The sequence below is a fragment of the Enterobacter cloacae complex sp. S1 genome (assembly GCF_014930525.1).
In the GTDB taxonomy this organism is placed as follows: Bacteria; Pseudomonadota; Gammaproteobacteria; order Enterobacterales; family Enterobacteriaceae; genus Enterobacter; species Enterobacter hormaechei_C.
In genome coordinates this window covers 239,671-283,235 of the sequence record NZ_JADBRE010000005.1, presented here as the reverse complement: position 1 = coordinate 283,235, position 43,565 = coordinate 239,671, and the positions used below count along the sequence as shown (strand labels likewise).

General features: G+C 55.9%; 41 protein-coding genes and 1 tRNA gene. 15 read left to right on the top strand and 27 right to left on the bottom strand.

The genetic code is table 11. The annotated features are described in order from the left end of the window. Nucleotides 1-29: 29 nt before the first annotated feature. From dppA to IM290_RS06515, 5 genes are all read right to left on the bottom strand, one after another. A complete protein-coding gene (dppA, locus tag IM290_RS06535; protein WP_193042233.1) occupies nucleotides 30-1,637 on the bottom strand; it encodes a dipeptide ABC transporter periplasmic-binding protein DppA in 1,608 nt (535 codons plus the stop codon). A gap of 621 nt (nucleotides 1,638-2,258) precedes the next feature. Beyond that, nucleotides 2,259-2,335 (bottom strand) — tRNA-Pro (locus tag IM290_RS06530). 91 nt (nucleotides 2,336-2,426) lie between these two features. Next, nucleotides 2,427-4,121, bottom strand: a complete 1,695-nt coding sequence (gene eptB, locus IM290_RS06525; protein ID WP_193042234.1) for a kdo(2)-lipid A phosphoethanolamine 7''-transferase — start codon at nucleotides 4,119-4,121, stop codon at nucleotides 2,427-2,429. 238 nt (nucleotides 4,122-4,359) lie between these two features. After that, a complete protein-coding gene (locus IM290_RS06520) occupies nucleotides 4,360-5,562 on the bottom strand; it encodes an MFS transporter (RefSeq protein ID WP_193042235.1) in 1,203 nt (400 codons plus the stop codon). A gap of 238 nt (nucleotides 5,563-5,800) precedes the next feature. Beyond that, on the bottom strand, nucleotides 5,801-6,343 hold the full coding sequence (locus tag IM290_RS06515; RefSeq protein WP_015569983.1) for a hypothetical protein: 543 nt from the start codon (nucleotides 6,341-6,343) through the stop codon (nucleotides 5,801-5,803). Nucleotides 6,344-6,503: 160 nt separating this feature from the next. Here IM290_RS06515 and tag point away from each other — a divergent pair, with 160 nt between their 5' ends. Together tag and IM290_RS06505 are read left to right on the top strand one after the other, a co-directional pair. Next, complete coding sequence (gene tag / locus IM290_RS06510; protein ID WP_017383572.1) at nucleotides 6,504-7,085, top strand: DNA-3-methyladenine glycosylase I; 582 nt, start codon at nucleotides 6,504-6,506, stop codon at nucleotides 7,083-7,085. Next, nucleotides 7,063-7,503 (top strand): N-acetyltransferase, encoded by a 441-nt coding sequence (locus tag IM290_RS06505; protein WP_047057048.1) that lies wholly within the window; start codon nucleotides 7,063-7,065, stop codon nucleotides 7,501-7,503. Before tag ends, IM290_RS06505 begins: the two co-directional genes overlap by 23 nt. Here IM290_RS06505 and IM290_RS06500 read toward each other — a convergent pair. Further along, complete coding sequence (locus IM290_RS06500) at nucleotides 7,472-9,841, bottom strand: molybdopterin guanine dinucleotide-containing S/N-oxide reductase (protein ID WP_044488942.1); 2,370 nt, start codon at nucleotides 9,839-9,841, stop codon at nucleotides 7,472-7,474. The two genes, IM290_RS06505 and IM290_RS06500, sit on opposite strands and share 32 nt — an antisense overlap. 122 nt (nucleotides 9,842-9,963) lie before the next feature. Between IM290_RS06500 and IM290_RS06495 the strand changes: the two genes are divergently transcribed. The 6 genes from IM290_RS06495 (at nucleotide 9,964) to ghrB (ending at nucleotide 16,016) form a co-directional block, all read left to right on the top strand. Continuing rightward, nucleotides 9,964-10,626 carry an OmpA family lipoprotein gene (locus IM290_RS06495; RefSeq protein WP_015569987.1) on the top strand — a complete coding sequence of 221 codons (663 nt, stop codon included), beginning with the start codon at nucleotides 9,964-9,966 and terminating at the stop codon, nucleotides 10,624-10,626. Nucleotides 10,627-10,805: 179 nt separating this feature from the next. Beyond that, the gene (locus tag IM290_RS06490) at nucleotides 10,806-11,822 is read left to right on the top strand and encodes a LacI family DNA-binding transcriptional regulator (RefSeq protein ID WP_047746386.1); all 1,017 of its coding nucleotides are present in this window, start codon (nucleotides 10,806-10,808) and stop codon (nucleotides 11,820-11,822) included. 102 nt (nucleotides 11,823-11,924) lie between these two features. Continuing rightward, nucleotides 11,925-12,674: a sugar phosphate isomerase/epimerase gene (locus IM290_RS06485; RefSeq protein ID WP_193042236.1), complete on the top strand. Its 750-nt coding sequence runs from the start codon at nucleotides 11,925-11,927 to the stop codon at nucleotides 12,672-12,674. A 3-nt stretch (nucleotides 12,675-12,677) separates the two neighbouring features. Beyond that, nucleotides 12,678-13,616 (top strand): sugar kinase, encoded by a 939-nt coding sequence (locus IM290_RS06480; RefSeq protein ID WP_032668836.1) that lies wholly within the window; start codon nucleotides 12,678-12,680, stop codon nucleotides 13,614-13,616. A 117-nt stretch (nucleotides 13,617-13,733) separates the two neighbouring features. After that, a complete protein-coding gene (locus IM290_RS06475; protein ID WP_001089079.1) occupies nucleotides 13,734-15,014 on the top strand; it encodes an MFS transporter in 1,281 nt (426 codons plus the stop codon). 27 nt (nucleotides 15,015-15,041) lie between these two features. Beyond that, nucleotides 15,042-16,016 carry a glyoxylate/hydroxypyruvate reductase GhrB gene (ghrB, locus tag IM290_RS06470; protein ID WP_045329437.1) on the top strand — a complete coding sequence of 325 codons (975 nt, stop codon included), beginning with the start codon at nucleotides 15,042-15,044 and terminating at the stop codon, nucleotides 16,014-16,016. A 58-nt stretch (nucleotides 16,017-16,074) separates the two neighbouring features. Here ghrB and cspA read toward each other — a convergent pair whose 3' ends face one another. Then, nucleotides 16,075-16,287, bottom strand: coding sequence for an RNA chaperone/antiterminator CspA (gene cspA / locus IM290_RS06465; RefSeq protein ID WP_003860775.1), 213 nt, complete (start codon nucleotides 16,285-16,287; stop codon nucleotides 16,075-16,077). A 244-nt stretch (nucleotides 16,288-16,531) separates the two neighbouring features. Next, nucleotides 16,532-17,242 (bottom strand): DUF3053 domain-containing protein, encoded by a 711-nt coding sequence (locus IM290_RS06460; RefSeq protein WP_017383576.1) that lies wholly within the window; start codon nucleotides 17,240-17,242, stop codon nucleotides 16,532-16,534. Nucleotides 17,243-17,572: 330 nt separating this feature from the next. Here IM290_RS06460 and IM290_RS06455 point away from each other — a divergent pair, with 330 nt between their 5' ends. After that, nucleotides 17,573-17,860, top strand: coding sequence for an HTH-type transcriptional regulator (locus tag IM290_RS06455; protein WP_193042237.1), 288 nt, complete (start codon nucleotides 17,573-17,575; stop codon nucleotides 17,858-17,860). 38 nt (nucleotides 17,861-17,898) lie between these two features. On the opposite strand, the gene IM290_RS06450 is transcribed toward IM290_RS06455, so the two are convergent. From IM290_RS06450 to ubiD, 3 genes are all read right to left on the bottom strand, one after another. Further along, a complete protein-coding gene (locus IM290_RS06450) occupies nucleotides 17,899-19,518 on the bottom strand; it encodes an ABC-F family ATP-binding cassette domain-containing protein (RefSeq protein ID WP_193042238.1) in 1,620 nt (539 codons plus the stop codon). Between the two features lie 217 nt (nucleotides 19,519-19,735). Further along, on the bottom strand, nucleotides 19,736-20,437 hold the full coding sequence (gene fre / locus IM290_RS06445) for an NAD(P)H-flavin reductase (RefSeq protein ID WP_003860778.1): 702 nt from the start codon (nucleotides 20,435-20,437) through the stop codon (nucleotides 19,736-19,738). A 39-nt stretch (nucleotides 20,438-20,476) separates the two neighbouring features. Further along, nucleotides 20,477-21,973, bottom strand: a complete 1,497-nt coding sequence (ubiD, locus tag IM290_RS06440) for a 4-hydroxy-3-polyprenylbenzoate decarboxylase (protein WP_032652159.1) — start codon at nucleotides 21,971-21,973, stop codon at nucleotides 20,477-20,479. Nucleotides 21,974-22,142: 169 nt separating this feature from the next. On the opposite strand from ubiD, the gene rfaH reads away from it, so the two are divergent. Further along, the gene (gene rfaH / locus IM290_RS06435) at nucleotides 22,143-22,634 is read left to right on the top strand and encodes a transcription/translation regulatory transformer protein RfaH (RefSeq protein ID WP_003860779.1); all 492 of its coding nucleotides are present in this window, start codon (nucleotides 22,143-22,145) and stop codon (nucleotides 22,632-22,634) included. Here the strand turns inward: rfaH and tatD are convergent. The 9 genes from tatD to udp form a co-directional block, all read right to left on the bottom strand. Next, a complete protein-coding gene (tatD, locus tag IM290_RS06430) occupies nucleotides 22,631-23,413 on the bottom strand; it encodes a 3'-5' ssDNA/RNA exonuclease TatD (protein WP_193042239.1) in 783 nt (260 codons plus the stop codon). The two genes, rfaH and tatD, sit on opposite strands and share 4 nt — an antisense overlap. Before the next feature lie 41 nt (nucleotides 23,414-23,454). After that, nucleotides 23,455-24,225, bottom strand: a complete 771-nt coding sequence (gene tatC, locus IM290_RS06425) for a Sec-independent protein translocase subunit TatC (protein WP_032646822.1) — start codon at nucleotides 24,223-24,225, stop codon at nucleotides 23,455-23,457. A 2-nt stretch (nucleotides 24,226-24,227) separates the two neighbouring features. Then, complete coding sequence (gene tatB, locus IM290_RS06420; protein ID WP_003860783.1) at nucleotides 24,228-24,770, bottom strand: Sec-independent protein translocase protein TatB; 543 nt, start codon at nucleotides 24,768-24,770, stop codon at nucleotides 24,228-24,230. Nucleotides 24,771-24,773: 3 nt separating this feature from the next. Next, nucleotides 24,774-25,028 (bottom strand): Sec-independent protein translocase subunit TatA, encoded by a 255-nt coding sequence (gene tatA / locus IM290_RS06415; RefSeq protein WP_003860787.1) that lies wholly within the window; start codon nucleotides 25,026-25,028, stop codon nucleotides 24,774-24,776. Between the two features lie 76 nt (nucleotides 25,029-25,104). Then, nucleotides 25,105-26,745, bottom strand: coding sequence for a ubiquinone biosynthesis regulatory protein kinase UbiB (gene ubiB, locus IM290_RS06410; RefSeq protein ID WP_015569998.1), 1,641 nt, complete (start codon nucleotides 26,743-26,745; stop codon nucleotides 25,105-25,107). Further along, nucleotides 26,742-27,347 carry a ubiquinone biosynthesis protein UbiJ gene (ubiJ, locus tag IM290_RS06405; RefSeq protein ID WP_003860788.1) on the bottom strand — a complete coding sequence of 202 codons (606 nt, stop codon included), beginning with the start codon at nucleotides 27,345-27,347 and terminating at the stop codon, nucleotides 26,742-26,744. The genes ubiB and ubiJ overlap by 4 nt, the downstream gene beginning before the upstream one ends. A gap of 13 nt (nucleotides 27,348-27,360) precedes the next feature. Then, nucleotides 27,361-28,116 (bottom strand): bifunctional demethylmenaquinone methyltransferase/2-methoxy-6-polyprenyl-1,4-benzoquinol methylase UbiE, encoded by a 756-nt coding sequence (gene ubiE / locus IM290_RS06400; RefSeq protein ID WP_003860790.1) that lies wholly within the window; start codon nucleotides 28,114-28,116, stop codon nucleotides 27,361-27,363. A gap of 66 nt (nucleotides 28,117-28,182) precedes the next feature. Continuing rightward, nucleotides 28,183-29,640, bottom strand: a complete 1,458-nt coding sequence (gene rmuC / locus IM290_RS06395) for a DNA recombination protein RmuC (RefSeq protein ID WP_017383581.1) — start codon at nucleotides 29,638-29,640, stop codon at nucleotides 28,183-28,185. Nucleotides 29,641-29,778: 138 nt separating this feature from the next. Next, entirely contained in the window at nucleotides 29,779-30,540 is a 762-nt protein-coding gene (gene udp, locus IM290_RS06390) for a uridine phosphorylase (protein ID WP_003860792.1), read from the bottom strand. A gap of 259 nt (nucleotides 30,541-30,799) precedes the next feature. On the opposite strand from udp, the gene IM290_RS06385 reads away from it, so the two are divergent. Then, nucleotides 30,800-31,606: a dienelactone hydrolase family protein gene (locus IM290_RS06385; RefSeq protein ID WP_003860793.1), complete on the top strand. Its 807-nt coding sequence runs from the start codon at nucleotides 30,800-30,802 to the stop codon at nucleotides 31,604-31,606. Between the two features lie 47 nt (nucleotides 31,607-31,653). Here the strand turns inward: IM290_RS06385 and metE are convergent, their stop codons facing one another. After that, nucleotides 31,654-33,915 carry a 5-methyltetrahydropteroyltriglutamate--homocysteine S-methyltransferase gene (metE, locus tag IM290_RS06380; protein ID WP_193042240.1) on the bottom strand — a complete coding sequence of 754 codons (2,262 nt, stop codon included), beginning with the start codon at nucleotides 33,913-33,915 and terminating at the stop codon, nucleotides 31,654-31,656. Between the two features lie 116 nt (nucleotides 33,916-34,031). Here metE and metR point away from each other — a divergent pair, with 116 nt between their 5' ends. Further along, the gene (gene metR, locus IM290_RS06375; protein ID WP_015570000.1) at nucleotides 34,032-34,985 is read left to right on the top strand and encodes an HTH-type transcriptional regulator MetR; all 954 of its coding nucleotides are present in this window, start codon (nucleotides 34,032-34,034) and stop codon (nucleotides 34,983-34,985) included. On the opposite strand, the gene IM290_RS06370 is transcribed toward metR, so the two are convergent. From IM290_RS06370 to pldB, 3 genes are all read right to left on the bottom strand, one after another. Next, nucleotides 34,873-35,772 carry a carboxylate/amino acid/amine transporter gene (locus tag IM290_RS06370; protein WP_023295736.1) on the bottom strand — a complete coding sequence of 300 codons (900 nt, stop codon included), beginning with the start codon at nucleotides 35,770-35,772 and terminating at the stop codon, nucleotides 34,873-34,875. The two genes, metR and IM290_RS06370, sit on opposite strands and share 113 nt — an antisense overlap. An 82-nt stretch (nucleotides 35,773-35,854) precedes the next feature. Beyond that, nucleotides 35,855-36,655: a sugar/pyridoxal phosphate phosphatase YigL gene (yigL, locus tag IM290_RS06365; RefSeq protein WP_015570001.1), complete on the bottom strand. Its 801-nt coding sequence runs from the start codon at nucleotides 36,653-36,655 to the stop codon at nucleotides 35,855-35,857. Nucleotides 36,656-36,686: 31 nt separating this feature from the next. Further along, nucleotides 36,687-37,679: a lysophospholipase L2 gene (pldB, locus tag IM290_RS06360; protein WP_015570002.1), complete on the bottom strand. Its 993-nt coding sequence runs from the start codon at nucleotides 37,677-37,679 to the stop codon at nucleotides 36,687-36,689. Between the two features lie 111 nt (nucleotides 37,680-37,790). On the opposite strand from pldB, the gene rhtB reads away from it, so the two are divergent. Continuing rightward, the gene (gene rhtB, locus IM290_RS06355) at nucleotides 37,791-38,411 is read left to right on the top strand and encodes a homoserine/homoserine lactone efflux protein (protein WP_006812363.1); all 621 of its coding nucleotides are present in this window, start codon (nucleotides 37,791-37,793) and stop codon (nucleotides 38,409-38,411) included. On the opposite strand, the gene rhtC is transcribed toward rhtB, so the two are convergent. The 3 genes from rhtC to pldA form a co-directional block, all read right to left on the bottom strand. Then, on the bottom strand, nucleotides 38,408-39,028 hold the full coding sequence (gene rhtC, locus IM290_RS06350) for a threonine export protein RhtC (RefSeq protein WP_006179256.1): 621 nt from the start codon (nucleotides 39,026-39,028) through the stop codon (nucleotides 38,408-38,410). The two genes, rhtB and rhtC, sit on opposite strands and share 4 nt — an antisense overlap. Before the next feature lie 61 nt (nucleotides 39,029-39,089). Next, nucleotides 39,090-40,919, bottom strand: coding sequence for an ATP-dependent DNA helicase RecQ (recQ, locus tag IM290_RS06345; protein WP_017383584.1), 1,830 nt, complete (start codon nucleotides 40,917-40,919; stop codon nucleotides 39,090-39,092). A gap of 90 nt (nucleotides 40,920-41,009) precedes the next feature. Continuing rightward, nucleotides 41,010-41,879: a phospholipase A gene (pldA, locus tag IM290_RS06340; protein WP_193042241.1), complete on the bottom strand. Its 870-nt coding sequence runs from the start codon at nucleotides 41,877-41,879 to the stop codon at nucleotides 41,010-41,012. Between the two features lie 160 nt (nucleotides 41,880-42,039). Here pldA and yigI point away from each other — a divergent pair, with 160 nt between their 5' ends. Further along, nucleotides 42,040-42,507 carry an acyl-CoA thioesterase YigI gene (gene yigI / locus IM290_RS06335; protein ID WP_006812366.1) on the top strand — a complete coding sequence of 156 codons (468 nt, stop codon included), beginning with the start codon at nucleotides 42,040-42,042 and terminating at the stop codon, nucleotides 42,505-42,507. Between the two features lie 51 nt (nucleotides 42,508-42,558). Then, entirely contained in the window at nucleotides 42,559-43,455 is an 897-nt protein-coding gene (gene rarD, locus IM290_RS06330) for an EamA family transporter RarD (RefSeq protein WP_017694744.1), read from the top strand. Nucleotides 43,456-43,565: the final 110 nt, after the last annotated feature.

Genomic DNA, 43,565 nt, shown 5'->3' with positions numbered 1-43,565 from the left:
CCACAGGGAGAGGGAGAACACCCTACTTATTATTCAACAGACACGTTTTCGAAGTGGTGTTTGCCCAGTGGATCAACCACGTAGCCCTTCACTTCTTTACGCACTGGCTCGTACACGGTGGAGTGAGCAACAATCAGCGCCGGAGCCTGATCGTGCATGACAACCTGAGCTTGCTTGTACAGTTCGATACGTTTGTTGTGATCGTCGGTCGCGCGCGCCGGCTGGATCAGATCTTCAAACGGCTTGTAGCACCAGCGAGAGTAGTTGGAACCGTCTTTCGCTGCCGCACAGCTGAACAGGGTCGCGAAGAAGTTGTCCGGATCCCCGTTGTCGCCGGTCCAGCCCATCATGACCGCCTGGTGTTCGCCCGCTTTAGCGCGCTTCAGGTACTCGCCCCACTCGTAGGTCACAATTTTGGCCTGTACGCCAATCTTCGCCCAGTCAGCCTGAACCATTTCCGCCATACGACGTGCGTTCGGGTTGTAAGGACGCTGTACCGGCATCGCCCACAGCTCGACGGTGAAGCCTTTGTCCTGGCCCGCTTCTTTCAGCAGCGCTTTCGCTTTCTCAGGATCGTAGGTGTAGTCCTTAATGTCGTCGTTATAACCCCACATGGTTGGTGGGATCAGGTTCTTGGCCGCAACGCCCGCGCCCTGGTAAACGGCTTTGATGATCGCTTCTTTGTTCACCGCGTAAGTCAGCGCCTGACGCACTTTCACGTCATCGAACGGTTTCTTCTCGGTGTTGAAGGAGAGATAACCCACGTTCAGGCCCGCCTGCTCCAGCAGGTTGATATTTTTGTCCTGCTTCATGCGCGCGATGTCAGCCGGGTTTGGATACGGCATCACCTGACATTCGTTTTTCTGCAATTTTGCGTAACGCACGGATGCGTCAGGCGTGATGGAGAAGACCAGACGGTCGATCTGCGGCTTGGTGCCCCAGTAGCCCGGGAAGGCTTTATACAGAATACGGGAATCTTTCTGGTACTGAAGCAGCTGGAACGGGCCGGTACCGATTGGGTTCAGGTCCACTTTTTCCGGCTTGCCGGCTTTCAGCATGTTGTCAGCGTACTCTTTAGAGAGAATCGAGGCGAAGTCCATCGCCAGGTCAGCCAGGAATGGCGCTTCCGGACGCGTCAGCACAAACTGAACGGTTTTATCGTCCACTTTTTTCACTTCAGCGATCAGGTCTGGCAGACCCATCCCTTCGAAGTATTCATAGCTGCCGCCAGACACTTTATGGTACGGGTTCTGGGCATTTTTCTGACGGTCGAAGGAGAACACAACGTCGTCGGCGTTAAAGTCGCGCGTAGGTTTAAATTCTTTGCTGTCCTGCCACTTCACGCCCTGGCGCAGGTGGAAGGTATAGGTTTTACCGTCTTCGCTGATATCCCACTTTTCAGCCAGGCCAGGAATTACTTCCGTGGTGCCGGTTTTAAATTCAACCAGACGGTTATAGATCGGTACAGAGCTTGCGTCGTAAGTCGTACCAGAGGTAAAGAGCTGTGGGTTAAAGCCTTCCGGAGAGCCTTCAGAACAGTAAACCAGGGTTTTTGCCTGTACGCTTGCTGCCACGGTCATGGCCACCAGGCTCAGACCAAGCTTCAGCATCCCTGACTTCTTCAAGGAAATACTCATTATTGTGCTCCAATGTGATGTTTTGCTTTGTTGTGTTACGCCGCCTGACCTTTATTTATTTTTTACCCGGTCCGGTCGGTGATGCCCGAAGGCGTTAAAAGGGATAGAGAATCCTTTCAGAAGAGCGTTTGAGTTGCAGCGCAGATCCTCCCTGAAATGCCCCTCGTGCCCTACAATCTGTCAACAGAATGTGAAAACGTCAATACAGGTGGCGGGGATTTACGTGGAGTGTGAGAAACCGCAAACAAAGATTAAAAAAACCCTGACCGTGAGTTTTCAGCAGAGAAATTTATGCTACTCGCCATGATGCAGCACAATTATCTTCATATTTCGCAACACTCAGTGATTAAGTTTTATTCAGAATGGGTAAATTTTCTTACAGAATGGTGATTATCTGAGCACTAAATACCGCGAACGTTAAAACGCACAGCGAAAAATGCTGAGGTTATCCATAAGCAACGCGAAAAAAGATCAAACTATATATAAAAAAATACAATGGATTATGTCACAAAACCGCAAGCAGGCAGGGGGAAGCAGGGCTAAGGGGTATTTTGAGGACTCGTGCGGGGTAACGCGTTAATGCAAAAAGGGCTAACCTTGCGGTTAGCCCTTTTTAGAATGTGGTCGGCGAGAGAGGATTCGAACCTCCGACCCACTGGTCCCAAACCAGTTGCGCTACCAAGCTGCGCTACTCGCCGAATGCGGAGCGCATCTTACTGCTGAGGTGCGCCCCCGTCAATCCCTTATTTTCAAAAAGCCATTCAACTGGCGATATTCTCGCCAGACCAGCTACTGCGCGGCTTTTGTGGTGTTATCAGGGAGTTTACACCAGTTGTTGTTTTCGTTAATCCCACCGTTCGGTGAGGTATAGCCGAGACAACCCATAATGGTGTCGTACAGCTCAACGTGACGGCGCGGTACCTTGATCTCTGCCTGCTGTTTCAGATGGGCAAACATTTTGGCTTTGTCCGGGTTTTCCAGGTACTTATCCGACATCCACATGATCATCGGCACGCGGAACTGCTCAGGCGGGGCCAGCTTACGCGGCGTGCCGTGTAAATGCTCTTTCTCGTTGATGGACTCGCCGTGGTCGGCCGCGTAAATCACAATCGCTTTCTTATCACGAAGCTGGTCGATCACCCGGCTGAGGAAGGTATCCACATACAGAATCGAGTTATCGTAGGCATTGATCAGCTCCTGCTTGCTACAGTTCTTGTTAATGCCGACGCACTCAGGCGTCCATTTGGCGAAATCGCGCGTGTAACGCTGATAGTAGCTGTAGTGTGACCCTTTGGTATGCAGAACAATAAGGTGCTTACCCTGCGGATGGTTTTTCAGCGACTGTTCCATCTCAGAGAGCAGCAGCATGTCATCAACGTTCTTTCCACGGTTACGCGGCTCGGCGCCAATCTGCTCGCGGTAGGCGATGTTATCCGCCATGGTGTTGGTGTAGAACCACATCTCACTTTGCATGGCGAACAGATCGGAGCTAAATCCAAGCTGCTTCAGAACAGCAAACACGTTTTGCTCTTTGAGAGTGCGCTGAGGATTATCACTCGCACCGCCCTCACGAACAAACATACAGCGCAACGAGAGCTTCGTGGCGGTATCGCAGGAGTAGCCGCGGTAAGCTACAAGATTCTTTTCCTGCGCCAGTTTCGGGGTGGTATCGCGGTCATAACCGAGAATACCCATATGATCCCAGCGCGTCGTTTCGCCGATAACGAAGACCACGTAAGTATCATCCAGCCCTTCAGCCGGAGCCTGGTAGGTGAACTTTTTGGTCGGGTTAATCAGCGATTTCACATCGCTGGATTCGTCCGCCTGAGCCCAGGCATAAAGACCTAACGCCGACAGCCAGTTAGACGGCAGATACGAGTTAGCCACCACGCCGCCGTAGCTTGGCATATCTACGCCTGTCGCTTTTTCGATCCGTTTTTGCTGTTTTTCCATCAGGCGAATAGGCGCCCATACCAGCAGACCCGCCAGAAGAACGACGGCGACGTTGCGGATGCGTTGCCCACGGGTACGCAGCTGGCGTAACAGGGTATAGCGACAGGTATTACTCCAGATAAAGAAGAGCGGGATCAGGCAGGTCAAAATCGTCCACACGATGAACCCTTGTCCCACCACCTCTTTCGAGAGATCGATGTCCGTGGTCATCACCGAGGCCACAATACCGTAGCCAATGACCACATTCATGAATGTCATGTAATAGCTTGCGGCGGCAGAGATAATCACCACCAGCGAGGCCAGAACCTGCCATGTACGTCTGCCAAAAAGCGAGAGCAGACGTAGCAGGAAGAAGGTTGCCAGAATTGAGCCAAACACTTCAATCGCGGCGAAAATCCCGTTTCTTACGGTGAGGTGTTCAAAATAACCTTCCACTCTTCTGAACAGCACCGCGCCATTCAGAAACAAACCGATATAGACAGCCAGCATCAGACACAACCTTTGCTGGGTAAGAGACCTGATATATTTCATGCAAACAACCCTGGGGGAAGGGGTATAAAGACCCGCCGAATCTCATTGAGAAAGCAGACAGAGTAAGTAGGTGCGAGGTAAACCGTTATCAGAAACGTCTACAAGCGCGATAAGTAGACCACAGCGAGGAAGAAAAGTGGCAGCAGAGAATGTGAATCGATGAAAATTTTTACAAAATAACAAGTCCGGAAGTGATATGGCGATAAAAAAAGAGGCCCTGCGGCCCCTTTTTATCGAATTATGCATGCGCTTCTTTATAGACCTCGCGCTGCGGCTGACGAATCGTGGTGGACAGCGCCAGCGAAATAATCAGCAAGGCAAATATCACGCAGAATGTCGCGTAGAAGCCACCAAACAGCGAGGCAATCAGCGATCCGCAAATACTGCCGATACCGAAGCCGAGATAAATCACACCGTAGTTTTTCGCCAGATTGTTCAGGCCGAAGAACTCGCTCACCAGCGACGGGAAGACGGTAATGGTGCCGCCAAAGTTAAAGGCTACGCAGGCTATCGCCGCAAAGAATGTCGCTTCGTTCAGCGGAGCGAACAGCAGCGCCGCCATCCCCACCAGGGAGATCACCTGCCCCAGCGTAATCACGCGGATCCGGGCGATTTTGTCAGACAAGATACCCAGTACCAGACGACCCGAGAGGTTAGCGATGGAGATGACCGTTACCGCGTTCGCCGCCGTCGCCGCGTCCAGCTTCACCATTCCCTGCGCAATATCTTTCGCCACGCCAATGACATACAGCCCGCTCATGCAGGCCGTCAGAAACATCACCGCCAGCATCCAGTACTGCGGTTTACGCATGGACTGTGCAAGGGTGAAATCATTCTCCACCACACCGTTAACGGTTTTCACTTCCTGCTGCGGCGCGTCTTTCATCAGCGTTGCGCCGAAGAGGATCATCACCAGCACAATCACGCCCCAGATCATAAAGGTTTTCTCAAGCCCCACCGAGGCCAGCAGATGCGCATCGATGAATTTGAAGCCGAGGCTGCCCAGGCCATATGAACCAATGGCAAACGCGGAGATAAGCCCTTTACGCTCCGGGAACCACTTCACGCAGTTAGACAGCGTCAGCAGGTAACCTGCGCCGTCCGCCAGCCCCACCAGCACCCCGGCGCTCAGCCACAGCATCATCAGGTTGTCGGAATATGCCGTCAGGAAGAAGCCCACGCCCAGCAAGATCCCGGAGGCCATGGTTACACGCTTCACGCCGAAGCGCTCCTGAAGTTTGCCCGCCACGGAAGAGGAAATTGCTAACCCAAGACTCAGCAAGCCGAAGGAGAACGCCACCTGGCTTATCGGCGCGCCGATCTTATCAGACAGGGCGCTGTTAAACAGGCTCCAGGTATAGACCGATCCCAGTGCGAACTGGGTAACGATGGTGCCGAATAGCGTCAGCCAACGCGTGCGGTTATAAGTTGATGTGTTCATGGCAGTGTCCTGCAAGATAAATTAAGGAAATTCGCTGAGGACACGATAAACAAAACCCCATAACACCAGGGGTAAAACGGCATGAAATGCAGGAGAAACGGAATGAAATGCCTGGAAGCGGGAATGAATGACCTTGCCGGAGAAGAAAAAGCTCAAAGGTGAGCGATCACTATCGCTACAGTCCCTGCCGTTATTGTATTAAATATGTTACCGCAGCGTTTAAAAAAGTGACAACCCTTTAAAATTTGGCGCTCAATCCCAGCGTATATAAATATTCTTCTTCAGTTTGCTGGTTATAGCTGATCTTCGCCCAGGGGTGTAAATCACCATACTGCGTATCGACACGCCACCCCAATGAGTTCACGCTGGCATGCCAGAGTGGATCGGTAAGCGACTGCGTGGTGGTTGTATCCTCAAACGCATTCACTGGTGCGGAGGGAGCGCCATCAGTGCGCCACGCCATTACGGGCCCGGTGGTGAAATGTCCCGCCACGGGAAAATTCCAGCCAACGCTCAGAACGGTTTCCGCATCTGAACCGGATGGGTCGTTCAGGGTAAACCCCGCAGCATTCTGCGTGCGGTTAATACGCTCCGCGAGAATATCTTCATAACGAGGTTGGTGATCGGCGTCCCATGTATAGCGTTCCATCGTATTACTTTGAGCATCTGAAACGATATATTCCTGTTGCCACGCAAAAGCGGTGTTACAAAAAAGCAGGCAGACTGAAACACCCACCAGGCCAGAAGCAGCATGGCGACCACTGATTTTTTTTATCATCATCAAAGCGACTCCAGAAAGAGCCGAGTTCGGCGATATATGTCATTGTTCGAAGAGGTATTAGGGCGTATAGCCCTGTATTAACTATTGTCTCTTTAGCAGACACGTCAAGCCGGGCAGATTGAAATTTTTGCGTTTACCGTATCCGGAAGGGAGATGACCTATGCAACGTTGCGGCTGGGTAAGCCAGGATCAGCTTTATATCGATTATCACGACAAGGAATGGGGCGTACCGGAAACCGACGGTAAAAAACTGTTTGAAATGATTTGCCTTGAAGGCCAGCAGGCCGGACTGTCGTGGATCACCGTTCTGAAAAAGCGTGAGAACTATCGCAAAGCCTTCCACCAGTTCGATCCGGCTGCGGTTGCCGCCATGACCGACGACGACGTGGAAAGGCTGGTTCTGGATACCGGTATCATCCGCCATCGCGGTAAAATTCAGGCCATTATTGGTAACGCGCGTGCTTATCTGGCGATGGAGCAAAACGGCGAACCCTTCTCAGCATTCGTCTGGTCGTTTGTGGATAACGAGCCGAAGGTGACGCAGGCCGCCACGCTTGCAGAGATCCCAACGTCGACCCCCGCCTCAGATGCCCTGTCGAAAGCGCTGAAAAAACGCGGCTTTAAGTTTGTGGGCACCACCATCTGTTACTCCTTTATGCAGGCCTGCGGGCTGGTCAATGACCACATTACGGGCTGCTTCTGCCATCCGGAGGGCCACCATGATCCGCAAATGGCAAAGTGAGGACACCGCTCCGCTTTTGAGTCTGTGGCTGGAGAGCACCACCGAGGCGCATCCGTTTATCGACGCAAGTTACTGGCAAGCGAATGAAGCGGTAGTGCGGGATGAATACCTTCCCGCCGCCGAGACCTGGGTCTGGGAAGAAAACAGTACCCTGTGCGGTTTTATCAGCGTCATGCAGTTCCAGTTCGTGGGGGCGTTGTTTGTCGCCCCGGCGTTCATCGGAAAGGGGATCGGGCGTGCGCTGCTGAACCACGTTCAGCAGCACTATCCGTATTTAACTCTGGAGGTGTATCAGAAAAACGTGCGGGCGGTGAATTTCTATCATGCTCAGGGTTTTCGCATCGAAGACAGCGCCTGGCAGGATGATACCCAACACCCGACGTGGATCATGAGCTGGCAGGCGGATCAAACGCCGTAAGGGTAAGCGCCGGTCCCTCATATTTCTCCACCCATGCCAGCGCCGTATTCCCCGCGCAGCCATTCCCCAGCTTCGAGCTGGGGAGATCTTTGGTCAGCACGTTTACGGCGCCGTTCTTACAAATACCGCCCTCGTCCAGCGCCAGATCAGGCCATGCGCCCTGATGAATGCAGAAAACGCCAGGGCGGATCCCGTCACTCACCACGGCGCCGGCCAGCACCTGCCCGCGCGCGTTCCAGACCCGAACGAGGTCGCCGTGGTTAATCCCCCGCGCCTTTGCGTCATCGCTGTTCAGCGCAATCGGCTCACGACCCGCCACCGCATACTGCTCGCGCAAAGCCGAATAGTTGAGCTGGCTGTGCAGACGATGGGCGGGATGGGCAGACAGCAGCTGAAGCTGCCCCGGCTGCGCATTGCCATGCCATTCGTCCGGCTCCAGCCACGCCGGATGTGGCGGACAGTCCGCGTAGCCAAAGCTGGCGATGCGTTCGCTGTAGATCACAATCTTCCCGCTTTCGGTTTTTAGCGGGTGATTCTCCGGATCGCGACGGAAGTCAGCAAAGCGCACAAACCGCGCATTCTGCTCGCTTTCCGGCATTTCGAAGAGTTGATTCGCCTCCCAGAACTCAGCGAATGGCGGCAGCGTCACGCCCTGCGCAGCCCCGCGCTGGCTGGCAATCTGGTAAAACGTTTCCAGCCATTGCAGATCGGTTTTGCCCTCGGTGAAACGCTCCCGACCGCCCGCTTCCCACATTTCACTCAGGTCGGCAAAGACATCAAAATCATCCCGCGCTTCATCCCGGGGAGCCACGACGCGCTTCATCGGCACCATATGCTGATTACTGTAATCCCCCGTCATGGTGAGATCGTTACGCTCGAACGAGGTCGTGGCGGGCAAAACGATATCGGCATGTTTCGCTGACGCGGTCCAGAAGCACTCCGAGATCACCACCAGCTCCGGTTTCTGCCAGGCGCGGATCAGGCGGTTAGTATCCTGGTGATGGGTGAAGTTGGCCCCACCCGCCCACCAGACAAACTTAATATCCGGGAAATGCCGATCCTGGCCGTTGTGCTGATAAAACCCGCCTGGGTTCTCCAGGGCTTCAACAATGCGTGCCACCGGAATTTTATCTACCGCGTCCACGCCACCCTGCACCGAGCCCTGCATGGAGGCCAGCACCGCGGCTTTTCGCGTCGGGTTGCCGCCGTTAGCAAAGTGATAGGAAAGCCCAAAACCGCCGCCGGGTGTGCCAATCTGCCCGAGCATCGCGGCGAGCGTCACCAGCATCCAGTGCTTCTGCTCGCCAAACTGCTGGCGCTGCATCCCCCAGCCGGACATGAGCATCGTGACACGGCTATGGAATAACGTCGCCAGTTCGCGGATTTTAACGGCATCAACGCCGCAAATCGCCGCAGCCCACTCTGCGGTTTTGGCGATACCGTCGGTTTGTCCCGTCAGGTAGTCGGCAAATTTATCGAAACCCGTGGTGCAGCGCGCCAGAAATTCCGTATCGTGCCAGCCGTTCTCCACCAGGGTGTGGGCGATGCCCAGCATCATCGCCACGTCGGTGCCCATATGCGGCGCGATCCACTCGGCGCTGTCGCCGAAGAAATCCAGCGTTTCAGAACGCATCGGATCGATACAGATGATGCGCTTGCCGCTTTTGCGCAGCGCATCAAAGTAGGAAACGCCCTGCTCGTCGGACGCATTCCAGGCAATTTTCAGGGTATTGAGCGGGTTGGCGCTCCAGAGCACCACTACCTCCGCATGCTCCAGCACCAGCGGCCAGCTGGTCTGCTGCTGATAAACCTCATTCCCGCCCACGACATACGGCATGATTGCCTGCGCCGCGCCGGTCGAGTAATCGCCCAGATGGCCGGTGTATCCTCCGGCCAGGCTCATATAGCGTTGCAGCAGGGTTGCGGCCTTATGCAGCACGCCGTTCGAGCGCCAGCCATAGGAGCCGGCAAAAATGGACGACGGGCCATAGCTGTCGCGAATGCGTTTATGCTGGGTATGGATCAGCGCCAGCGCGTCGTCCCAGCTCACGCGTACGAACTCATCCTGCCCACGAATACCCTGCGGCTTATCCGGTGACGCCAGAAAGCCTTTACGCACCATCGGCCAGCGGACGCGGGTTTTACTGTGTACCTGATCGCGAACGACGGTCTGTAAAGAGTTGAGATGGCGCGAAGGCAAAGCCCCGCGAGACGACAGCACAGTGTCGCCATCGGTTTCGACCAGCATCGGCCCCCAGTGGGCGGCGGTCAGAATGGTTTTTGTTGAGGTGCTCAAAGCGTGCGCTCCTGGTTGCGTGCAGGTGTTTCGGCCTTTCATTGAGGCAGTTTATCGTTTGTGACAAATTTCAGAGTTATACACTGAATTTTCTCCGTATCCGGACGTCATAATCCACTGCCACGTCCATCGTGGCAAAGAATAAAAAGGATTAAGGAAATAAGATGAAAAAACGCGTACTCGTTATTGCCGCTCTGGTGAGCGGCGCACTGGCTGTTTCTGGCTGCACAACCAACCCTTACACCGGTGAACGCGAAGCGGGCAAATCCGGCATTGGCGCGGGTATTGGTTCCCTGGTGGGCGCTGGCGTTGGCGCACTCTCCTCCTCCAAGAAAGATCGCGGCAAAGGTGCGCTGATTGGCGCAGCGGCAGGCGCAGCCCTGGGCGGCGGCGTGGGTTATTACATGGACGTGCAGGAAGCAAAACTGCGTGACAAAATGAAAGGTACGGGCGTGAGCGTGACGCGCAGCGGTGATAACATCATCCTGAACATGCCAAACAACGTGACCTTTGACAGCAGCAGCGCGACGCTGAAACCCGCAGGCGCAAACACCCTGACCGGCGTGGCCGCGGTGCTGAAAGAGTACAATAAAACTGCCGTGAACGTGATTGGCTACACCGACAGCACCGGCAGCCAGGATCTGAACATGCGTCTGTCCCAGCAGCGCGCCGATTCCGTGGCCAGCTCGCTGATCGCCCAGGGCGTAGAAGCGAACCGCATCCGCACCAGCGGCATGGGTCCGGCTAACCCGATCGCCAGCAACAGCACGGCGGAAGGCAAAGCGCAGAACCGCCGCGTTGAGATTACGTTAAGCCCGGTGCAGTAGGTAAAAGCAAAACGGCAACCCCGTTGCCGTTTTTAGTGTTTGCGCCCTCTCCCGTGGGAGAGGGTTGGGGTGAGGACATCAGACCGCAACCTCCGGTAAGCGCAGCGCCACCCGGCAAATAGCTTGATTCGCCAGATTTTCCCGCTAAGGTATTCTCACTAAATTCAGGGAAATCAGCGATGATCAAACCAACCCGGGCCACCATCAGCGACGTGGCGAAAGCCGCCAAAACCGGTAAAACCAGCATTTCACGCTACCTCAACGGCGAGAAACACCTGCTTTCCGATGCGCTGCTGGCGCGAATCGAACAGGCCATTGCCGATCTCGACTACCGTCCCAGCCTGATGGCGCGCGGCCTCAAGCGGGGCCGCACCCGTCTGATTGGCCTCATCATCGCCGATATCACCAACCCCTACTCCGTAAACGTCCTCAGCGGCATCGAAGCGGCATGCCGTGAGAAAGGCTTTACCCCGCTGGTCTGTAACACCAATAACGAGGTTGATCAGGAGCTGCATTACCTCGATCTGCTGCGCAGCTATCAGGTGGAAGGGATTGTGGTGAATGCCGTCGGGATGCGAGAAGAGGGGCTAAATCGTCTGCAACAATCGTCTCTGCCAATGGTGCTTATTGACCGAAAAATCCCGGAATTTGCCTGCGATGTGGTCGGGCTGGATAACACCCAGGCGGCTACCACCGCCACTGAGCACCTGATTGAACAGGGCTTCGAAGCCATTTTATTCCTGAGCGAACCGCTGGGCATGGTTAACACCCGCCGCGACCGCCTGGCTGCATTTCGTGCCACGCTGGCGCGATATCCCGGCGTGATCGCCGAGAATGCCGAAATCACCCTGCATGAAGCCGGGCAGCTGGATAATACCCTGCGCCAGTTCCATACCCGCCATCGGGGTATGCGCAAGGCGGTGATCTCCGCGAACGGGGCGCTGACGCTTCAGGTTGCCCGCTCGCTTAAACGCATTGGCCTGCACTGGGGCAGCGACATCGGCTTACTCGGCTTTGATGAACTGGAGTGGGCAGAACTTGCTGGCGTAGGCATCACCACCCTCAAACAACCCACCTGGCAGATCGGCTATGCCGCGGTTGAACAAGTGGTTCGCCGCATTGAAGGCACCCGCGACGCCGTACGCGAGCAGGTTTTTTCCGGCGAACTGATCGTTCGCGGCTCAACCGCCCGTTAATTCCCCCTTCGTGACAGCGATCATAAATTCAGCATCCCGATCTTTTCTTTGGAACCGGTTCCATCTAGCGTAATACTATCGATTACGCTCTGGAGTCAGGAAATGAGCAGGAAAATTATGGTGGTCACCGCCGCGTATGGTGCGGATCAGGTGCGACAGGCAGGCGGTCAACGGGCAATGCTTCCCGTTATTGCCGGCGCAGGAGCTGATGGCGTTGAAATCCGCCGCGAGCTCTTCAGCAACGACGAGTTAATGGCCCTGCCTGCGCTCGGCGAGTCCATTGAACTGCTGGGTTTACTGGCGTGCTACTCCGCCCCGGCCCCCCTGTTTATGCCCGATGGCACCCTCAACACGGATCTCCCGCGCTACCTTAGCGAAGCCAGCGCCCTGAACGCGCTGTGGCTTAAAGTCTCACTGGGTCATTTCAGCGACAAACAGCCGCTTGAAGCCCTGCGCGCACTGCTGGATGAAAGCGGCATGACGCTGGTGGTGGAAAACGACCAGACCGACTGCGGGCAGCTCGCGCCGATGCAGCGCTTCAAAGCCGCCTGCCGGGTAATGGCGCTGCCGGTCACGCTGACGTTCGATATGGGCAACTGGCTGTGGGTTGGCGACTCTCCGGAAGAGGCTGCACGTCAGCTGGCTCCCGCCGTGAGCTATATTCATGTGAAGTCCGCAGTCCCGCATAAGGCGCAGTTCCGCGCCGTCGCGCCGGATCAGACCGATTCTCGCTGGCGGGATCTGCTTAATCTACTCCCTGCCGATGCGCCACGCGGTATCGAATTTCCGCTGGAAGGGACGGATCTCACCGCCGTCACCCGCCATTACGTCAACCTGCTGCGCGAGGAGTAAACCATGCACAAGACGCTGGATGTCATCACCATTGGCGAGGCCATGGCGATGTTTGTCGCCACCGAAACGGGCGAGCTGAGCGCAGTGGAGTACTTCATTAAACGCGTGGCAGGTGCCGAGCTGAATGTTGCTACCGGCCTTGCGCGGCTGGGGCTGAATGTCGGCTGGGTAAGCCGTGTGGGAAATGACAGCTTTGGCCATTTTGTTCTCGACTCGCTGAAAAAAGAGGGCATTGATGCCGCAGGCGTGACCCTCGACGGACGCTTTGCGACGGGCTTTCAGCTGAAATCTAAAGTTGAAAATGGAACCGATCCCATCGTGGAGTATTTCCGCAAAGGCTCAGCGGCAAGCCATCTCTCCGTGGATGATTATCACGCCGCGTATTTCTCCTCCGCGCGCCACCTGCACCTGAGCGGCGTGGCGGCGGCGCTCTCGACCAGCTCGTACGATTTACTGGATCACGCGGCTTCGGCAATGAAAGCACAGGGCAAAACGATCTCTTTCGATCCTAACCTGCGCCCGGTGCTGTGGAAAAGCGAAGCGGAGATGGCTGAGAAACTCAACCGACTGGCGTTTCAGGCGGACTGGGTTCTGCCTGGCATAAAAGAGGGAATGATCCTCACTGGCGAAAGCACGCCCGAAGGCATTGCTGATTTTTACCTCAACAGAGGGGTAAAAGCCGTGGTGCTGAAAACCGGTGCCGACGGCGCATGGTTCAAAACTGCCGACGGTGAGCAAGGCGCTGTCGCTGCGGTAAAAGTCGACAACGTGGTCGATACCGTGGGCGCGGGCGATGGGTTTGCCGTCGGGGTCATCAGCGCTCTGCTGGAGGGCAAACCGCTGTCGCAGGCCGTGGCGCGAGGCAACAAAATTGGTTCGCTGGCGATTCAGGTGCAGGGCGACAGCGAAGGATTACCAACACGAGCAGAGCTCGGCGTCTAAATTCCCTCTCCCTGTGGGAGAGGGCCTGGGTGAGGGCAGCAATCCGCACCAGATAATTAAGCCACCGTGTACCCTACAGACAACGGCGGCAACAACCTCAACAACAGAGGCAAGCCTATGAACAGTTCGACCAATGCAGTAAAACGCTGGTGGTACATCATGCCAATCGTGTTTATCACGTACAGCCTGGCGTACCTGGATCGTGCCAACTTCAGTTTCGCATCCGCCGCCGGGATCAACGAAGACCTCGGGATCACCAAAGGGGTCTCCTCCCTGCTGGGTGCCCTCTTCTTCCTGGGTTATTTCTTCTTCCAGATCCCCGGCGCGATTTACGCTGAACGCCGCAGCGTGCGAAAGCTCATTTTCATCTGCCTGATCTTATGGGGTGCCTGTGCGTCGCTTACTGGCGTGGTGAATAACATTCCTGCTCTGGCGGCTATTCGCTTTATTCTCGGCGTGGTTGAGGCGGCCGTCATGCCAGCAATGCTGATTTACATCAGCAACTGGTTCACAAAATCTGAGCGTTCACGTGCTAATACGTTCCTGATACTCGGTAACCCGGTCACCGTGTTGTGGATGTCGGTGGTTTCCGGCTACCTGATCCAGTCCTTCGGCTGGCGCGAGATGTTCATCATCGAAGGGGTTCCCGCGATTATCTGGGCCTTCTGCTGGTGGGTGCTGGTGAAAGATAAGCCAGCCCAGGCAAAATGGCTTTCAGAGGACGAAAAAGCCGCACTCCAGGCGCAGCTGGATAAAGAGCAGCAGGGGCTGAAAGCGGTGCGTAACTACGGTGAAGCCTTCCGCTCCCGGAACGTTATTCTGCTGTGCGCACAGTATTTTACCTGGAGTATTGGCGTGTACGGCTTTGTGCTGTGGCTGCCGTCGATTATCCGCAGCGGCGGTGAAAACCTTGGCATGGTGGAAGTGGGCTGGCTGTCATCGGTGCCTTACCTGGCTGCGACCATCGCGATGATTATCGTTTCCTGGGCATCGGACAAGCTGCAAAACCGTAAGCTGTTCGTCTGGCCACTGCTGCTGATCGCTGCTTTTGCCTTTATTGGCTCCTGGGCCGTGGGCGCGAACCACTTCTGGGCTTCGTATACGCTGCTGGTGATTGCGGGTGCGGCCATGTATGCCCCGTATGGTCCGTTCTTTGCCATCATCCCGGAAATGCTGCCGCGTAACGTCGCTGGGGGCGCGATGGCGTTGATCAACAGTATGGGTGCGCTGGGTTCGTTCTTTGGCTCGTGGTTTGTGGGCTATCTGAACGGCGCCACCGGCAGCCCATCGGCCTCTTACATCTTTATGGGGGTGGCGCTTTTTGCCTCGGTATGGCTTACTCTGATTGTTAAGCCTGCTAATAATCAACAGCTACCCGTCGGCGCACGCCACGCCTGAATCCTTTTAAAATCAACGGAGATTAGCATGAAGCCGTCCGTCATTTTGTACAAAGCACTGCCTGAAGACCTGCAAAAACGCCTGGAAGAACACTTTACCGTTACCCGGGTCAAGAACCTCAGCCCGGAAACCGTGGCACAGCACGCCGACGCGTTTGCCAGCGCCGAGGGCCTGCTGGGTTCGAGCGAAAAGGTGGATGCAGCGCTGCTGGAGAAAATGCCGAAGCTTCGTGCTACCTCAACCGTTTCGGTGGGATACGACAATTTCGACGTGGATGCGCTAAACGCGCGCAGCATCCTGCTGATGCACACGCCGCATGCCCTGACGGAGACCGTCGCCGACACGCTGATGGCGCTGGTACTCAGCACCGCCCGTCGCGTGGTGGAAGTGGCCGAGCGCGTGAAAGCGGGCGAATGGACGAAAAGCATTGGCCCGGACTGGTTCGGCGTGGACGTTCATGGCAAAACGCTGGGGATTGTTGGGATGGGGCGCATCGGTCTGGCACTGGCACAGCGCGCGCATTTCGGCTTCAACATGCCCATCCTGTATAACGCACGCCGTCACCACACTGAAGCTGAAGAACGTTTCAATGCCCGCTACTGCGAGCTTGATACGCTGTTGCGGGAAGCCGACTTTGTCTGCCTGATCCTGCCGCTGACGGATGAAACGCGTCATCTCATCGGCAAAGCGGCGTTTGAAAAGATGAAGAAATCGGCCATTTTCATCAACGCGGGTCGTGGTCCGGTGGTCGATGAGAAGGCGCTGATTGAGGCACTGCAAAACGGTGAGATCCACGCCGCTGGTCTGGACGTGTTTGAACAGGAGCCGCTGCCGGTGGATTCTCCGCTACTGACTATGCCGAACGTCGTCGCCCTGCCCCACATCGGCTCTGCCACTCATGAAACACGCTACAATATGGCGGCGACCGCCGTGGATAATCTGATTGCCGCGCTCGGCGGTAAAGTGGATAAGAACTGCGTTAACCCACAGATACAACAGTAGAAACGAAAAAACCCGCCAGAAGGCGGGTTTTTGAATTTTGTGCTACTGGGTTGGAAGCTTACAGGCTTACAACGTTACCAGCTGCTGGGCCTTTAGCGCCGCTTTCGATGGTGAAGGAAACTTTCTGACCTTCATCCAGAGATTTGTAGCCATCGTTCTGGATAGCAGAGAAGTGTACGAACACGTCTTTAGAGCCATCGTCAGGAGTGATGAAGCCGAAACCTTTATCAGCGTTGAACCATTTTACCAGACCAGTCATTTTAGCAGACATAGAAATTACCTTATTAACAAATATATTGTGCCTTCCGGCTTGATGGATTGCGTTACAGATTTTTAAGCGATGAAGGAAGGGTCACTACGAAGGGTATCTATGGATAACAATCTGGACTGCTTTACTAAACTGCTTTAGGTCTGTGTAACAAACCGACGAACATAGTTATACCGATGTGGTAGATGAATGACAAGCGTTATTTTCATCAAGCATAAAAAAAACCCCGCCGAAGCGGGGGTTTTTCTTATTCCGTAGCAGCGACCGCTGCGCTCCAGGCCTGGCTAAAGGCCTGATGCTGGGACGCGAGCGGCCCGATCAGCGCGTTGTACTGGCTCGCCTGCTGGGAGGTCGGGAACTGGATACCGTTAGAGACGAAGCTCACCTGCGTACCTTGTTCACTGATAAAGTCACCCACCTGAACCAGCTGCTGAGTAAAGACCTGCGCCGCCGGGATCAGCGGTTGCAAGGCGTTTGACGGCTTGGTCACAACTTTCTCATACACCTGGTCATAGACCGGTTTGAGATCCTCGCCCTGCTTCAACGCGGAACGCGACGCATCAGCCTGCATTTTGGCATTTTGCAGCTGCTGGCTCAGTACCCCAAGCGCGCCATTTGACTGGCGCAGCGGTTCGCGCTGGGTCATATAATCCTGTGGAACGCGGATGGCATTCACGCTATCCACTACCGGGCGAATACCGGAATCCATCGCCTGGCTTACCTGCTGTGAATAGCCATACAGAATGGCGTAATCCGACACGAATGGACCAAACTGTTTTTTCTGATCCGCAGTCAGCGTTGGTAAACGCTCGCCGCTACGCATCACTGTATTCTGTAGAAAATCGATAAACGCTTTGCGCTGATCGCCTTCTTTATCGAAACACCCACTCAGGCTAACAACCATCAACAACGCCGCAATAGGCGCAAACCAGCGAGAGCAGGACTTTCCTGTCGCCATTTTATTACTCCTTTCACCCAAAAAGCGCACACCGGCACACGCGTGCCCAACGCTGACAAGGATAGTCCAGGTCAGCCTTGCAAGATAGAGTTTTCATGCAAAACGGGTATTCCCGTTTTTGTACTGACTATTTACAAAAAAATACCTGTGCATCCCTACATATGACTAATCAGGTAATTAGCATAACTATCCATATAGCTGAAACGCGTAAAGCGATCGTTATCGCAAAATTAATCACAGCCGTGACGATCCTGTGTCTGGTTTAGGGACTATTCTTAACAGGCTCTCTGATGTTCATGATCCCGATGTGTGATTTATGAGGAGTTCTCAATGGAATTAAAAGATCCTGAGTTTGAGCTGCTGAGCAGCCTGGAACAGATTATTTTTAAAGATGTACCGCCGACGGTTACCCTGAATCAAAAGTCCAATCCTTTTAGTGAATTTGAGCGTTTACGCAAAGGATCGGGCCTGAAAACAGATGAATTCGCAAGAGCGATGGGTGTCAGCGTAGCGATGGTGGTGGAGTGGGAGTCAAAACGTGAAAAACCAACCCCAGCCGAGCTAAAGCTGATGCGCCTGATCCAGGCAAACCCTGACCTTCGCAAGCAGTTAGCCTGATAAAGTTTGTTTGCCCCCGCCCTTGCGGGGGCTTGTGTTTACAGGCTTTCACATCGCCATCCCGTCTCTTCCCACACCAGTTCATGCGTCAACTTCAGCCCTGCCAGAAAGGCTTCATCATGCGACACCACCAGCAGCGCGCCGGGGTAATCGGCTAAGGCCGCTTCTATAGCCTGAACAGAGGCCAGATCAAGATGGTTGGTTGGCTCATCCAGAAGCAACAGCTGCGTTGCCGCTTCACGCCACAATACGCAGGCCAGCGCGGCCTTCAGGCGCTCGCCGCCACTCAGTTCGGCCAGTGGTAGTGTCACTTTCTCTGCGCCCAGCTGAAGCTGCGCTAAACGGGTACGCAGCGCCCCTTCTTCGAGCGGCGTATTGCCCAGGCTAAGGTGTGTCATCACCGACTGCGACAGATCCAGCCGGGAAAGATGCTGATCGAGATACGCACACCTGACAGAGACCTTACAGGTTCCCGTGACAGGGGCTGTTTCGCCCAACATCACTTTCAACAGCGTGGATTTTCCACAGCCGTTCGGCCCGCGTAGCGCCACGCGCATCGGGCCATCCATTCGCCAGTTTATCGGGGAGACAGGCACGTGCGGAAGCACCAGTTCTTCCAGCACCAGCACCTGTTTTCCTTCCGGGATTTCACTGCCCGGCAGGGTAAACATCACCGCGTTATCCTCTTCAACCCGCTCGCGTGCCTGGTTGACCGCAGCGTTCAGAGCATAATTTTGATCGCTATGCTGTTTTTTCCAAGAACCAATACGCTCTTTAGCCGCCCCTTTGTATTTGACCCGTTCAAACGAGGCGATGTTAAGGCTGTCGACCGTGCGAAGCGTTTTGGCTGAACGCCGCAGGCTGTCGTCATGCTCTTTATGCATACGGGCGCGGATACGCTTGCGTTCGGTGGCAGCATGCTCCAGCGCGGCGCGGGCAGCCAGCTGCTCAGCATCACGCTGGGTTCGATAGTCAGCATAATTCCCACCGTAGCTGCGCAAGCCCAATGCGCTCAGTTCAAGGATACGCGGTACCTGGGCCAGCAACTCACGGTCGTGGGAGGCCACCAGCACCCCACCCTGATACCGGGAAAGCTGCTCGTAGAACCACTTGCGGCCTTGCCTGTCGAGGTGGTTGGTCGGTTCGTCCAGCAGCAGGTAATCAGCATCTGCGGCGAATGCGCCGCACAGCAAGGCACGAATGCGCTCACCGCCGCTCAGCTCTGCCGCGCGTTTATTCGGGTCAAAAGGGGGAAGTTTTGCAGCGATAAAAGCCTGGCTCAGCCGTTCAGCCAGATCCCAGTAACCGTCGAGCGTGTCGAGATCGTCGGGTTCATAATGACCGCTGTCGATGCGCGTGCGCGCCGCAAAGATCGCGTCGTAACCAAGCAGTCCGGCAAGCGTCGTATCCGCAGAAATATCCTGCTGCTGCGCCACATAGACGTGTGTACCAAAGCGCTCAATATGACCGCTGGCGGGTTCATCAACCCCTGCCAGCAGCCGCAGAAGGCGTGTTTTACCGCTGCCGTTGCGGCCAACCAGCGCGCACACTGACGCATCCAGAGAAAGATTCAGTGGACCAAAAAGGATATCGCCCGTCGCAAACTGACAGGTGACCTGATGCAAAATAAAAGAGGGGGACTGCGCAAAATGAGCCATAAGCACTCCTGAATGAAATCAAAACATCCCCTGCCGACGCGGTGCGTTGAGCAAGGATCGAAATTCATCAGTCGTGTTTGTTCATTTTTGGGGGGCGCTCCTGAGGGCGAAATTTAACGGGAACAAGAATAACGGCAATGCGCCGCCCATTTCAAGGTTAAATTTTCACCAGCGCTATTGCCCGAGCGTAAAAAACCCGCCGCAGCGGGTCTCTCAATCAGATAAACGCAAACGCATCGCCAAACAGACGATCTTCCCGCGCGTCACGCTCGTTGCAGAACAGGTCGCGGGCAATTTTTGCCATTTCAAAGCGACCGGCAATATAGATATCGTGCCCGGCCAGCGTCCCGTGATCCTGCAATACCGCAGTCAGCACCGTACCGCTGCGCCCGCGCCAGCCCTCTTCAGGCTGCTCGACAACCGGCTCAATGCGCAGGTTTGGATGATTTACGCTCAGCGCTTCCAGCTCAGACAGATCGTAAAGATGCTTCTCTTCACGGCCGCCCCAGTAGATGGTGATATCGCGATTCGGGTTGCGCGCCAGCGCGGTCAGCAGAATAGAGCGGACATAAGAGAAGCCCGTGCCACCGGCAATCAGGATCAGCGGACGGTCTTCGTCTTCACGCAGCCAGGCCTCGCCATGAGGAATATCGACCACGATTTCACGCTCTTTCAGGATGCGGTCCATCACGGCCATCGCGTACAGGTTAAGCTCAGACGCACCAATATGCAGCTCAATAAATTCCTTCTCTGCTGGCGTTGAGGCCATAGAGAAAGGACGCTTATCACGCTCGTCCATCACGACCATCAGGTACTGACCGGCACGGAATGAGAATGCCGCTTCAGGAACCAAACGGACGCGATATACGGTGTCGGTAATAGCATCTACCGACGTCACTTTACAGCTTAAGGTTGTCATTCGCTCTCTCTGTCGGGAAGTCTATAGGGCTAAACGGTCTTATTCTGCCTTACCGTTATTCATTATGGCCAGCTCGTCCCAGATCGCGTCAATTCGCGCGGTCACGGCAGGATCTTTTTCGATCGGGCGACCCCATTCACGGTCGGTTTCGCCAGGCCATTTGTTCGTGGCATCCAGTCCCATTTTTGAGCCAAGGCCGGAAACCGGCGAGGCAAAGTCCAGATAATCAATCGGCGTGTTTTCCACTAACACCGTATCACGCGCCGGATCCATACGCGTGGTGATGGCCCAGATGACGTCATTCCAGTCGCGGGCATTGACGTCATCATCGCAGACAATCACAAACTTGGTATACATAAACTGGCGCAGGAAAGACCATACGCCCATCATCACGCGCTTAGCGTGACCGGCATACTGCTTCTTCATCGTCACCACCGCCAGGCGATACGAACACCCTTCCGGCGGCAGATAAAAATCAACGATTTCCGGGAACTGCTTTTGCAGGATCGGCACAAACACTTCGTTCAGCGCCACGCCAAGCACCGCCGGTTCGTCGGGTGGACGGCCAGTATAGGTGGAGTGATAGATGGCATCTTCACGCTGGGTAATGTGGGTGACGGTGAACACCGGGAAGTTATCCACTTCGTTGTAATAGCCGGTGTGGTCGCCGTACGGCCCTTCGGGCGCCAGCTCGCCCTGTTCAATGTAACCTTCCAGCACGATCTCTGCGCTGGCCGGTACTTCCAGGTCACTGGAGATGCACTTCACCACTTCGGTTTTGGTGCCGCGCAGCAGCCCTGCAAAGGCATATTCAGATAGCGTATCAGGAACAGGCGTCACCGCGCCCAGAATGGTTGCCGGATCGGCACCCAGCGCGACGGAAACCGGGAAGCGTTCGCCCGGATGGGCCGCGCACCACTCCTGGAAATCCAGCGCCCCGCCGCGATGGGACAACCAGCGCATGATGAGCTTGTTTTTGCCAATCAGCTGCTGGCGGTAAATGCCGAGGTTTTGACGCTCTTTATGCGGCCCACGCGTCACGGTGAGGCCCCAGGTGATCAGCGGTGCGGCATCGTCAGGCCAGCACTGCATGATGGGAATTTTGGTCAGATCCACCGCATCGCCTTCCAGCACTTTTTGCTGGCACGGCGCACCGCGCAGGCGTTTGGTGGGCATGTTCAGCACCTGCTTAAACTGCGGCAGCTTGTCGAACAGGTCGCGGAACCCTTTTGGCGGCTCCGGCTCTTTCAGAAAGGCCAGCAGTTTGCCCACTTCACGCAACGCCGTAACATCTTCCTGTCCCATCCCCAGCGCCACGCGGCGAGGTGTGCCAAACAGGTTGCACAGCACCGGCATGGCGTAGCCTTTTGGGTTTTCAAACAGCAACGCCGGGCCGCCCGCGCGCAGGGTGCGGTCAGCGATTTCTGTCATTTCCAGATACGGATCAACAGGAAGCGTAATGCGTTTGAGTTCGCCCTGCTTTTCCAGCAGCGCCAGGAAGTCGCGTAGATCGTGGTATTTCATGCAGTTAATCATGGCCTCTCTGTAAGCGCTTCATTATACGGTGTAAGACCGCGTGATGCTGTAATTTTGTTAAATTAGCGTGAACTTCCATGACTTACTCTCTTTTTCGCCATTATAATCACCTTAGCGATCCCGCCAGGGTTTTGGTATGCTTGCGCCCCGAACAATGGGAAGAGTGATTATGCAGGCCTGGTATTTACTGTATTGCAAACGCGGGCAACTTCAGCGCGCGCAGGAACATCTTGAACGTCAGTCTGTTAACTGCCTGACACCCGTGATCACGCTTGAAAAAATGCAGCGTGGAAGACGCACGACCGTCAGTGAGCCTCTGTTCCCGAACTATCTGTTCGTCGAGTTCGACCCTGAAGTGATCCATACCACGACGATCAGCGCCACGCGCGGCGTCAGCCATTTTGTGCGTTTTGGCGCCCATCCGGCAAGAGTACCGTCATCGGTTATTCATCAGCTTTCTGTCTACCAGCAGCCTGAAGATATTACCGATCCGGAAACCCCTTATGCCGGCGACAGCGTGGTGATCACCGAAGGCGCCTTTGAAGGGTTACAGGCCATCTTCGCTGAGCCGGACGGTGAAGCGCGCTCCATGCTGCTGCTCAACCTGCTGAACAAAGAGGTGTTGCAGAGCGTTAAAAACACCGATTTCCGCAAAGTTTAGAACTGCACGCCGAACAGACGACGCACGTTATCATCGGTTTGTGCTACCAGCCACTGCGCATCATCTCCGCGCCAGTGCGCCACTCGCTCAGCAATATGCCCCAGGTAGGCCGGTTCATTACGTCGTGATGGCGGTTTGGGCTGCATATCCCGGGGCAACAGATACGGCGCATCCGTTTCCAGCAGCAAACGATCGGCCGGGATAACGGGTAACAGCTCACGCAGTTCCAGCCCACGACGCTCATCGCAGACCCAGCCCGTGATACCCAAATAAAGCCCGCGGTTCAGGCAATCCAGCGCTTCCTGACGGGAGCCCGTAAAGCAGTGCAACACCGCGCCCGGCAGTTTCTCCAGCCAGGGTTCCAGTAGCGCCATAAAACGTTCATGCGCATCGCGACAGTGCATAAACACCGGCATCTCCAGCTCTGCTGCCAGCGCGAGCTGGGCGGTAAATGCCTTCTCCTGCTCTTCAGGCGTCGAGAAGTTACGGTTGAAATCAAGCCCGCATTCGCCAATGGCAACCACTTCTGGCGTTTGTGCCAGACGATGAAGCGCCTCAGCGCTTTCATGCGTCCACTGGCTGCTGTCATGAGGATGCACGCCTGCGGTGGACCAGCAGTGTTGATAGCGTTGCGCCAGCTGCCGTGCCTGCTCACTCTCATGCAGATTCGTTCCCGTCAGTAGCAGCCCACCCACGCCGGCGGCAAAGGCGCGCGCCACCACCTCATCGTGGTCTTTCGCAAACTGGGCGCTGGTGAGGTTAAGCCCGATATCAAACATACGTATCCCCATATGACAACCGCCCTGACGGGCGGTTGGTTTTATTCTTTAGTGGTCTCTTCAGACGGCTCGTCTTCTTCGTCCCCGGTACGCCCCTTTCCGACGTAGAAACGAGCGAAGAACACGCCGACTTCAAACAGGCAGTACATAGGTATCGCCAGTAAGGTTTGCGAGAAGACGTCCGGTGGCGTTAACAGCATACCTACGACAAATGCCCCCACCAGGATGTACGGGCGCTTCTTACGCAGATCGTCAGGCGTGGTCACCCCCACCCAGCAGAGCAGGACAATTGCTACGGGCACCTCGAAGGCGACACCAAAGGCCATAAACAGCGCCATCACGAAGCTGAGGTAGCTGGCGATGTCCGTCGACACCTGTACCCCTTCCGGTGCGGTATGCGTCAGGAAGCCGAAGGCCAGCGGGAAGACAACGAAGTAGGCGAACGCCATGCCGATATAAAACAGCAGCGAACTGGATACCAGCAGCGGAATAACCAGCTTGCGTTCATGCTTGTACAGCGCGGGCGCCACAAATGCCCAGACCTGATACAAAATGACCGGCGCAGAGGCAATCAACGACACCCAGAAGGTCAGTTTGATCGGGGTAAAGAACGGTGAAGCAACGTCTGTTGCAATCATCGTCGCGCCCAGAGGCATCTGTTTAATCAGCGGCGCGGAAACCACCTGATAGATATCGTTGGCAAAATAGACCAGACATAAAAAAATGAGGAAAACCGCAATAATGCAGTTTAACAGGCGCTTACGCAGCTCAATGAGATGCGTAATAAGCGGTTGAGTATCATCTACTGCCATGTTTACGCTTTATCACTCGACGAGGGGGATGATTCGGAAACGGGCGCGGCGGGTTTTACCTCAGCCGTTTTGACCACGGGCTCTTCCGGCGGCACCTGCTTTTTCACTTCGGGCTCCTGCGGCGATTGCTCTGGCGAAGCAGCCTGATGCTCCGCGCTGGAAGGCGTTACACCCTCGCGCTGCTCTTCGCTACCCTTCACCACCGGATTGTGGATGGTGTTTGCTTCATCGCTCGCCTTCTCAGGATCGTTAATGCTGTAAGAACGCTTCATGGATTCCGCCGCTTCGCGCAACTCATCCATTGATGCTTTCAGCTCCGGCGTCAGGTTGTCCATGCTCGCCTTTTCAACCTTTTTCAGGCTGTCCTGAAATTCCTGAAGCTTCAGCTCCTGCGCCAGCTCGTTCTGCACGGTAGTTGCCAGCGAGCGAAGCGCCCGCACCCAGCCCACGACGGTTTTCACCGCAACGGGTAAACGCTGCGGCCCCAACACAATCAGACCAATCACAAAGACCAGCAGTAACTCACCAAAACCAATGTCGAACACGAATTACACCTGCTCTTTATCGTGACGTTTAGCCTCTTCCTTTTTGGCTTCGTCCTGCTTATCGGCGATGGATTTAGCGGTAAAATCAGCATCCTGACTGGTTTTTTCCTGCTTATTCTCATCATCGCTCATGGCTTTCTTGAAGCCTTTGATTGACGCGCCCAGGTCGGAACCAATCGATCCGAGTTTTTTCGTGCCAAACAGCAGCACAACGATGACGGCAATGATCACTAACTGCCAGATACTGATACCACCCATGCGTGTTCCCCAGTGATAGATGATTAATTAGTCAGATCGCATTATACGTATGCAATCTCTCGATAGCGACGCTAATTCAGCGCGTTTTTCGCCAGCCAGCAAGCCAGACAACCACACCGGCAGCCATAATCCAGGCTGGCATCATTTCCCAGTCCGGACGATTGATCAACAGCAACGTGCCGCTTATCAGCAGCGTCGCGCCAATTCCAAAGAGATAGCGGGACTGCCCCTGACGCACGCGACTGGATTGAAGCTCGTGCGCGATTTTATCCATGCTGTGCTGAAGGTTCTTGCTCTGACGCAAACTGTCGTAAACCAGTTCAGGAATTTCAGGCATTTTTTCAATCCAGAACGGGCCTTTCTCTTTAAGCGAGCGAACCAGGGCTGGAATACCGACCTGATCCTTAATCCAGGATTCGAGGAACGGTTTCGCGGTTTTCCACAAGTCTAACTGAGGATAGAGCTGGCGGCCTACGCCCTCAACGTAAAGTAATGTTTTCTGAAGTAAAACTAATTGTGGCTGCACTTCCATATTGAAACGGCGTGCGGTGTTGAACAGGTTGAGCAGGACGTGTCCGAAAGAGATCTCCGAGAGCGGCTTTTCAAAAATCGGCTCACAGACGGTGCGGATCGCAAATTCAAACTCTTCCACGTTGGTATCTGGCGGAACCCAGCCTGAATCCACGTGCAGCTCGGCCACCTTACGATAGTCGCGATTGAAGAAAGCGATAAAGTTTTCGGCGAGATAACGCTTATCCTCTTTATTCAGCGAGCCGACAATACCGCAGTCGATGCCGATGTATTTCGGATCTTCCGGGTGCTCATAGCTGACGAAAATGTTGCCCGGATGCATGTCTGCATGGAAGAAGCTGTCGCGGAAAACCTGAGTAAAGAAGACCTGCACGCCACGCTCGGCCAGCAGCTTCATGTTGGTGCCCTGTTTTTCCAGCGCCACCACGTCCGAGACCGGAATACCGTAGATACGTTCCATCACCATCATGTTCTGACTGCAATAGTCAGAATAGACTTCAGGAACATACAGCATCGGGCTGTCTTCAAAGTTTCGACGCAGCTGAATGGCGTTCGCCGATTCACGCAGCAGGTTAAGCTCGTCAATCAGCGTTTTTTCGTATTCCCGTACCACTTCCAGCGGACGCAGACGGCGACCATCCGGCAACAGACGCGGCACCCAGCGAGCCAGGCGATAAATCAGCTTCATGTCTGCTTTGATAACCGGCAGGATATCCGGACGAATCACTTTGATGACCACCTCTTTGCCATTTTCCTTCAGGCGCGCGGTGTGAACCTGCGCAATAGAGGCAGAGGCCAGGGGCTGAATATCGAAATCATCAAACCAGGTCTCGATGGGGATATTGCCCATCGCTTCTTCGATTTGTTTCTTCGCTCTCTCTCCGTCAAACGGAGCAACGCGGTCCTGCAATAGCGCGAGCTGATCGGCAATCTGCGGTGGGAAAAGGTCGCGACGTGTTGAGAGCATCTGTCCAAACTTGATCCAGACCGGGCCCAGCTCCTGTAACGCAAGACGCAGGCGTGCGCCCAGTTCCTGATCCTTATGGCGATTCGGCATCCAGAACAGCGTGCGACGCCAAAGCCGAAGCGGCAGGGTGATACGCATTCTGGGGATAAGCTCGTCGAGCCCGTAGCTCAAAAAGGTGCGAACGATAAAATAGAGGCGCCGAATTTCACCAGGCGTCATTTGCCCTCCAGTTTTTCCAGCCGTTTGGTTAACGCATCAACTGCGCGCTCAACTGCCGCGGTCTCTTCTGCAAACCAGGCGACTTCTAAAGGCCCCGGCGCCATACGCCACTCTTCGGTCAGCACCTCGGCAGCATAGCGCTGTTGACGGAGCAGACCTTTACGCAGGAAAGCGGAACCCGTGCGCAGCGTTTTGCTTATACCTTCAGCCGCGATGTCGCCGATATAGGGCGCCAGCAGTTCCGCCGGGTCGAATTCAGCCTGATCGCTGAGTGCAACGAAGTTCTGTACCACCTGAATATCGCCTTCGACCTCCAGCTCACCGCTGCGAATAAGCGCCGTCATCTGCTGACGGTCACGCAGTTTTGGCAATACGCTCATGTGCGTAATCACCGAGCAGTCAGCCTCGCCTTCCCACTCCCCCAGAACGTCAAGCTGGCGTTCGCTGAAGACCAGCACAAGCGGCGTCGAGAACTCCTTTAAAACGATGCGCAGCACCTTTCCGTTAAGCCGCTGACGTGCGGTTTTCAGCGCCGGAGCGCGATACAGAAAGGCATTCAGCACATTCTCGATGCCAGCGGTGACTAAGGGTTTAATGGGCACGGGAAACCTCCACTCAGAACTTGTAACCACGATGCAGCGCGACGACACCCGCCGTCATATTGAAGTATTCCACGTTTTCAAACTCCGCATCCTGCATCATCGCTTTCAGCGTGTCCTGATCCGGGTGCATTCGGATGGACTCGGCCAGATAACGGTAACTTTCTGCATCGTTTGCCACCAGCTCGCCGATGCGCGGCAGAACGTGGAAGGAATAGGCATCGTAAGCTTTGCTCAGCGGGTCGATAATCGGTTTAGAAAACTCGAGTACCAGCAGTCGACCGCCCGGCTTAAGCACGCGGTACATGGAGCGCAGCGCTTTATCTTTATCGGTCACGTTACGCAGACCGAAAGAGATGGTGATGCAGTCGAACGTATTATCCGGGAACGGCAGCGCTTCGGCGTTGGCCTGAACATATTCAACGTTGCCTACCACGCCGATATTACGCAGCTTTTCGCGTCCCATTTTCAGCATGGAGTCGTTGATATCCGCCAGCACCACGCGGCCGGTTTCGCCAACCAGACGGGAGAATTTAGCGGTCAGATCCCCTGTGCCTCCGGCTAAATCCAGCACCGTTTGTCCACGGCGCACGCCGCTGCAATCAATAGTGAAGCGCTTCCACAAGCGATGAATGCCAAATGACATCAAATCATTCATCACATCGTACTTCGCCGCCACGGAATGAAATACGTGGGCCACCATGTCAGCTTTCTGCGCTTTGGCGACAGTCTGAAAGCCAAAGTGCGTTGTGTCTTGTGAATCGTCAACCATCTCAGAGCCTGCTAATCAGTCAAATGTTCGTGAAGTGTAACAGATTGGGCGCATTTGCCCTACGTTTCAACCACCGTGAAAGAAACGCGCCGGCTGCGCTTCGGGGGATAAACTCGCCGCTAAATCGTTGTCTTCATTGCGGCTATTTTGCTTACCGTCGCCTTCACGCAGACGAAACTCTTCGTCCTGAGCGGTAGCCTGCTCCACCAGTTCCGGATTAATCTCGCGTTTAACTTCCACCCCCAGGCTGCGAAACGCCTCCGCCTGCGCCAGCAAATTGCCACGCCCGGAGGAGAGTTTTTTCATCGCCTGGCGGTAGTTATCCTGCGCGCGATCCAGGCTTTGCCCCACCGAGGACATATCGTCCACAAACAGCCGCATTTTGTCGTACAGCTTGCTGGCGCGATCGGCAATCTGCTGCGCGTTACGGCTTTGGTGCTCATAGCGCCACAGGTTGGCAATGGTACGTAACGCCACCAGTAGCGTGGTGGGGCTGACCAGCATAATGTTATTTTTCAGCGCTTCGGTGATCAGTTCGGGCTGTCTGTCGAGCGCCAGCAGGAACGCAGGCTCGACCGGAATGAACATCAGCACATAATCCAGCGATCGCAGCCCCGGCAACTGCTGATAATCTTTTCTGCCCAACAGACGGATATGGTTACGCACGGAGGCGATGTGCTCCTGCAACGCTGTTTCACGGGTGTAGTCATCCTCAGCGTTGAAGTAGCGCTCATAGGCCACCAGCGTCATTTTGGCGTCGATAACCACATCTTTGCCCTGTGGCAGACGAACAATGACATCCGGCTGCATCCGCGAGCGCGCATCGTTCTCAATGCTGACCTGCGTTTCGTATTCGTATCCTTCGCGCAGGCCAGAGGCCTCCAGCACGCGCGTCATGACCACTTCGCCCCAGTTTCCCTGCGCTTTGTTATCACCTTTCAGTGCGCGCGTCAGGTTAACCGCCTCCTGCGCCATCTGCGCATTCAGCTGCTGGAGATTACGAATTTCATGCGCCAGCGTGTGGCGTTCGCGGGCTTCCTGACCAAAGCTGTCCTGTACCTGACGGCGAAAGCCATCCAGTTGTTCACGCAGCGGCGTCAGCAGGCTGTTCAGGCTCTGGCGGTTCTGCTCATCCACGCGGCGATTGCTGTGCTCAAAAATGCGGTTCGCGAGGTTCTCAAACTGCTCGCTAAGACGCTGCTCGCTGTTGATCATCTGACGGATTTTGTCTTCGGCGTGCAGTTGGGTGGACTCAAGACGGGTGGTCACTTCACGGAGATCGGCCTCCAGCGAGGTATTGATATCACGCAGATTGCGCAGTTCGTTATTGAGCAGTTCGCATTCGTCGCGCCAGTGGTCACTCAGCGCAAGCTGTTGTTTCGTCGCGCTGAGTTCAGCGACGATCTCCTCGCGCTCTGCCAGCTGTTCGGCTTTCTGCTGCGCATGCTGGTAGCCGGAAATGAGCCAGCCAATTCCCACGCTCACCAGCGCAATCACTGCATAAATCAGGATTGAGATATCCACAATGCCCCCTGCATCAACGTATTACCGCACAAAATAGAATTGTGCTGTATGAACGTCCAGTTTGAAAGGGTTTTCCTGCGAGGCGTTACACAAAAAGAAAAGGCCGAGCATGTCGGCCTTTCAGCACTGAAGAGAGAATTAGATCAGGCGGCGCGCCGCTTCAACCACGATTTTCACCGCATGGCTTTCAGTCTGCTTCATGGTTTCAGCGTTCGGGATCTCCTGCTGGGTACGGTTGACGATAACGCCCGCCACCATACCGGCACGCAGACCCTGGCTTGCGCACATGGTCAGCAGCGTCGCAGATTCCATTTCGTAGTTCATGACGCCCATCGACTGCCACTCTTCCATGGAGCCTTTGAAACGGCTCACCACGCGACCAGAGAAGGTGTCGTAACGCTCCTGGCCCGGGTAGAAGGTATCGGAAGAGGCAGTTACGCCCACGTGGGTGGTGGCGCCCACGGACTTCGCGGCTTCAACCAGCGCGGTGGTGCATTCGAAATCGGCCACTGCCGGGAATTCCATCGGTGCAAAGTGCAGGCTTGCCCCGTCCAGACGCACGGATGCGGTGGTAACCAGCACGTCGCCCACGTTGATGTGCGGCTGAATGGCGCCTGTGGTGCCGATGCGCAGGAAAGTACGAATGCCCAGCTGCGCCAGCTCTTCAACGGCGATAGAGGTAGACGGGCCACCAATACCGGTAGAGCACACGATCACCGCTTTACCGTCCAGCTCTGCGCGCCAGGTGGTGAATTCGCGATGCGCTGCCAGCTTAACCGGCTTATCCATCAGCGCGGCGATCTTTTCCACACGCTCAGGATCGCCAGGGACGATAGCAAGCGTAGCCCCTTGTAAATCGTTTTTAGTGAGGCCGAGATGAAAAACATCAGACTTAGACATAGGTGACTCCTCTGTGGGTCGGTTTGTCAGAAGAAGTAAAACGGTACTTTACAGAAGCAATGTGCATTATTTCGTGACACACCTCACCATGAATGAAAATGATTGCAGTTAATTTCCATAAAATAGTGATTCACATCACATTAACAAGTTATATCGCCGGGTGCTGCACAAAAGATAGACGCTATAAGGCACTGTGGATTGTTAACCTGGTGTCTATATTTATCTTTGCGCTAATCCATTCATTGGTACGGAGAATGCCATGACTGAAAAAACCGGTTTTGCACCTGCTGCGGCCCCGCATGCTTCAACCATCGTCTCAACCCCTGAAGAGGCCATTACCGCAGGCGAGACCTCCATTCCCTCCCAGGGAGAGAACATGCCAGCGTACCACGCGCGGCCAAAATCTGCCGATGGCCCGCTGCCCATCGTGATCGTGGTGCAGGAAATATTTGGCGTTCATGAACATATTCGCGACCTCTGCCGCCGTCTGGCGCTGGAAGGTTACCTGGCCGTTGCGCCGGAACTCTACTTCCGTCAGGGCGATCCGAATGATTACAGCGACATCCCGACGCTGTTCAGCAACCTGGTCAGCAAAGTGCCGGACGCGCAGGTGCTGGCCGATCTCGACCACGTTGCCAGCTGGGCGGCGCGCAACGGTGGCGACCCGCACCGTCTGATGGTGACCGGCTTTTGCTGGGGCGGACGCATTAGCTGGCTGTATGCCGCGCACAATCCGCAGCTGAAAGCCGCTGTGGCCTGGTACGGCAAACTGGTGGGTGAAAAGACCCTGAACTCGCCGAAACATCCGGTTGATATCGCTACCGATCTCAATGCCCCGGTGCTAGGGCTGTATGGCGGGCAGGATACCGGCATTCCGCTTGATACCGTCGAGACCATGCGCCACGCGCTGCGGGCGGCAAACGCGAAGGCCGAAATCGTGGTGTACCCGGATGCGGGACACGCGTTTAATGCCGATTATCGTCCGAGCTATCACGCAGAATCGGCGAAAGATGGCTGGCAGAGAATGCTGGCGTGGTTCAGCCAGTACGGCGGGAAGAAAGCGTAATACAAAAAGCCCGGTGGCGGCTGCGCCAACCGGGCAATCCAGCCCCACTACGCCTGACGCAAATTCTGCGCCGCCTGCACCATGTTCGCCAGCGCCGCGCGGGTTTCAGGCCAGCCGCGGGTTTTCAGGCCGCAGTCCGGGTTTACCCACAGGCGTTCCGCCGGAATGCGCTGGGCGGCTTTTCTCAGTAGCGATTCAATCCACTCCACGCTCGGCACGTTAGGGGAGTGAATGTCATACACGCCCGGCCCGATTTCGTTCGGGTAGTCGAACTCTTCGAACGACTCCAGCAGCTCCATGTCTGAACGCGAGGTCTCGATGGTGATCACATCGGCGTCGAGCGCGGCAATGGAGTCCATGATGTCGTTAAATTCGCAGTAACACATGTGGGTGTGGATCTGCGTGTCGTCCTTCGCGACGGCCGCGTTGAGGCGGAACGCCTCCACGCCCCACGTCAGATAAGCATCCCAGTCGCTGCGACGCAGCGGCAAGCCTTCACGCAGCGCCGGTTCGTCGATCTGAATGATGCCAATCCCCGCCGCTTCCAGATCCGCCACTTCATCACGCAGCGCCAGGGCGATCTGTTTGGCGATGGTTTCCCGGGATACATCTTCACGCGGGAACGACCAGCAGAGAATGGTCACCGGCCCCGTCAGCATGCCTTTTACCGGTTTGTCGGTCAGAGACTGGGCATACTTCGCCCACTCCACGGTGATCGCTTCCGGGCGGCTGACGTCACCGATCACCACCGGCGGCTTCACGCAGCGGGAGCCGTAGCTTTGCACCCAGCCGTTCTGGGTAAAGACAAAGCCGTCCAGGTGTTCACCGAAGTATTCCACCATATCGTTACGCTCGGCCTCGCCATGCACCAGCACGTCCAGACCCAGACGTTCCTGCTCGACGATCGCCTGTTTGATGTGCTCCGCAATGCCGGTGCGGTAGTGATTCGCATCCAGATTGCCCTTTTTGAAGTCCAGGCGCAGGCCGCGGATCTCGGTAGTCTGCGGGAAGGAGCCGATGGTTGTGGTCGGCCACGCGGGCAGGTTAAAGCGTGCACGCTGGGCTTCGGCGCGCACTTCATACGGGCTCTGGCGCTGGCTGTCCCGGGCAGTGATGGCCGCCAGACGTTTTTCCACCGCCGGGTTATGCACGCGCGTCGAGTGACGGCGCGCCTGGATCGGGGCGCTCCAGTCAGTAATCGCTGCTGTGTCGCCGCTGTTCAACGCGTCGCGCAGCAGAGCCAGCTCCTCACACTTTTGCAGGGCAAAGGCAAACCAGCTTTTCACCTCAGGGTCGAGTCGGGTCTCCACGCTCAGGTCGATCGGGCTGTGCAGCAGGGAACAGGAAGAGGCTACCCACAATTCACGTTTACCGACAATGTCCTTGATTTGTGCATATTTCCCGGTGAGATCGGCACGCCAGACGTTACGACCATTCACCAGACCGGCAGAGAGCAGCCACTCCGCAGGCAGACGCTTGTGCAACTCTGCCACATCGTCTTTGCCGTGAACGAGATCAACGTGCAGACCCTGAACCGGCAGCGCGGTAATGGTGTCGAGGTTCGGCGTTACGCCCTCGAAATAGGTGGTCAGCAGCAGCTTCACCTGGCCCGTGAGCGCGTCATACGCCGGTTTGAAGGCATCCAGCCACGCCTGCGGCAGCTCAAGCACCAGCGCCGGTTCATCGATTTGCACCCACTGAATACCGCGCTTACCCAGCTCAATCAGCACCTGCCTATAAACCGGCAGAATATCGTTCAGCAGGCTGAGGCGGTCGAACTGCTCGCCTTTCACTTTGCCCAGCCACAGGTAGGTGACCGGCCCCAGCAGCACGGGTTTCACCTGGTGACCCAGCGCCAGCGCTTCGTCCACTTCATCCAGAAGCTGGGTCCAGGTCAGTTTGAACTGCTGGCCCTTAACGAACTCCGGCACCATATAGTGATAGTTAGTGTTAAACCACTTGGTCATTTCCGCCGCTGCCGCTGGCTCACCCGTTGGCGCGCGGCCACGGCCGATGCGGAACAGGGTATCGATATCCACCGATCCATCGTTGTTCTGATGACGAGCCGGCACGTTGCCAAGCAGCAGGCTGGTGGTCAGAACATGGTCGTACCAGGCGAAATCGCCCACCGGCAGCAGGTCTACGCCCGCCTGTTTTTGCTGATCCCAGTGACGGGCGCGCAGCTCGCGCCCCACCGCCAGCAGTTCTTCGCGGGTGGCGTTACCCGCCCAGTAGCTTTCTTGCGCTTTTTTCAGCTCGCGACGCAGACCAACGCGAGGGAAACCGAGAGTGTGAGTGCGGATTGTCATGGCATACCCCTTGTAGAAATTCGTTATTTAGACGTCCAGATGTTTACACTTCTATAATTGGCAGGTACTGTATATTCCTCAAGCGCAAAATGTTCATGGCGAAGTGAAGGACTTTCATGATCGAGATAAAACACCTGAAAACGCTACAAGCGTTGCGGAACTGCGGTTCTCTTGCGGCGGCAGCGGCCACGCTGCACCAGACTCAGTCTGCCCTTTCTCACCAGTTCAGCGATCTGGAACAACGCCTCGGCTTTCGTCTTTTTGTGCGTAAGAGCCAGCCTTTGCGCTTTACGCCGCAGGGCGAAATTTTGCTTCAGCTGGCGAACCAGGTGTTGCCGCAGATTGCCAGCGCGTTGCAGTCCTGCAACGAGCCGCAGCAGACCACCCTGCGCATCGCCATTGAGTGTCACAGCTGTATTCAGTGGCTGACCCCCGCGCTTGAGAACTTCCGCCAGAAGTGGCCGCAGGTGGAGATGGACTTCAAATCCGGCGTCACGTTTGATCCGCAGCCGTCGCTTCAGCAGGGTGAGCTGGATCTGGTGATGACCTCAGATATTCTGCCGCGCAGCGGTCTGCACTATTCGCCAATGTTTGATTTTGAGGTGCGTCTGGTGCTGGCCCCGGACCATCCGCTGGCCGCTAAAACGCGTATCACGCCGGAAGATCTGGCAACGGAGACGCTGCTGATTTACCCGGTACAGCGCAGTCGTCTGGATATCTGGCGCCATTTCCTGCAACCCGCGGGCATCAGCCCACAGCTGAAAAGCGTGGATAACACGCTGCTGTTAATTCAGATGGTGGCGGCCAGAATGGGGATTGCAGCGCTGCCGCACTGGGTGGTCGAGACGGTTGAACGCCAGGGTCTGGTGGTCACCAAAACCCTGGGTGAAGGACTGTGGAGCCGGCTGTACGCCGCCGTGCGCGACGGCGAGCAGCGTCAGCCGATTACGGAAGCGTTTATTCGCTCAGCGCGGAACCACGCGTGCGACCATCTTCCGTTTGTGCGGAGCGCGGAGCGACCCAGCGGCGATGTACCCACAGCGAAGCCAGGATCACCGTTCCCCCAATAAGGAAACTCGGCCAGTGCGGCTGCTCCTGCCAGATGGCGAGGTTCACCAGTAGCCCCGCCGGCACGTGCACATTGTTCATGATCCCCAGCGTCCCGGCGTCTACCTGCGTAGCGCCGTAGTTCCACATAAAATAGCCCAGCCCCGACGCCACCACGCCCAGCCAGACCAGAACGCTCCACTGCACGGAGGTAGTCGGCAGCTTTTGCGGATTGCCGAGCAGAAACCACGCCGCTACCGCGACAATCGCCGCGCCCATATAGAACCACGCAAACGCGTTATGCTGCGGCATCGGGCGGGTCTCCATCAGACGTTTGTAACCCACCATCCCGATGGCAAAGCTGATATTAGCGAGCTGGACGAACATCAGCCCGGTCCAGAAGTGATCGCTTACCTTGTCATAGCGAATAATCGCCGCGCCAATGACTGCCAGCGCAGCGCTCAGCAGATATCCCCAGCGCAAACGGCGCCTGCTGAGCAAGTCATAAATCAGCGTGATGTAGAGCGGCGTCAGCACGGTGAAGAGCAGAAATTCCGAGACGGACAGGTAAACGTAGGCCCGGAAGCTGAACAGGTACATGATGCCGAGCTGCATCGCGCCTACCAGCATGTACAGCAGTATCGTTTTTAGCGACTGCCCGCGGGTACGCAGGAACGGCAGGAACACCAGCGCCGCCAGCCCCACGCGCATAAGTACCGAGAAGTAGCTGTCGACCGATCCGGCAAGGTATTCGCCAATCAGACTAAAGGAGAAGGCCCACAGGATAGTGGTGATAATGAGTAGCGCCACAATGCTTGTCTCTCAGAAAGAAGGAGAGGCATTGTAGCGAACTCTTTAGTTGACATCTGAACAATAAACAATCAATTGAAGATTATTCAAGGAACAGTTTGCGCAGATACTTAGGCACGGCGTTATCGCCGTTGGTGCCGATCACTTCCAGCTCCGGGTGCAGATCTTTCAGGCGCTGGTGCGCGTTCTGCATGATGCAGCCTTTACCCGCCATGGAGAGCATCTCGGCATCGTTCATGCCATCGCCAAAGGCGATACAGTCTTTCAGATCAAAGCCCAGCCGTTTCGCTACCGCTTCCAGCGCGTGACCTTTGGACACCCCGCCCGCCATCACTTCCAGACAGGTCAGCGTGGAGAAGCTCACGTTCACGCGGTCGCCCCAGCGGGCGTTGATCGCCTGCTCCAGCGGCAGTAACTCCTCATGATTTACACAGGTGAAGAATACCTTGCTGATCCCTTCCGGCTCCAGCAGACCCGGCTCATACAGTGAGTACTGGAATACGGCTTCCTTGAAAAAGCGCATCTCTTCCGGGCGGTGGCGGTTCATAAACCACTCGTCATCGCGGTAAACGTTAGTCACGATATCCGGGTTGTTATGCACAATGCCGAACAAATCGGTGGCGATGTCACGATCGAGATTATGGGTAAAAATCAGGTTGCCGTCCGTGTCATGTACGCGCGCACCGTTAGAGGTGATCATGTACGACTTGATCTCCAGGTTATCGCGGATCTGTCCCACGTCCACGTGGTGGCGACCGGTGGCGAACACAAAGTTCACGCCACGGGCAGTCAGGAGTTTTAGGGTCTCTTTCGCATAAGGCGACAGGGTGTGGTCGGGGGAAAGCAGCGTGCCATCTAAATCAGATGCAACAACCTGGTACATAGGGATTTCAACCTCTGGTGGAAAACAATAATCAGTTATGCCTGTTGAAAAATTCAACAATGGCGTTGAGCGCGACTGAGCGCATAGCGTCCTTTTCAAAAAGGATCTCATGGTACGCACCGTTGATGACCAGCGGTTTACCCCCTTCGCAGGGATGGCCCGCAGCGGCGCGAAGTTCACAATAGCGGTCATGCATGCGGTTATCCACCACACGCTCTTCTTCCGCCTGGATCAGGAGCGTCGGCGTGTCATCATCACCTACGCCCGCCAGCACTTGCTCACCGGCATGAATACCTTCCCGCACCCAGTGCCAGGTGGGGCCGCCGACCCGCAGACGCGGTTCATCGGCATAAAAACGCAGGTTGCGGCGATAACGCTGCCGACTGTGGGTTAACACGTTAATGGCAAACGGCAATGCCCGCCAGCGTCCTGTTCCGATGGCATAGCCCTCACGAATGCGCTGATGGCCCTCAGCCCAGTCGAGAAGATGGCGCACCATCCAGTCAGGAAAACGTATCACAATGCCGTACATCGGCGCGGTCAGCGCAATGGCGTCACACTGGTGCTTATGGCGCTGCAAAAACAGCGTCGAGATCGCCCCCCCCATGGAGTGGGCAAGAATATAACGCTTGCGCCACGGTCCGGGCTGCACTTCCTGCTGCCAGAACGCGGCCAGATCGTCGACGTAATCGCTGAAGTTATCCACGTGGCCGCGATGGGTATCCGGCAACATCCTGCCAGAAAGCCCCTGCCCGCGATGGTCGATAATTAACACATCAAAGCCCAGATGGAACAGGTCATACGCCAGCTCGGCATATTTGATATAGCTTTCGATGCGCCCGGGGCAGACCACAATCACCCGGTCATTTTTTTCATCACGGAAACGAACGAAGCGTACCGGGATTTCCCCGACGCCCATAAACTCATCTTCCTCACGCTGGCGCCAGAAATCGGTCAGCGGCCCCATGGAGAAAGCAGCAAATGCGTTTTCTCGTGTTTCCCAGTCCTTTTTCTGCTGAAACATTGGGTTTCCACCCCCCGTAATTCAGGGAATATCGTTTTTTTCGTCACCGGTCACAAAATGACTCAACAATAGCGTATTGTGGCATAAAAACAGACGATCCGGGAGTTTCAAATGACCTTCGAGTGGTGGTTCGCCTACCTGCTGACATCCATCATCCTCAGCCTTTCACCTGGCTCGGGCGCAATCAACACCATGACCACCTCCATTAATCACGGCTATCGCGGCGCGGCGGCGTCAATCGCCGGTTTACAGACCGGGCTTGGCATTCATATTGTGCTGGTGGGGATTGGTCTGGGCACGCTGTTCTCCCGTTCGGTGCTGGCCTTCGAGGTGCTGAAATGGGCTGGCGCAGCGTATCTTATCTGGCTGGGTATTCAGCAGTGGCGCGCCGCAGGCTCGATTGATCTGCATACGCTCTCCCGGACGCAAACACGCGGCCACCTGTTTAAACGCGCGGTGTTCGTTAACCTGACCAACCCGAAAAGCATCGTGTTCCTCGCCGCCCTGTTCCCGCAGTTTATCGTGCCGCATCAGCCACAGGTGATGCAGTACGTGGTGCTGGGCGCGACCACCATTATTGTCGATATCATTGTGATGATTGGTTACGCGACGCTGGCGCAGCGAATTGCGGCGTGGATCAAAGGGCCTAAACAGATGAAGGCCCTGAACAAAGTCTTTGGTTCGCTGTTTATGCTGGTTGGCGCGCTGCTTGCGTCAGCGCGTCATGCTTAGCGAGAAATGATGAGATGAATGCCGAAGCCGGCGAACAGCGCGCCGGCAAAGCCGTCGATCCACTTCGCGATGCGCTGGTAGCCGCGACGCATCGCCGGTAAGGCAAACAGGCTTGCCACAACGGTAAACCAGGCGAACGTCTCAACAACGATCAGCAGGAAGATCCCCCAGCGCGCGCCCGCGCCGACGTTATCCCCTACAAACAGCGAGAACACAGAGCCGAAGTAGATAATCGCTTTCGGGTTCGCCAGGTTGGTCAGCAGCCCTTTCACAAAGCTACGGCCGCCCGTTGCCAGCTCAACCTTTGGCTCTTCCGGCTTTTTCTCTTCTTTCTTCAGCGCCCCGCGCAGCATCTGGTAGCCCATCCAGCACAGGTATAGACCGCCGCCGACCATGATGATGTTATGCAGCCACGCCATTTTCGCCAGGATCAGGTTCAGACCGAGCAGCGCAACCGCCGCCCAGACCATGACGCCCATGGTAATACCGAGCACACCCATCATTGCCTCTTTGCGGGAGCGGCTGACGGCCGTTTGTGACACGAAGAAAAAGTCAGGGCCAGGGCTCATCAGCGCAACGATGTGCACTAACGCCACGGTGAGAAATAGCATTAACATAATTAGCTCGCGGGGAAATAATACAGTGAGTCACCATCCTGGCACTTTTTCGCCCGGCTGACTACTCCTCATCATCACCATCAGCGTGGGAACGGATGAGCGCCATAAACTCTTTACCGAAGCGCTCCAGCTTGCGCGTGCCAACGCCGTTGACGCTGAGCATCTCGCTGGCGCTGAGCGGCATTTGCTCGGCCATCTCGATAAGCGTCGCGTCGTTGAACACCACGTATGGCGGGATGTTCTCTTCATCCGCAATGGCTTTACGCAGCTTACGCAGCTTGGCGAACAGCTTGCGATCGTAGTTACCGCCGTAGGATTTTTGCATCACGCGCGGCTTCAGGGCGACGACGCGCGGAACGGCGAGCTTCAGTTCAACCTCGCCACGCAGGACCGGTCGCGCCGCTTCGGTCAGCTGAAGCGCAGAGTGCTGGGCAATGTTCTGCGTGGCAAAGCCGAGATGAATCAGCTGGCGGATGATACTCACCCAGTGCTCGTGGCTCTGGTCTTTACCGATGCCATAAACCGGCAGCTTGTCGTGACCCATATCGCGGATACGCTGGTTGTTAGCCCCGCGCAGCACTTCAACGACGTAGCCCATCCCAAAGCGCTGGTTCACGCGTCCGATAGTCGATAGCGCTTTGCGCGCGTCCATCAGGCCATCGTACTGCTTCGGCGGGTCGAGGCAGATATCGCAGTTGCCGCACGGTGCCTGACGCCCTTCACCAAAGTAGTTGAGCAGTACCAGACGGCGGCAGGTTTGCGCTTCGGCGAAGGCCCCCATCGCGTTAAGCTTGTGGCGTTCGATATCCTGCAACTGCCCCTGCGGTTTCTCCTCGAGACAGCGGCGCAGCCACGCCATATCCGCCGGGTCGTAAAACAGCATCGCTTCCGCAGGCAGGCCGTCACGCCCGGCGCGGCCGGTTTCCTGATAGTAGGATTCGATATTGCGCGGAATGTCGAAATGCACCACAAAGCGCACGTTGGGCTTGTTGATCCCCATCCCGAACGCCACCGTTGCGACCACGATTTGCAGGTCGTCGCGCTGGAATTTCTCCTGCACGTCGGCGCGGATATGGTTCTCAAGCCCGGCGTGATAGGCCGCGGCGCTAAAGCCACGGTTTTGCAGACGCGCGGCGGTGTCTTCCACCTTCGCACGGCTGTTGCAGTAGATGATGCCGGACTTTCCGCGCTGCTCCTGCACGTAGCGCAGGAGCTGGTCCAGCGGCTTGAACTTCTCCATCAGCATATAGCGGATGTTTGGACGGTCGAAGCTGCTGACCTGAATATATGGGTCGTTCAGCCCCAGCAGGCGAACGATGTCCTGACGCGTGGTGTCATCCGCCGTGGCGGTAAGCGCCATAAACGGCAGTTCGGGGAAGCGCTGACGAAGCTGTCCAAGAGCGGCGTATTCCGGGCGGAAATCGTGCCCCCACTGGGAGATACAGTGCGCTTCATCCACCGCCAGCAGCACCGGATTCCAGTGCGCCAGATGATCGAGGAAGTTGTCCAGCATCAGGCGCTCTGGCGCGATATACAGCAGGCGGATCTGCCCGGTGCGGCACCCGGCCATCACCTCTTGCTGTTGCTCGCGGGTCTGCGTCGAGTTCAGACAGGCCGCCGCCACGCCGTTGGCAAGCAGCTGGTCGACCTGGTCTTTCATCAGGGAAATAAGGGGCGATACCACGACCGTCAGGCCATTAAGCACCAGCGCGGGCACCTGATAGCAGAGCGATTTACCGCCGCCGGTCGGCATGACCACCAGGCAATCGCGGCCTTCCAGCACGGTTTCAATGATGGTTTCCTGGCCAGGGCGGAACTGCTGGTAGCCAAAGGTTTCCTGCAAAACCTGTTTAGCCAGCGATTCCTGATTCAATACTTCCGCCTGCGCCACGTTAACCCCATATGCCAGAAATGAAACAGGCGCTATTTTCAGCGCCTGAGAGAGAAACTTCAACGTTTAACGCAAAAACATTCGAGCGACCTAGAAAATATCGTTCAGCATGACGCCCACACCGACGCGGGTCTGGTTGAAATTGTAGTCGATCAGCGATTCGCCATACCCGCTATACACCTGAGTATAGAGACGAACGTGTTTCGTTACCGGGTAGCTCAGGCCCAGCTCTGCACCGCCGTAGCCGGTATTCCAGTTGTACTGGCCTTTGGCGCTCAGCACCGCGTCACCCAGCTGATAGCCCACTTTAAGCTGATAGTAGCCCATATATTTGGTGATATCCGGGTTGTCATCGGTGCTGCCCACCACGTACCACGGCTTCACTTCCACCATGAAATTGCCGTTCTGCGCCATCAGACGCGTATAGATGCGGTTCCAGCTGCGTGAGGTTGGGTCGGAACGACCGTTGGAATCGTGGTTATAGCCCACCTCCACGTCTCGCAGCGTCCAGCCTGCAAACTCATAATCGGTGGCGAAACCGAGGAACAGCTGCGGTTCATAGTTGGTTTCGCGGAACGGTGAAGATTCCCCGCTGTTGGAGAGCTGCCACCATGACTTCTGCGTGTAAGACGCGCCAAGCACCGAGTTCGGCCCCAGGATGCCGCGCCAGAACGGGAAGGCGAGGCTGAGCTGGAACTTCACCTCATCTTTACGCGCATTATCAGACCAGTTATAGGAGCTTATCGCCTCTTTGTTGAGAGCGCTGGTCTGGGTGTAGATCACGTAGTTTGTATCATAAGGGTACAGCGTGAACGGATTGTCATGCTCCTGAAGCATATTGGCGATGATGCTGCCCTTAACGGCAGGTTTATCATGCACCTCTTTGATCGTCGCTTCCTGCGCATATGCTGTGAGGGGCAGCGCAACCGCCGCCAGTAACCAACCCAGATACGTCCGCATCGGTGGTGTTCTCCTGAAATGGTGACATTTAATGAATAGTTTTGTCCGGGCATTCTACAGACTTCTGCGATAACTTCCGCTTCCTCGTTTCTTAAAGTGGCATTCCTTTATCCTGAAGCATAAAATCAACATTTTGTTAACAACAAGGATGCCACGTCAGATGTCAGCCACACTCACCGCCGAAGAAACCTTAAAGCTCGTGGGCGAGATTTTTGTGTACCACATGCCGTTCAACCGTGCACTGGGTCTTGAGCTGGAGCGATACGAAAAAGACTTCGCTCAGCTGAGTTTCAATAATCAGCCAATGATGGTCGGTAACTGGGCGCAAAGCATTTTGCACGGCGGGGTCATTGCCTCCGCGCTGGACGTGGCGGCCGGTCTGGTGTGCGTGGGTAGCACGCTGACGCGCCATGACACCATCAACGAAGATGAGTTACGCCAGCGCCTGTCGCGCATGGGCACCATCGATTTACGCGTCGACTACCTGCGTCCGGGACGCGGAAACCGCTTCACCTGCACCAGCAGCCTGCTGCGCGCCGGGAATAAAGTTGCCGTCGCCCGCGTTGAGCTGCATAACGAGGAGCAGGTTTATATCGCCAGCGCAACCGCCACTTATATGGTGGGTTGAGACGGCAAATTCGGGTAAAATTACTTAACTTTTTTGTAACGGATTTTCCCGATGGATGCTAAACAGACGCGGCAGGGCGTTTTACTCGCCCTTGCCGCTTATTTTATTTGGGGTATCGCACCGGCGTACTTCAAACTTATCGCCTATGTCCCGGCGGACGAGATCCTCACTCACCGCGTCATCTGGTCCTTTTTCTTCATGATTGCGCTGATGAGTATCAGCCGTCAGTGGTCAGGCGTCAAAACGCTGCTGAAAACCCCGAAGAAGGTCTTCCTGCTCGCTCTCTCTGCGGTGCTGATTGGCGGAAACTGGCTGCTGTTTATCTGGGCGGTGAATAACCATCACATGCTCGAAGCCAGCCTGGGCTACTTTATTAACCCGCTGGTCAATATTTTGCTGGGGATGATTTTCCTTGGTGAGCGCTTTCGCCGGATGCAGTGGGTGGCGGTGATTCTGGCCTTCTGCGGCGTGCTGGTACAGCTGTGGACCTTCGGCTCACTGCCGGTTATCGCCCTGGGGCTGGCGTTCAGCTTTGCCTTCTACGGCCTGGTGCGTAAAAAAATTGCCGTGGAAGCGCAGACGGGAATGCTATTTGAAACCCTGTGGCTGCTGCCTGTCGCCGCAATCTATCTGTTCGGTATTGCCGACAGCGCCACCAGCCACATGGGCAGCAACCCATGGTCGCTGAACCTGATGCTGATGGCCGCGGGCGTGGTCACGACGATCCCCCTGCTGTGCTTTACCGGCGCGGCAACGCGTCTGCGCCTCTCCACGCTGGGCTTCTTCCAGTACATTGGCCCCACGCTGATGTTCCTGCTGGCGGTGGTGTTTTACGGCGAGGTGCCGGGTGCGGATAAGATGGTGACGTTCGCCTTTATCTGGGTGGCGCTGGCCATCTTTGTTGCGGATGCGATTTATACCCAGCGCAGGGTGCGCAAAGGGCTGTGATGTTGCCCTCACCCTAACCCTCTCCCACAGGGGAGAGGGTTCCCCAGTAATTTGAAAGCAAAAGCGATAACATTGCCTCAGAATAACTGAGGGCTTTACAGGGATGTTAC

Excerpts from the sequence above, each read along its gene's own strand:
- dppA (WP_193042233.1), bottom strand. The coding sequence starts at position 1,637 with ATGAGTATTTCCTTGAAGAAGTCAGGGATGCTGAAGCTTGGTCTGAGC.
- eptB (WP_193042234.1), bottom strand. The coding sequence starts at position 4,121 with ATGAAATATATCAGGTCTCTTACCCAGCAAAGGTTGTGTCTGATGCTG.
- IM290_RS06520 (WP_193042235.1), bottom strand. The coding sequence starts at position 5,562 with ATGAACACATCAACTTATAACCGCACGCGTTGGCTGACGCTATTCGGC.
- IM290_RS06515 (WP_015569983.1), bottom strand. The coding sequence starts at position 6,343 with ATGATGATAAAAAAAATCAGTGGTCGCCATGCTGCTTCTGGCCTGGTG.
- tag (WP_017383572.1), top strand. The coding sequence starts at position 6,504 with ATGCAACGTTGCGGCTGGGTAAGCCAGGATCAGCTTTATATCGATTAT.
- IM290_RS06505 (WP_047057048.1), top strand. The coding sequence starts at position 7,063 with ATGATCCGCAAATGGCAAAGTGAGGACACCGCTCCGCTTTTGAGTCTG.
- IM290_RS06500 (WP_044488942.1), bottom strand. The coding sequence starts at position 9,841 with ATGAAAGGCCGAAACACCTGCACGCAACCAGGAGCGCACGCTTTGAGC.
- IM290_RS06495 (WP_015569987.1), top strand. The coding sequence starts at position 9,964 with ATGAAAAAACGCGTACTCGTTATTGCCGCTCTGGTGAGCGGCGCACTG.
- IM290_RS06490 (WP_047746386.1), top strand. The coding sequence starts at position 10,806 with ATGATCAAACCAACCCGGGCCACCATCAGCGACGTGGCGAAAGCCGCC.
- IM290_RS06485 (WP_193042236.1), top strand. The coding sequence starts at position 11,925 with ATGAGCAGGAAAATTATGGTGGTCACCGCCGCGTATGGTGCGGATCAG.
- IM290_RS06480 (WP_032668836.1), top strand. The coding sequence starts at position 12,678 with ATGCACAAGACGCTGGATGTCATCACCATTGGCGAGGCCATGGCGATG.
- IM290_RS06475 (WP_001089079.1), top strand. The coding sequence starts at position 13,734 with ATGAACAGTTCGACCAATGCAGTAAAACGCTGGTGGTACATCATGCCA.
- ghrB (WP_045329437.1), top strand. The coding sequence starts at position 15,042 with ATGAAGCCGTCCGTCATTTTGTACAAAGCACTGCCTGAAGACCTGCAA.
- cspA (WP_003860775.1), bottom strand. The coding sequence starts at position 16,287 with ATGTCTGCTAAAATGACTGGTCTGGTAAAATGGTTCAACGCTGATAAA.
- IM290_RS06460 (WP_017383576.1), bottom strand. The coding sequence starts at position 17,242 with ATGGCGACAGGAAAGTCCTGCTCTCGCTGGTTTGCGCCTATTGCGGCG.
- IM290_RS06455 (WP_193042237.1), top strand. The coding sequence starts at position 17,573 with ATGGAATTAAAAGATCCTGAGTTTGAGCTGCTGAGCAGCCTGGAACAG.
- IM290_RS06450 (WP_193042238.1), bottom strand. The coding sequence starts at position 19,518 with ATGGCTCATTTTGCGCAGTCCCCCTCTTTTATTTTGCATCAGGTCACC.
- fre (WP_003860778.1), bottom strand. The coding sequence starts at position 20,437 with ATGACAACCTTAAGCTGTAAAGTGACGTCGGTAGATGCTATTACCGAC.
- ubiD (WP_032652159.1), bottom strand. The coding sequence starts at position 21,973 with ATGATTAACTGCATGAAATACCACGATCTACGCGACTTCCTGGCGCTG.
- rfaH (WP_003860779.1), top strand. The coding sequence starts at position 22,143 with ATGCAGGCCTGGTATTTACTGTATTGCAAACGCGGGCAACTTCAGCGC.
- tatD (WP_193042239.1), bottom strand. The coding sequence starts at position 23,413 with ATGTTTGATATCGGGCTTAACCTCACCAGCGCCCAGTTTGCGAAAGAC.
- tatC (WP_032646822.1), bottom strand. The coding sequence starts at position 24,225 with ATGGCAGTAGATGATACTCAACCGCTTATTACGCATCTCATTGAGCTG.
- tatA (WP_003860787.1), bottom strand. The coding sequence starts at position 25,028 with ATGGGTGGTATCAGTATCTGGCAGTTAGTGATCATTGCCGTCATCGTT.
- ubiB (WP_015569998.1), bottom strand. The coding sequence starts at position 26,745 with ATGACGCCTGGTGAAATTCGGCGCCTCTATTTTATCGTTCGCACCTTT.
- ubiE (WP_003860790.1), bottom strand. The coding sequence starts at position 28,116 with ATGGTTGACGATTCACAAGACACAACGCACTTTGGCTTTCAGACTGTC.
- udp (WP_003860792.1), bottom strand. The coding sequence starts at position 30,540 with ATGTCTAAGTCTGATGTTTTTCATCTCGGCCTCACTAAAAACGATTTA.
- IM290_RS06385 (WP_003860793.1), top strand. The coding sequence starts at position 30,800 with ATGACTGAAAAAACCGGTTTTGCACCTGCTGCGGCCCCGCATGCTTCA.
- metE (WP_193042240.1), bottom strand. The coding sequence starts at position 33,915 with ATGACAATCCGCACTCACACTCTCGGTTTCCCTCGCGTTGGTCTGCGT.
- metR (WP_015570000.1), top strand. The coding sequence starts at position 34,032 with ATGATCGAGATAAAACACCTGAAAACGCTACAAGCGTTGCGGAACTGC.
- yigL (WP_015570001.1), bottom strand. The coding sequence starts at position 36,655 with ATGTACCAGGTTGTTGCATCTGATTTAGATGGCACGCTGCTTTCCCCC.
- pldB (WP_015570002.1), bottom strand. The coding sequence starts at position 37,679 with ATGTTTCAGCAGAAAAAGGACTGGGAAACACGAGAAAACGCATTTGCT.
- rhtB (WP_006812363.1), top strand. The coding sequence starts at position 37,791 with ATGACCTTCGAGTGGTGGTTCGCCTACCTGCTGACATCCATCATCCTC.
- rhtC (WP_006179256.1), bottom strand. The coding sequence starts at position 39,028 with ATGTTAATGCTATTTCTCACCGTGGCGTTAGTGCACATCGTTGCGCTG.
- pldA (WP_193042241.1), bottom strand. The coding sequence starts at position 41,879 with ATGCGGACGTATCTGGGTTGGTTACTGGCGGCGGTTGCGCTGCCCCTC.
- yigI (WP_006812366.1), top strand. The coding sequence starts at position 42,040 with ATGTCAGCCACACTCACCGCCGAAGAAACCTTAAAGCTCGTGGGCGAG.
- rarD (WP_017694744.1), top strand. The coding sequence starts at position 42,559 with ATGGATGCTAAACAGACGCGGCAGGGCGTTTTACTCGCCCTTGCCGCT.